This is a genomic window from Candidatus Kaistella beijingensis (genome assembly GCF_020084865.1).
Lineage (GTDB): Bacteria > Bacteroidota > Bacteroidia > Flavobacteriales > Weeksellaceae > Kaistella > Kaistella beijingensis.
The window spans coordinates 1,384,116-1,441,786 of sequence record NZ_CP071953.1 but is presented as its reverse complement, the minus strand read 5'-3'; the positions used below and the strand labels follow the sequence as shown (position 1 = coordinate 1,441,786).

51 protein-coding genes (2 of these 51 cut by a window edge) are annotated in these 57,671 nt (G+C 37.5%); 33 read left to right on the top strand and 18 right to left on the bottom strand.

Going from position 1 to position 57,671, the window contains the following annotated elements; genetic code table 11:
* Window positions 1-1,483 carry the 3' portion of a helix-turn-helix domain-containing protein gene (locus tag J4771_RS06685; RefSeq protein ID WP_224134214.1) on the top strand. Its footprint begins 644 nt before the window's first position, so only the last 1,483 of its 2,127 coding nucleotides appear in the window; its start codon lies off the left edge, out of view; it ends in the stop codon at window positions 1,481-1,483.
* A gap of 38 nt (window positions 1,484-1,521) precedes the next feature.
* Here J4771_RS06685 and lnt read toward each other — a convergent pair whose 3' ends face one another.
* From lnt to J4771_RS06660, 5 genes are all read right to left on the bottom strand, one after another.
* Window positions 1,522-3,162, bottom strand: a complete 1,641-nt coding sequence (gene lnt, locus J4771_RS06680) for an apolipoprotein N-acyltransferase (protein ID WP_224134213.1) — start codon at window positions 3,160-3,162, stop codon at window positions 1,522-1,524.
* A gap of 376 nt (window positions 3,163-3,538) precedes the next feature.
* The gene (gene folB / locus J4771_RS06675; RefSeq protein ID WP_224134212.1) at window positions 3,539-3,910 is read right to left on the bottom strand and encodes a dihydroneopterin aldolase; all 372 of its coding nucleotides are present in this window, start codon (window positions 3,908-3,910) and stop codon (window positions 3,539-3,541) included.
* Window positions 3,911-3,999: 89 nt separating this feature from the next.
* Entirely contained in the window at window positions 4,000-5,019 is a 1,020-nt protein-coding gene (gene nadA / locus J4771_RS06670; protein WP_224134211.1) for a quinolinate synthase NadA, read from the bottom strand.
* A 114-nt stretch (window positions 5,020-5,133) separates the two neighbouring features.
* Window positions 5,134-5,697 carry a guanylate kinase gene (gene gmk, locus J4771_RS06665; RefSeq protein WP_224134210.1) on the bottom strand — a complete coding sequence of 188 codons (564 nt, stop codon included), beginning with the start codon at window positions 5,695-5,697 and terminating at the stop codon, window positions 5,134-5,136.
* A gap of 83 nt (window positions 5,698-5,780) precedes the next feature.
* Entirely contained in the window at window positions 5,781-6,638 is an 858-nt protein-coding gene (locus tag J4771_RS06660; protein ID WP_224134209.1) for a YicC/YloC family endoribonuclease, read from the bottom strand.
* A 371-nt stretch (window positions 6,639-7,009) separates the two neighbouring features.
* On the opposite strand from J4771_RS06660, the gene J4771_RS06655 reads away from it, so the two are divergent.
* The 5 genes from J4771_RS06655 (at window position 7,010) to murI (ending at window position 12,429) form a co-directional block, all read left to right on the top strand.
* Window positions 7,010-8,089 carry a PASTA domain-containing protein gene (locus J4771_RS06655; RefSeq protein WP_224134208.1) on the top strand — a complete coding sequence of 360 codons (1,080 nt, stop codon included), beginning with the start codon at window positions 7,010-7,012 and terminating at the stop codon, window positions 8,087-8,089.
* Window positions 8,090-8,148: 59 nt separating this feature from the next.
* The gene (locus J4771_RS06650; protein WP_224134207.1) at window positions 8,149-9,204 is read left to right on the top strand and encodes an RluA family pseudouridine synthase; all 1,056 of its coding nucleotides are present in this window, start codon (window positions 8,149-8,151) and stop codon (window positions 9,202-9,204) included.
* Between the two features lie 51 nt (window positions 9,205-9,255).
* Complete coding sequence (locus J4771_RS06645; protein ID WP_224134206.1) at window positions 9,256-10,206, top strand: PorP/SprF family type IX secretion system membrane protein; 951 nt, start codon at window positions 9,256-9,258, stop codon at window positions 10,204-10,206.
* A gap of 187 nt (window positions 10,207-10,393) precedes the next feature.
* A complete protein-coding gene (gene hemW, locus J4771_RS06640) occupies window positions 10,394-11,518 on the top strand; it encodes a radical SAM family heme chaperone HemW (protein WP_224134205.1) in 1,125 nt (374 codons plus the stop codon).
* An 80-nt stretch (window positions 11,519-11,598) separates the two neighbouring features.
* Complete coding sequence (gene murI, locus J4771_RS06635) at window positions 11,599-12,429, top strand: glutamate racemase (protein WP_224134204.1); 831 nt, start codon at window positions 11,599-11,601, stop codon at window positions 12,427-12,429.
* A gap of 107 nt (window positions 12,430-12,536) precedes the next feature.
* On the opposite strand, the gene J4771_RS06630 is transcribed toward murI, so the two are convergent.
* The 4 genes from J4771_RS06630 to J4771_RS06615 form a co-directional block, all read right to left on the bottom strand.
* Window positions 12,537-13,127, bottom strand: coding sequence for an RsmD family RNA methyltransferase (locus tag J4771_RS06630; protein WP_224134203.1), 591 nt, complete (start codon window positions 13,125-13,127; stop codon window positions 12,537-12,539).
* Between the two features lie 82 nt (window positions 13,128-13,209).
* Complete coding sequence (locus J4771_RS06625; RefSeq protein ID WP_224134202.1) at window positions 13,210-13,563, bottom strand: four helix bundle protein; 354 nt, start codon at window positions 13,561-13,563, stop codon at window positions 13,210-13,212.
* 58 nt (window positions 13,564-13,621) lie between these two features.
* Window positions 13,622-14,341 carry a DUF3822 family protein gene (locus J4771_RS06620; protein WP_224134201.1) on the bottom strand — a complete coding sequence of 240 codons (720 nt, stop codon included), beginning with the start codon at window positions 14,339-14,341 and terminating at the stop codon, window positions 13,622-13,624.
* 192 nt (window positions 14,342-14,533) lie between these two features.
* A complete protein-coding gene (locus tag J4771_RS06615; protein WP_224134200.1) occupies window positions 14,534-15,028 on the bottom strand; it encodes a Smr/MutS family protein in 495 nt (164 codons plus the stop codon).
* A gap of 345 nt (window positions 15,029-15,373) precedes the next feature.
* On the opposite strand from J4771_RS06615, the gene glyA reads away from it, so the two are divergent.
* The 23 genes from glyA to J4771_RS06500 all read left to right on the top strand — a co-directional run bounded on the left by glyA (window position 15,374) and on the right by J4771_RS06500 (window position 37,789).
* Complete coding sequence (gene glyA, locus J4771_RS06610; RefSeq protein ID WP_224134199.1) at window positions 15,374-16,639, top strand: serine hydroxymethyltransferase; 1,266 nt, start codon at window positions 15,374-15,376, stop codon at window positions 16,637-16,639.
* A gap of 310 nt (window positions 16,640-16,949) precedes the next feature.
* A complete protein-coding gene (locus J4771_RS06605) occupies window positions 16,950-17,381 on the top strand; it encodes a regulatory protein RecX (protein ID WP_224137784.1) in 432 nt (143 codons plus the stop codon).
* An 83-nt stretch (window positions 17,382-17,464) separates the two neighbouring features.
* Complete coding sequence (locus J4771_RS06600; protein ID WP_224134198.1) at window positions 17,465-18,124, top strand: outer membrane beta-barrel protein; 660 nt, start codon at window positions 17,465-17,467, stop codon at window positions 18,122-18,124.
* A 150-nt stretch (window positions 18,125-18,274) separates the two neighbouring features.
* Complete coding sequence (locus J4771_RS06595) at window positions 18,275-18,997, top strand: polysaccharide biosynthesis/export family protein (protein WP_224134197.1); 723 nt, start codon at window positions 18,275-18,277, stop codon at window positions 18,995-18,997.
* 7 nt (window positions 18,998-19,004) lie between these two features.
* Window positions 19,005-21,329 (top strand): GumC family protein, encoded by a 2,325-nt coding sequence (locus J4771_RS06590; RefSeq protein WP_224134196.1) that lies wholly within the window; start codon window positions 19,005-19,007, stop codon window positions 21,327-21,329.
* 1 nt (window position 21,330) lies between these two features.
* Window positions 21,331-22,299: an SDR family oxidoreductase gene (locus J4771_RS06585; protein WP_224137782.1), complete on the top strand. Its 969-nt coding sequence runs from the start codon at window positions 21,331-21,333 to the stop codon at window positions 22,297-22,299.
* Between the two features lie 18 nt (window positions 22,300-22,317).
* Window positions 22,318-23,604, top strand: a complete 1,287-nt coding sequence (locus J4771_RS06580; protein WP_224134195.1) for a nucleotide sugar dehydrogenase — start codon at window positions 22,318-22,320, stop codon at window positions 23,602-23,604.
* 2 nt (window positions 23,605-23,606) lie between these two features.
* Window positions 23,607-24,011 carry a sugar 3,4-ketoisomerase gene (locus J4771_RS06575; protein ID WP_224134194.1) on the top strand — a complete coding sequence of 135 codons (405 nt, stop codon included), beginning with the start codon at window positions 23,607-23,609 and terminating at the stop codon, window positions 24,009-24,011.
* On the top strand, window positions 24,001-24,426 hold the full coding sequence (locus J4771_RS06570; RefSeq protein ID WP_224134193.1) for a sugar 3,4-ketoisomerase: 426 nt from the start codon (window positions 24,001-24,003) through the stop codon (window positions 24,424-24,426). The genes J4771_RS06575 and J4771_RS06570 overlap by 11 nt, the downstream gene beginning before the upstream one ends.
* Complete coding sequence (locus tag J4771_RS06565; RefSeq protein ID WP_224134192.1) at window positions 24,416-25,195, top strand: N-acetyltransferase; 780 nt, start codon at window positions 24,416-24,418, stop codon at window positions 25,193-25,195. Before J4771_RS06570 ends, J4771_RS06565 begins: the two co-directional genes overlap by 11 nt.
* Window positions 25,188-26,291: a DegT/DnrJ/EryC1/StrS family aminotransferase gene (locus J4771_RS06560; RefSeq protein ID WP_224134191.1), complete on the top strand. Its 1,104-nt coding sequence runs from the start codon at window positions 25,188-25,190 to the stop codon at window positions 26,289-26,291. The genes J4771_RS06565 and J4771_RS06560 overlap by 8 nt, the downstream gene beginning before the upstream one ends.
* Complete coding sequence (locus J4771_RS06555) at window positions 26,284-26,889, top strand: acyltransferase (RefSeq protein ID WP_224134190.1); 606 nt, start codon at window positions 26,284-26,286, stop codon at window positions 26,887-26,889. The genes J4771_RS06560 and J4771_RS06555 overlap by 8 nt, the downstream gene beginning before the upstream one ends.
* 29 nt (window positions 26,890-26,918) lie before the next feature.
* Window positions 26,919-28,364: an O-antigen translocase gene (locus J4771_RS06550; protein ID WP_224134189.1), complete on the top strand. Its 1,446-nt coding sequence runs from the start codon at window positions 26,919-26,921 to the stop codon at window positions 28,362-28,364.
* 56 nt (window positions 28,365-28,420) lie between these two features.
* The gene (locus J4771_RS06545; RefSeq protein WP_262900154.1) at window positions 28,421-28,903 is read left to right on the top strand and encodes a glycosyltransferase family 2 protein; all 483 of its coding nucleotides are present in this window, start codon (window positions 28,421-28,423) and stop codon (window positions 28,901-28,903) included.
* The gene (locus tag J4771_RS06540; RefSeq protein ID WP_224134187.1) at window positions 28,884-29,246 is read left to right on the top strand and encodes a glycosyltransferase family protein; all 363 of its coding nucleotides are present in this window, start codon (window positions 28,884-28,886) and stop codon (window positions 29,244-29,246) included. Before J4771_RS06545 ends, J4771_RS06540 begins: the two co-directional genes overlap by 20 nt.
* On the top strand, window positions 29,247-30,275 hold the full coding sequence (locus J4771_RS06535; protein WP_224134186.1) for a glycosyltransferase family protein: 1,029 nt from the start codon (window positions 29,247-29,249) through the stop codon (window positions 30,273-30,275). It begins immediately after the preceding gene.
* A gap of 33 nt (window positions 30,276-30,308) precedes the next feature.
* Window positions 30,309-31,385 carry a glycosyltransferase gene (locus tag J4771_RS06530; protein ID WP_224134185.1) on the top strand — a complete coding sequence of 359 codons (1,077 nt, stop codon included), beginning with the start codon at window positions 30,309-30,311 and terminating at the stop codon, window positions 31,383-31,385.
* A complete protein-coding gene (locus tag J4771_RS06525; protein ID WP_224134184.1) occupies window positions 31,382-32,572 on the top strand; it encodes a glycosyltransferase in 1,191 nt (396 codons plus the stop codon). The genes J4771_RS06530 and J4771_RS06525 overlap by 4 nt, the downstream gene beginning before the upstream one ends.
* A complete protein-coding gene (locus J4771_RS06520) occupies window positions 32,573-33,634 on the top strand; it encodes a glycosyltransferase family 4 protein (protein WP_224134183.1) in 1,062 nt (353 codons plus the stop codon). It begins immediately after the preceding gene.
* Between the two features lie 18 nt (window positions 33,635-33,652).
* Complete coding sequence (locus tag J4771_RS06515; protein WP_224137725.1) at window positions 33,653-34,855, top strand: hypothetical protein; 1,203 nt, start codon at window positions 33,653-33,655, stop codon at window positions 34,853-34,855.
* Complete coding sequence (locus tag J4771_RS06510; protein WP_224137723.1) at window positions 34,830-35,903, top strand: hypothetical protein; 1,074 nt, start codon at window positions 34,830-34,832, stop codon at window positions 35,901-35,903. Before J4771_RS06515 ends, J4771_RS06510 begins: the two co-directional genes overlap by 26 nt.
* 252 nt (window positions 35,904-36,155) lie before the next feature.
* Window positions 36,156-36,320, top strand: coding sequence for a hypothetical protein (locus J4771_RS06505; protein ID WP_224137721.1), 165 nt, complete (start codon window positions 36,156-36,158; stop codon window positions 36,318-36,320).
* A 233-nt stretch (window positions 36,321-36,553) separates the two neighbouring features.
* The gene (locus J4771_RS06500; RefSeq protein WP_224137719.1) at window positions 36,554-37,789 is read left to right on the top strand and encodes a glycosyltransferase family 4 protein; all 1,236 of its coding nucleotides are present in this window, start codon (window positions 36,554-36,556) and stop codon (window positions 37,787-37,789) included.
* Between the two features lie 151 nt (window positions 37,790-37,940).
* Here J4771_RS06500 and J4771_RS06495 read toward each other — a convergent pair whose 3' ends face one another.
* Both J4771_RS06495 and dinB read right to left on the bottom strand, forming a co-directional pair.
* Window positions 37,941-41,000 (bottom strand): DNA polymerase III subunit alpha, encoded by a 3,060-nt coding sequence (locus J4771_RS06495; protein WP_224137717.1) that lies wholly within the window; start codon window positions 40,998-41,000, stop codon window positions 37,941-37,943.
* A gap of 97 nt (window positions 41,001-41,097) precedes the next feature.
* On the bottom strand, window positions 41,098-42,273 hold the full coding sequence (gene dinB, locus J4771_RS06490) for a DNA polymerase IV (protein WP_224137715.1): 1,176 nt from the start codon (window positions 42,271-42,273) through the stop codon (window positions 41,098-41,100).
* A 255-nt stretch (window positions 42,274-42,528) separates the two neighbouring features.
* On the opposite strand from dinB, the gene J4771_RS06485 reads away from it, so the two are divergent.
* A complete protein-coding gene (locus J4771_RS06485; protein WP_224137704.1) occupies window positions 42,529-43,179 on the top strand; it encodes a MarR family winged helix-turn-helix transcriptional regulator in 651 nt (216 codons plus the stop codon).
* Between the two features lie 102 nt (window positions 43,180-43,281).
* Here the strand turns inward: J4771_RS06485 and J4771_RS06480 are convergent, their stop codons facing one another.
* The 6 genes from J4771_RS06480 to J4771_RS06455 all read right to left on the bottom strand — a co-directional run bounded on the left by J4771_RS06480 (window position 43,282) and on the right by J4771_RS06455 (window position 48,484).
* Entirely contained in the window at window positions 43,282-44,007 is a 726-nt protein-coding gene (locus tag J4771_RS06480; RefSeq protein ID WP_224137702.1) for a lycopene cyclase domain-containing protein, read from the bottom strand.
* Between the two features lie 3 nt (window positions 44,008-44,010).
* A complete protein-coding gene (locus J4771_RS06475; RefSeq protein WP_224137699.1) occupies window positions 44,011-44,484 on the bottom strand; it encodes a sterol desaturase family protein in 474 nt (157 codons plus the stop codon).
* Window positions 44,485-44,491: 7 nt separating this feature from the next.
* A complete protein-coding gene (locus tag J4771_RS06470; protein ID WP_224137697.1) occupies window positions 44,492-44,920 on the bottom strand; it encodes a hypothetical protein in 429 nt (142 codons plus the stop codon).
* A 35-nt stretch (window positions 44,921-44,955) separates the two neighbouring features.
* Window positions 44,956-45,807 carry a phytoene/squalene synthase family protein gene (locus tag J4771_RS06465; protein WP_224137695.1) on the bottom strand — a complete coding sequence of 284 codons (852 nt, stop codon included), beginning with the start codon at window positions 45,805-45,807 and terminating at the stop codon, window positions 44,956-44,958.
* A gap of 30 nt (window positions 45,808-45,837) precedes the next feature.
* Window positions 45,838-47,298: a phytoene desaturase family protein gene (locus J4771_RS06460; RefSeq protein ID WP_224137694.1), complete on the bottom strand. Its 1,461-nt coding sequence runs from the start codon at window positions 47,296-47,298 to the stop codon at window positions 45,838-45,840.
* Between the two features lie 214 nt (window positions 47,299-47,512).
* On the bottom strand, window positions 47,513-48,484 hold the full coding sequence (locus tag J4771_RS06455) for a polyprenyl synthetase family protein (RefSeq protein WP_224137693.1): 972 nt from the start codon (window positions 48,482-48,484) through the stop codon (window positions 47,513-47,515).
* 394 nt (window positions 48,485-48,878) lie between these two features.
* Between J4771_RS06455 and J4771_RS06450 the strand changes: the two genes are divergently transcribed.
* Window positions 48,879-49,643: an XRE family transcriptional regulator gene (locus J4771_RS06450; RefSeq protein ID WP_224137692.1), complete on the top strand. Its 765-nt coding sequence runs from the start codon at window positions 48,879-48,881 to the stop codon at window positions 49,641-49,643.
* A 56-nt stretch (window positions 49,644-49,699) separates the two neighbouring features.
* Here J4771_RS06450 and J4771_RS06445 read toward each other — a convergent pair whose 3' ends face one another.
* Window positions 49,700-50,683 carry a lipoate--protein ligase gene (locus J4771_RS06445; protein ID WP_224137691.1) on the bottom strand — a complete coding sequence of 328 codons (984 nt, stop codon included), beginning with the start codon at window positions 50,681-50,683 and terminating at the stop codon, window positions 49,700-49,702.
* Window positions 50,684-51,169: 486 nt separating this feature from the next.
* Here J4771_RS06445 and J4771_RS06440 point away from each other — a divergent pair, with 486 nt between their 5' ends.
* Window positions 51,170-54,775, top strand: coding sequence for a T9SS type A sorting domain-containing protein (locus J4771_RS06440; protein WP_224137690.1), 3,606 nt, complete (start codon window positions 51,170-51,172; stop codon window positions 54,773-54,775).
* A 394-nt stretch (window positions 54,776-55,169) separates the two neighbouring features.
* Window positions 55,170-57,671: the start of a YDG domain-containing protein gene (locus tag J4771_RS06435; protein WP_224137689.1), read on the top strand. The gene runs 3,519 nt beyond the window's last position; 2,502 of the gene's 6,021 nt are visible here — the first part of the coding sequence; its start codon is at window positions 55,170-55,172; its stop codon lies beyond the right edge, outside the window.

Here is a 57,671-nt window from a genome sequence, read left to right as displayed (position 1 = left end):
TGAAACGTTGAACGAAAGATACATTGCTGATTTTGAACCGACCGATGAACCTTACGTTTATCTCACTTCCCACAACAGAATGGCAGATGAAATCAATCAGAAAAAGTTGGCGGAACTTTCAGGGAAAACTTACTCTTACAAGGCGGAAATCGTTGGAAATTTTAATGAAAATCAATATCCAAACGATGAGGTTTTAGACTTGAAAGTCGGTGCACAAATCATGTTCATCCGAAACGATGCAAGTGGGGAACGAAGATATTTCAACGGAAAATTAGCAGAAGTAGTCGATTTAGATGAAAAAGAAATCACCGTAATTATTGAGGGCGACGACGAAAATTACGTTTTAAAGAAGGAAGTTTGGGAGCAGAAAAAATATTCCCTTGATGCGGAAAAAAATATTACGGAAGATGTTTTGGGAAGCTTCAAGCAATATCCGATTCGTTTAGCTTGGGCGGTTACGATTCATAAAAGTCAGGGACTTACTTTTGACCGACTGATTATTGATGCGGGAAAATCGTTCGCTTCCGGACAGGTGTACGTGGCACTTTCCCGTTGCCGAACTTTGGAAGGAATTGTATTAAAATCCAAAATCACTCCCGAAGTTATTTTTGCGGACAGAAGAGTTTCAAAATTTCAAGATGAAACCCACGCAAACGACAGAATGGATGAAATTTTGAATGCAGAAAAATACGATTACAGCATTAAAAAAGTTTTGAACCGACTCGACTGCAAATGGTTTAAAAATTCTTTGGAACCATGGTACAATTCCGCAAAACACAGCAAAGCGATTGACAAAGACAAAGCGAAATTTCTTTACACTGCGATAAAACCCGAAGTGGAAAATCTTGCTTCCGTTTTTGAAAAATTTGAAAAAGTCATCCTTCAGAAAACCCAAAAATTTGTTCAGGGAAACGAAGATTGGAGCGAGATTGAAACCAAAACGAAAGGTGCAGTAAATTTCTTTTTTAAGAATGTGAATGAAAAAATATTTTCGCAGTTACTCGATTTTTATGCGGAAAATAAAGGAACGAAAGGTTTGAAACAATACAACGAAGATTTCCGTGTATTTCTCGATGATTTGGAAGATTACCTAAATGATTTGAAGAAAGTTCATCTTCTGGAAACACCACTTTTCGATGTGGAAAATGATGTGAAAGTGACCACCAAAATTGCAAAAGTTCCATCGCACATTTTATCTTTCCAATTGTTTGAGGAAGGAAAAACGATTCCCGAAATTGCTAAAGAAAGAGGTTTAGTCACCGAAACCATTTTCGGACATTTGGCAAAATTTGCGGGACAGGGACTTTTGGATTTACCCCGAATTTTCGACAAAGAAAAACTCAAAACCTTTGAAAAAGAATTTGATCAAAATTGGGAAAAACATCAATCCTTATCCGATTGGAAAAACGCATTGCCAAAAGAATTTGAGTTTAATGAAATCAGGTTGTTGCTGAATCATTATGAATTTAAAAGAGCCAAGTAAAAAGAGTCAGGAACCAAGTTATTATTACTCATTGCTTTTTACTTACTGCTCATGTTTTTCCTGTTCTGAAACTTCTTTATCAGCGTATAAAACACCAAAAATCCCAAGACAAAAATCGAAATTCGCGACAGCAAATCTCCCGCTCTTGAATAGAAAGTCATTTTGTCGTACAATTTCACTTCCGCGAAAAGTGCTGTTTTATCTCCATAAAGAGTGTCGGCTAAAACATCACCTTTTGCATCAATATGGGCGGAAATTCCGCTGTTTGCAGATCGGGCGATTTCTCGGCGTGTTTCAATCGCGCGAAGTTTTGCGTAAGACATCAATTGTTGGTGACCCTGTGTAACTCCCCACCAAGAATCGTTCGTCATAATTGCTAAAAAATTGGCGCCTTTTTTTACATAATCTGTGACAAACTCGCCGTAAATACTTTCGTAGCAGATGATTGGAGCGAGTTTTCCTTTATTGAATGGATTGGAAAAAACTTTCCTTTCTTCATCAATTCCTAAAGAAACGGTTGCGCCGCCTAAATTCAACATCGCGTCGCCAAGAATCGGTTTTAAAACATTGATGTACGGGAAAATTTCAACACCGGGAACGAGTTTTCCTTTGTGGTAAACTTCCACTTTTTGATTCGGAATAATTTGAACAGCGGAATTGTAACTTTCCACGAAACTTCCATCAGAAACTTGATAAGCTGCGTTTGGTTTTTGTTCGGTACTTTGAAAGAATTTGTGAGAAGAAATTCCCGTAGCAAAAACAGATTTCGGATGTTTCGAAAGGAAATCTTTTACGTTATTTAAAAGCGTACTTTGCTCAAAACCTCGTTCAGAAATGGAACCAAATCCGGGAAGTGAAGTTTCGGGACCGATGTAGTAATCGATTTGTCCTTTTGAGTTTTGTTCGGCTAAAGTCAGCAAATCATTCAAAATGGTCAAACTGTCTTTTGAATATTTTTCTGTGTAAGGATCGAGTTCAGGTTGCAGCATTAAAACTTTGACGGAACCGATTGGCTTCTCATCAAAATTATTGTATTTCACCACGGAAATTAACATCGGTAAAGCGATGGCTCCAACAAGAATAGCCGAATTGATGATTAGCGATTTTCTTTTTCTCCCCGCTTCCCAAATTCTTAAAGTGTAGAATGCGTAAACATTAATCAGCAAAATCCAAAAACTTCCGCCGGTTGCGCCCAACGTGTCGTACCATTGAATGATTTTCGGGTATTCTGAAAAAGCATTTCCTAAATTTAACCAAGGCCACGTAAATTCCCAACTCATGTGTAGTTTCTCGAAACACATCCAAATCGCCACAAAAAAAGTAAGTCCCCAATAAGTTCCCTGCAACTTTTTGTACCAATGATAGAGCTGAAAAACGAAAGAATAGAGCAGTGAATTCACCACAACCGGAAAAACCACCGCCATCACAGAATGGGTTCCATCAGGATTTTTTGAGCCATACAACCAACCCGTCGTAACAATATTCCAAATCACGAAACAGAAATAGGAAAGTCCGAAAATCACCCAACCTTTTCTTTTGATTGTAGAAAATTTGGTGATGTCGTGCTCCATCATCATTAAAGGAACCAACGCAAAAAATATGAAGAAAGGAATTCCGTAAGTGGGCCACGAAATGCTTAAAAGCATCGCGGATAGTAAAGAAAGAATAACGTATTTCATAATTGATTTTTGAACTTCGGCTGAAATTAGAAATAAACGAAGTTGTTTTGAATGCCAAATTTACTGAAATATCTTTTAAGAAATTAGGTTCAAAAATTAGATACTTTTGCCTTGATGCAAAGTATCCAAAAAATCAAGACTTGGATATTTTTGCTAAAAAATCAAAATTTCTCACAAGAAAATTTCCAAAACTCGGGCGGAAAATTAAGTTTCGATTTTAAAAAAATGTATTGCCGCCACTCAAACAATGGAAATTTTTATTCCGTTATAAAAAATTCACGCCGGAAGAAATTTTAATTTTTATGAACGCAAAAATCTCCGAGGTCAAAACTGAGAAATGGTTGTTAAAAAGAAATTCTTCAAAAAATTCTAAAAGTTACTTTATTCCTCCATAATCCTTCTCAATTTCCACGCTGACTCCCTCCATTTCGCCCTGCATCGGTGGATTGGTTTTGGTCATTTTTACTTTGATATAAGAAATTTGTGGAAACTCCAATTTGATTTTTTTTGAAATTCTGCCACAAACATGTTCCATTAATTTTGATGGAATTTTCATTTCTTCGTGAATGATGTCATTCACTTCCGCATAATTCACGGTATCGTTCAAATCATCAGTTCCAACGGCTTTCCATAAATCGGCATGAATCTCAACGTTCACGATAAAGTATGTTCCGATTATTTTTTCTTCGGGAAGAACGCCGTGATAAGCGTAGATTTTTAGGTTTTCAAAGAGGATTTTTGTGGTCATTTTCGAGTTACAAGATTCGAGATTCGAGATTCGAGATTTGAGGTGCGAGTTTCGCAGCAGAATTTTTACCACGAAACCCGTATCTCGTATTACTTAATGGTTGTTGAAAGTTCCAACATTTTTTCGATGGGTTCTAAAGCTTTTAGACGAAGTTCTTCATCCATAAGAATTTCAGGAAGTTCATATTTCATGCACAAATACAGTTTTTCCAAAGTATTTCGCTTCATGTAAAAACATTCTGAGCAGTTGCAGCTTTCATCAAAAACCAAAGCGGGAAGTAATTCTTTTTGTGGTGCACGTTTTTTCATTTCGTGCAGGATTCCTTCTTCTGTAGCGACGATGAATTTTTGGGCATCATCTTTTTCCACATAATTTAAAAGGGCAGAAGTAGAACCGATGAAATGTGCCAAATCCAAAACAGGCGTTTCACTTTCAGGATGTGCGATGAGTTTTGCGTCAGGATTTTCAGCCAACTGTTTGGCAATTCTTTCCATGGAAAAGGCTTCATGAACGATACAGCTTCCGTCCCACAAAATCATGTCGCGACCTGTCTTTTTAGCGAGATATCTTCCCAAATTTTTATCAGGAGCGAAAATAATTGGCCGGTCTTCAGGAAGTGCATTAATAATGGTTTCCGCGTTGGAGCTCGTTACAATAATGTCGGATTCCGCTTTGGTTTCTGCGTTACAGTTGATGTAAGTTGCGATTAAAGCGTTTGGATACTGTTCGCGCATTTTTCTCAAACCTTCGCCGCTACAGCCGTCTGCAAGCGAACAACCAGCCTGTGTGTCCGGAAGAACAACCTTTTTGTTTGGGTTCAAAATTTTCGCAGCTTCCGCCATGAAATGAACGCCGCAAAAAGCAATCATATCTGCATCGGTGTCTTTCGCAGCTCTCGCCAATTGAAGGGAATCACCAAGATAATCCGCAATATCCTGAATTTCTGCAGGTTGATAATAATGCGCCAAAATCACCGCATTTTTTTCCTTTTTAAGGTCGAGAATGGCTTTTACCAAATCTTCACCTTTGGGAATAATAAGGTCGTCTATTTTTAAAAATCCTCTTACAGGAAGGTTTGCTTTTGCTTTATCTAGGGTTTGTGTGCTCATAATTTTTGGTTTAACGTTTAATTTGTTTCAAATTTCAACTTGGAATGGTTTGACATGGTTTGAAATGGTTTGATTTTTCCTCGAGCATCCATCACCCAGCATCGAACTATAAATTTAAGAATTTAAAAATTCGCTCACTAATTTTTCGATCTCCGCTTTTGCGGTTTCTAAATCAGTATTCACTAAAATTTTGTCAAATTCGTTTTGAAAAGTCATTTCCTGTTCTGCCTTTTCCACTCTTGTTTGTATGGTTTCTGCGTCTTCCGTAGCTCTTGCAATCAATCTTCGTTCCAACTCCTGAATCGAAGGAGGCATAATAAAAATCGATAATGCTTGTTCGCCGAAATATTTTTTCAGGGCGATTCCGCCTTTCACGTCCACATCGAAAATCACGGTTTTTCCATCGTTCCAGATTCTTTCAACTTCGGATTTTAGGGTTCCGTAATATTTGTCTTCATATACTTCCTCGAATTCTACGAAGGCTTCTTCCCAAATTTTCTGACGAAATTTTTCAGGAGAAATGAAATGATAATCCACCCCGTCTTTTTCCGTTCCGCGAGGATTTCTTGTTGTACACGAAATTGAAAATTCAAGTTCAGGAAAATGTTCCAAACAATGCTTTACCAAAGTGGTTTTTCCACTTCCACTTGGTGCTGAAAATATGATGACTTTATTCATTTAAATTTGATGTTGTTTGACTTTGTTTGATATTTGATATTGTTTGAGACGCTCTAATCAAACAAAGTCAAACAATTTCAAGTTTATAGTACATTTAACGTTTGCTCCTTAATCTTTTCCAAATCATCCTTCATCATCACGACCAATTTTTGGATTTCCGCGTGATTGGCTTTTGAACCCAACGTGTTGATTTCACGGCCGATTTCCTGCGAAATGAATCCGAGTTTTTTTCCGTTGAAATCTTCATTTTTCATCACTTCGTAGTAGTATTTCAAATGCTGGGTGAGCCGAACTTTTTCTTCGGAAATATCCAATTTTTCTGTAAAATAAGCCATTTCCTGGTAGAATCGGGTTTCGTCGATATGGTCGAATTCATTTAATGTTTTTCGGTAACGTTCTTTCACGCCGTCCATTCGGACGTCCTCATGAGGTTCCACCTGAGAAAGATAATCCTCAATATTTTTAAGGTTTCTTTTTAGCTCTTCATGCAAAATTTCACCCTCTGTTTTTCTGAAGTTATCAAACTTTGAAAGCGCCTCATTCAGTAAACCAGTGAGGAAAATCCATTCATTTTCATTAAGTTCATCGGGTCTCGTGGAAATCGCATCCGGAAATCTAATCGCCATTTTCAAATATTCGAAATCGGGGCCATCACCAGAAATTTTTTTTAATTCATCGATATAGGATTTAACCAAATCATGATTAATATTCACATCGTTGGAATCGTTCAGTGTTTCCAGATTAATGTAGCAATCTACTTTTCCGCGGAGGATTTTATCGTTCAAAACTTTTCGGATGTCGAATTCTTTTTCCTTGTACCGTAAAGGCATTTTGATGTTGAGGTCGAACGATTTGCTGTTGAGCGATTTCAGGTCGATGGTAATTTTTTTTCCTTCGAAGACGCCTTCACTTCGTCCGAAGCCGGTCATGGATAAAATCATAGATTGAATTTAATAAGCAAAGATAATTATTTCAAAAGTTTTTTAGTGCGTGACATTTTTTTACCGCAAAAGAAACAAAAGTATCCAAAAAATCAAGACTGGATCTTTTTGCTAAAAAATCAAAATTTCTTTTGAGAAAATTTCCAAACTTGCGCGGATTGGAAAGTTATTTATAGAAGTTAATGTGTTGCCGCGCTTCGAACAGTGGAAATTTTTATTCAGTTATCATTAAGAAAACTCTCGCATAAAGAAATTTCAATTTTTCTTAACGCAAAAATCTCCTAGGTCAGAAACAATAATTGTAAATGATTTCCACAATTACCGAAAAGATTATTTTATATATTTGCAGATACATTTAAAGTTTCAGCAATATGCTTAAATCGCTTTTCCACTGGAAAGTTTTGGTAAATATACTATTAGCGGCGGCAGTTTTCACAGGTTTGGTTTGGTTGACATTCCGTTGGTTGGAGATTCATACCAATCACGGTAAAGAAATCCCCGTTCCTAATGTGATGAACAAATCCGTTCATGACGCCATCAAAATATTAGACGATTCCGGACTGGAATATGAAGTGGACAGTTTTAAGTATGATCCAAAATACCGCCCGTTTCAGGTTTTGCAGGTTTATCCTTCACCAGGATCGCGTGTGAAAGACGGAAGAACCATTATATTAAAAGTAAATCCAAGAACTTGGGCGCAAGTATCTGTTCCCGATGTTTTAGACCGATATAAAGGTTTGGCTTTTAGGCAATTGGAGCAGGTTGGATTAAAAGTGGGTGATACTATTTTTGAACCGAGCATTCAAAGAGATGCAGTAATCCGAATGCTGTATAATGGCTCGACTTTAAAACCGGGCGCACTTTTGCCGAGATTTTCAACGATTGATTTGGTAATTGGAGCGGGTCCGAAAAGAAATATTTCGGTTCCCAATTTAGTGGGATTAACAGTGCAACAGGCGAAAGCAATCATCGCTCAAAATTTATTTGAAGTTGGTTTGGTGGAGTATGAAGACGGTGGTTCCGATGAATCAGACATTGTTTATTATCAAGATCCGGTCTCGTTTGATGTGCGTGATCAGGGAATGCAGATTGATATTTGGGCGAGTAAGAAAACGCCGGCAGAAATGAGCGGCAAAATTTCACAGCTGAATTCGATTTACCGAATTAAAATCGACACCACAACTCCGCCGCCAAGTTATTATGAACCGCCGGTTTATAGAGAACCAGTTGCGCCAAGAGTTTCGGAGCCAAAACCGGAAACTCCAAGAACTGAAACTCCAAAACAGGAAACTCCAAAATCAGAAGTTCCAAAAGCAACGACGGAGAAAAAACCAAAGACTACTGTAGAACAGAAACCGAAAACTTCTTCTGCAACAACGCCAAAAACTACAACAACCACTTCTCCAAAACCGGAAGAAAAACCGAAAGCTAAAAAAGTGATTGTTGAATAAATTTTTAAATATCAAAAACTGAAGCTTCAACATTGGTTGGAGCTTTATTTTTAAATAAAATGACCGAAGACCACGAAGAATATTTAGATGAGGAATTACTGGATCAGGAATCGAATGACGCTGATTCAGAAGGACTTTACGAACACTTTTATGTAAAAGTAGATAAAGGTCAGGAAATTGTGCGCATCGATAAATTTCTGCATAATATTCGTCAGAACTCTACCAGAAATAAAATCTCACAAACTTGCCGTGCGGGAAACGTAGTAGTGAACGGAAAACCCGTGAAGCAAAACTACCGCGTAAAACCGGGGGATGAAATCTCGGTTCTTTTAACCAGACCGCCGCGCGAAAACTTTATCGTTCCACAAGATATTCCTTTAAATATCGTTTATGAAGATGATGATGTTGTGGTGGTAGATAAAAATGCAGGAATGGTGGTTCATCCCGGTCATGGAAATTGGGACGGAACTTTGGTGAATGCGCTCGCTTTTCATTTCGAAAAAAATGGTGAGAAATCTGATCTGGATCGGGTAGGTTTGGTTCACAGAATCGATAAAGACACTTCCGGACTTTTAGTGGTGGCAAAAAATGAATATGCTTTAAGTTTTTTGGCGAAGCAGTTTTTTGACCGAAAAACGAGAAGATTGTATTGGGCATTTGTTTGGGGAAATGTTGCAGAAGATGAAGGAACTATTCGCGGACATATCGGAAGACATCTGAAAAACCGAATGCAGATGGCAGTTTTCGAGGACGGAAGTTTCGGGAAACATGCGGTGACTCACTATAAAGTCATCGAACGTTTTAAATACATGACTTGGGTGGAATGTAAGCTGGAAACGGGACGAACCCATCAAATTCGTGCCCATTTCAAACACATCGGTCATACTTTGTTTAATGACGAAAGATATGAAGGTCACCAAATTTTGAAAGGAGTAAATCTCCCCAAATACAAACAGTTTGTGAAAAATGTTTTCGAGGTTTTGCCGCGTCATGCACTTCATGCACACACTTTAGGATTTATTCATCCCACCACGAAAGAGGAAATGTATTTTGAAAGTCCGATGCCGCAAGATATGCAGGAAGCTGTCGAAAAATGGCGTAAATATTTGGAATAAATTGTTTTTAAAAGTTTTTTATATTTGTTGAAAATTCACTCAAAATTAATTATGAGAAAAATATCTCTGTTATTTTTCGTTTTTACCTTTCTGGGGCTCTTTAAAAGTCAGGAAACCTTACCATATTACCAACAATATTTGATGGACGGCGATTTTCTTTTCAATCCTGCGCTTTACGGAAAAACGGACGATGTGGTGCTGAACCTGAATTATCAGAAACAGTTTTCAAAATTCGACCAGTCACCCAATGTACAGTCGATTGGGATGCATGCGAATGTTTTCGACAGAGTTGGAGCAGGTTTGTCATTCTTTCGTGACCAGAACGGCGCGATTTCTTCGAATGGAATTTCGGCGGGAGGTTCCTATTTTATTCCGATAGATGATGATGGCGAAAGAAAAAGTCAGTTTTCCTTTGGTACGAACGTGAATTTTTACAATATGCATATCGATTTGGCCATGCTGAATCCAGAAACTCCGGGTGATCCTACTTTAGGTCCGGATGTTAATTCCATTTTTTTGGTGTATGCCAATATGGGAATGGCGGTAACTTACCGTAAATTTTTTGCGGGAATTTCAGTAAACGATATCGCTTTAACCAACGATATTCCAATCGTCAACGGAATTGAGCCGGAACCCACCAAATTCATTTTCAATACTGGTTATGATTTTTATATGGGTGAACAGTTTTTTGTGACTCCATCAGTTTTAATGAATTTCAATACCAATTCTTCTAAAATGATCGACCTGAATTTAATGGCGACCGTTTTGGGGGATGAAAACTCTTTTTCAGCTGGAGCAAGTTTCAGAACATCCAATAATAAATTTGGTAATCAGAGTTTGGGGATTTCACCCATTATCAAGGCAAAAGTGAACCGATTTACTTTTGGAGCGAGTTACAATTTCGGACTTTCAGATATTCAGCAATATGCCGGAAGCAGCTTTATGTTGAGCGTGGGTTATAATTTTGAGAACTTTATCAATTCAAGAGGATTTAGGTATTAGTGATTGAGTGAATTTCTTTCCGAGTGAATTTCAAATTCATTAAATGTCTTTTAGTAACTAAAAAATTCAGTATTCACTGCGAAACGAATTCATCTACGAAGTTGATTTCACCATTTAATCATGCTATTTAGTAAAATCTTCTGTTCAAACCACTGGTTCTTGGCTCCTGTAACTTGTCTCTTCTTTAATGATCTACCTTCACATTCCTTTCTGCAAGCAAAAATGCAGTTACTGTAATTTTCATTTTTCTACTTCTTTACATTTTAAAGAGGAGATGATTGCTGCCATAAAAAAGGAAATTTTTCTTCGGAAAGATGAACTTCAAGACAAAAACCTTAAATCGCTTTATTTCGGCGGTGGAACTCCTTCCATTTTAAAGGTGGATGAACTGAAATCGATTATGGATGAGGTTCTGAAATATTTCACATTTGAGAAAGATATAGAAATTACACTTGAAGCCAATCCGGATGATTTGGATAAAAGTTTTCTAAAAGATTTGGCAAATACTGAAATCAACCGACTTTCCATTGGAACACAGAGTTTTTTTAATGAAGATTTAATGCTGATGAACCGGGCCCACAATTCCTCGGAAGCTGAAAGCTCCATCAAACGAGCGCAGGACTTTGGTTTCGAAAATATCAGTATTGATTTAATTTACGGTTCACCCACTTCCAATTTTGAAATCTGGAAAGAAAATCTCAACAAAACCATAGAGCTTCAAGTTCCGCATGTTTCTTCTTATGCGTTAACCATTGAACCAAAAACTGCCTTGAATCAATGGATTAAACAAAATAAAATCGCTGCACCAAGAGAATCGGAACAGAACAGGGAGTTTTATTATATGTCGGATTTTCTAAAAGACCACGGTTTTGAGCATTATGAAATTTCCAATTTCGGGAAACCTGGGTTTCATTCTAAACACAATTCCGCTTACTGGAAATACCAGGAATATTTAGGAATCGGCCCATCTGCTCATTCCTACAACGGACGAAACGAAAGAAGCTGGAACATCGCCAACAACAAAAAATACATTAATTTTTTAAGCGAAAACAAACTCGCCAAAGAAACTGAAATACTTTCTGAAAAAGACCAGTTCAACGAAATGCTGATGATTGGTTTACGGACGATTTGGGGTGTAGATTTAAAGTCTTTAAACCAAAAATTCAGTCCAGAAATCTTAGAATATTTACAAACAGAAATCAATCCGAAATTGAATGAAGGAATTTTAACCATCGAGAACAATCACTTAAAAATCCCTGAAAAACACTGGTTTCTTGCGGATGGAATTGCTTCGGACTTGTTTTTAGTGTAAAAAAATTCACTTGAACTAACTTCCAGCTTCCATCACCCACCATCCAGCCAAAATTCTTATTTTTGTAAAAAGCTTTCCCCTTGAAAAAGAAAAAACAGGATTTCAGCCATCTTTCAGCAAAACAACCGATTGGGATTTTTGATTCCGGAGTTGGTGGATTAACCGTCGCAAAGGAAATCAAGAGACTTCTTCCGCATGAAGACTTAATTTATTTTGGAGATACGAAACACCTTCCTTATGGTGAAAAATCTCGGGAAGCGATTGTAGGCTATTCCACAAAAATCACCAAATTTTTATTGGAAAATAACTGCAAAGCAATTGTAATTGCCTGTAATTCTGCAACCGCAAATGCTTTGACTGAAGTGGTGGAATTGGTGAATGAAAAAGTTCCGGTAATTGATGTAATTAATCCTGTGGCTGAAAAAGTTTCCTATGAAATCCACAACAATGTGGGCGTAATTGCTACGAAAGCAACCGTAAATTCTGGACTTTACAAAAAATCAATCCGCAAACACAACAAGTTTATCAAGGTGGATGAATTGGCGACTCCGCTTTTGGTCCCTGCCATTGAAGAGGGTTTTAAAAATCACCCCATTACCCATTCAATCATTTATAATTATTTGAGCAACAATAAATTAAAAAACATTGAAACTTTAATTTTAGGTTGTACGCATTATCCGCTTCTGATTGACGAAATTAAACAGTATTATGGAAACCGCGTCCGTGTCATCGATTCACCCAATATTGTGGCGAGTCAGCTGAAAATGATTTTGGAAAAACACCACTTGCTCAACGAAAACAACACCAATCCGAGCTATCATTTCTACCTTTCGGACATTACCAAAAACTTCGAGAAAATTTCTAAAAAATTCTTCGGAAAAAATATTGATTTGGAGCTGAAGGTGCTTTAAGCTGTAAGCTGGATGATGGAAACTGGGAGAAATTCCCCTCCTTTGGAGGGGTGTCAAAAATTTTCAGAGAAAATTTTTTGACGGGGTGGTTTAATGTTTAGTTAAGATTATTTAGCTTCCTCTACTTGTAGACTTTCCCGCTCATTAGCTTTAAAAAAAGAAAAACTTACATTCCCATATTTTCTGGTATCGAGCAAATTGGGATGAACAAGTTTCATTCGGCTTTGGTGTTCCAGAATGAAAATTCCGTTTTCCTTTAAAAAATTATTGTTTAAAACCAAAGCAATCAGTTCGTTGTATTTTTTTTCTTCCGTGTCGAACGGTGGATCGGCGACCACTAATTCGTAGGTTTTTCGGTTTCTGTTTTTCTTCAAGTATTCAAAAACATCGCCTCTTTGCACATTGATTTGCAAAGACATATCAAGTTCAGCCGCCGTAGAATTAATAAATGCCGCATGTTTCGGGTTCATTTCTACCGAAGTCACATCTTTGCAGCCGCGTGAAGCAAATTCCAAACTGATGGAGCCAATTCCCGCAAACAAATCGAGCACGGAAATGAACTCCTCATCGAAATCGAAACGGTTTTCAATAATGCTGAAAAGTGCTTCCTTCGCAAAGTCGGTGGTTGGGCGAACATCGAAGTTTTTTGGGGCAGAAATCCGTTTTGATTTCCAGCGACCGCTTATGATTCTGTACATTTAGTGTAGGGTGTTTGGTGTTTGATGTTGGATGTTTGGTGTTGGATGTTCGATGTTTGGTGATTGATTAATTGAAATTTCTTTAGAGTAGTTTCTTTCTGAACGCAATAATCGTATTCATTAACTTGTACGATTTATCGTAATGTTCATCAAAAATTTCTTCATTGATATAATTTCTATATTTTGCTTTGTAGAGACAAGTTACTATTTCAGAAATAGAACGAATCGCATAACCTAAAAATCGTCTGAACTCTTTATTGCTTTGTAAAATACTACCTTCTGAAATATTCAACGCTACCGAATCTACCGCTCTCCGAATCTGTGATGTTAGGTTAAAAGTTTCTTCATTTGGAAAAGTTTTAGACATCAAATAAATTTCTTCACCAAATGTCATCGAATCCTGCCAAATAATCAATTTTTCAAACTTAAAACTCATGACATTCATTTTATAAATTATTTTTTAGCGACTACCTACCTCCATCATCGAACATCCATCATCCTGCAAGTATGAAATTCTTCTTCGGTAAATTATCAAAAACAATTTTCAAATACTTTACAAATTTCTGCAGTTCTGAAATAAAGGTTTCATTTTCAGTGGTTTCACCGTAAACGTAGAATTGCGTTTCGTCAATTCCAAATCCTATTTTACTTAAGGTGAACATGATGAAATAAAGGAAATCAACTTCCGAATTTACATCGAGGTTATTGTAAAGGATTACTTTTTTTCCAGCAATCGCAAAAAACTCACATTGGTGATGGTAAAGATTGATGTGGATTTCCTTCTGACTTCTCGGATTTAGAGCGTTCAAAAACTTCTCGCCTGAAAAATTGAATTTAGTTGGAAGATTCAAACTCTTAATTTTCTGATAGAAATCTTTCGGAAAAGTATAGTAAAACTGAACGCCGAATTTTTTGTTCACAGAAAGCATGAGTTCTTCCTTTTCACGTTCAACGGCGGAATTGTAGGCAATTAAATCGTATCCTGATTCATGATCAGAAAAGTTTTCAGGCATTAAGGTAAAGTGGTTCAAAGCAGAAATGACGCTGATTTCCTGAAAGTTTTTTTGTGCTAGAATTTCATCCAGTTTTTCTGAAACAAAGTTGTCACCAGTTTCCTCATTCATGAAAAAAGACTGTTCGTGCTGAACATTTCTGTTTTTTGAAAGCTGATACTGAAGCCCGTCTTTGGTAAAAAGTAAAGATAATTTCTGCATTTTTCTTGAAGTTGTGCAAATTTATGAATTTTAGCTGGATGTTGGATGCGGGGTGTTGGATGTACGTTGAACGCGGAAGCAAATTGAAGTTTTGACAATAAATAATTTGATGGTGTAACCTTTGACATTTTTGAAATTAAGTTTATTGAAGTTTTCACCCATCATCAACACCCAAAATTCATCAACCTGCACCTACAAAAATCTCACCACCACATTACCCGTTGAGTGATAGAAAAAGTCTCCTTCTTCAAACTCTAGGTTTGTTTGTCCGATCAAGTAATCATAGACCATTTTCTGTAAAACGCCTTCACCAATGCCGTGAATGATTTCCAATTGTTTGAGTTTGTTCTTTCTACAAAACTCCACCGTTTCCATTAATTTTTGTTTTTGGGTGAACAGTCGTTCGAAGGAATCGTACTCTGAAGGATTGTTGACGAGGTTTTCAAAATGAAGGTCGAGAACCAAATGTTTTTTGTTGTGTTTTTTGGAAACGGATTTTGAAGTTTCCTTTTTGTGAACGGTTTTTACTTCATCGTAGATTTCACCAACTTGTAGCACCAATTTTTCTTTTTTGTATTGATGGGTGAAACCATGTTCATCTTTAAAAACGATTGTGTTGCCGTTCACGGAATTGACTTTACCCTTTAAATCTTCATCAATAACGGAAACTTGATCGCCAATTTTCATTTTAGCTTAAATTTTTGCAAAGGTAGAAAATGTTGTGGGATGTTGGGTGTTTGGTGTTGTGATGTTGGATGTTGGTGCCGATTGCAGAAAGGAGAAAGCCGATTGCAGAAAGGAGAAAGCCGATTGCAAAAAAATACAGTAACCTTGTTTTAGAGGATTCTTGCTTTTCATCCTTCGAGAGCCTCAGGATGAAAAACTCCCCAAAACATATATTGTCAGATCACTTATTGTTCATTCCCAACCAAGCCGATTGCCGATAGCCGAAAGCCAATAGCAATTAAATCCCGAATTTTCCTTAAATTTGAAACCATCATTAAACAATCATCAATTATCATTTATAAAAACATGGATCCAATTTTCGACCTCATTGAACAGGAAAGACAAAGACAAACTCACGGAATAGAACTTATCGCATCAGAAAATTTTGTTTCTGATCATGTAATGAAAGCGATGGGAAGCGTCCTCACCAATAAATATGCAGAAGGTTATCCGGGAAGAAGATATTATGGCGGTTGCGAAGTGGTGGACGAAGTTGAGACTTTGGCGATTAATCGTGCGAAAGAACTTTTCGGGGTGGAATATGCGAATGTTCAACCGCACTCCGGTTCACAGGCGAATGCGGCGATTTATCTTTCAGTTCTAAAACCAGGTGACAAGATTTTGGGATTGGATTTATCGATGGGTGGTCATTTAACACATGGTTCTTTTGTGAATTTTTCCGGGATTCAGTACAACGCCAATTTCTATGGAGTTGACCGTGAAAGCGGATTGATTGATTATGAAGCCATGCGTCAAAAAGCTTTGGAAGTGAAACCAAAAATGTTGATTGCGGGTTATTCTGCCTATTCCAGAGATTTGGATTTCAAAAAATTCCGTGAAGTTGCGGATGAAGTTGGAGCTACACTTTGGGCAGACATTGCACATCCGGCAGGTTTGATTGCGAAAGGATTATTGAGTTCACCGTTTGAACACTGCCATGTGGTGACCACGACAACTCATAAAACATTGCGTGGGCCAAGAGGCGGATTAATTATGATGGGCAAAGATTTTGAAAATACTTACGGTCACAAAACCCCAAAAGGAGAAACTAAAATGATGAGCCAGGTCTTAGACGGAGCAGTTTTCCCAGGAATTCAGGGTGGTCCGCTTGAACATGTTATAGCCGCCAAAGCTGTTTCTTTTGGAGAAGCGATTGATGGGAAATTTGAAGTGTATGCGAAACAAGTGATCGCAAACGCAAGAGCATTAGCAAACGCAATGATTGACAACGGTTTCGATATCGTAAGCGGCGGAACGGACAACCACTTAATGCTGGTGGATCTTCGCAATAAAAACGTCAACGGGAAAGAGACCGAAAAGGCACTGGTTCAAGCCGACATTACCTGTAATAAAAACATGGTTCCTTTCGATGACAAATCGGCGTTCACTACTTCCGGAATCCGTTTGGGAACAGCCGCGATTACCACTAGAGGCCTCAAGGAAAGCGATATGCAGACTATTGCAGGACTGATCAATGATGTGGTAATGAATATTAAAGATGAGAATGTAATTTCTGGTGTTCGCAAGAAAGTCAATGAGTTGATGGATTCGAAACCGCTTTTTGAGGGTTAATGGTGCGGAGTGCGGGATGATGGATGCGGGATGATGGATGCAGGATGCGGGATGATGGATGATGGATGATGGATGCGGGATGATGGGTGCAAAACGGTGTAAGATTGATTATTTTTTCCAGTTAAGCTGCCGATTATATAGAACCACCCCGTCAAAAATTTTTCCTGAAAATTTTCGGCCTTCAGCATCTACAATCCGCAATTATCAAACATCATGCATCAAACATAAGAAATCAGTCAACATTCACAATCAAAGAGCAACTGGCGCCAATATTTTGAAATCCTACACTTTTACCGAAATCAAACAGAAGATGGTGAACTATTGTGTTTACCAGGATCGCTGTCACAGTGAGGTAGAGTCGAAGATGAGGGATTTTATGCTGATTCCGGAGGCGAAAGAGGAAATCCTGCTGTATTTGATGAAGGAGAACTATCTCAACGAGGAACGTTTTACGAGAAGTTACATTAGGGGTAAATTTTACATGAAATCTTGGGGAAGAAACAAGATTAGAAATCATTTGAAGTTCAAGGGAATTTCCGAGAAGCTGATCAACAATTGCTTTGATGAAATTGAGGAGGCAGACTACGACCGAACGCTGATGAAAATCTATGATGATTATTATCAAAAACAGAGCGGTTTAAAGGAGTATCAAAAAAAATCAAAGGCTATAAAGTATTTATTAAGCAGAGGATTTGAATATGATGAAATAATTAGAAATTTATCAAATTTTAGTAAGGACTAAAAAAAAATATAATTATTGAAAAAAAATTAATTAATTTGCACAGATATTTTATAAAAACTAATATTCTTTATCAAATAAATGATATGAAGAAAATCAATTTGCTCATCGCGGTTTTGTTTTTAACCATGGTTAGTGGTTTCACTGTGGTTAAAGGCCAAGATTTTAAATACGGTATAACGGCAAACGGTCATCGAGGGTCAATTGTGGGAGTGCACGACCGCTCTGTAGGGAAATGGGGAGCTGGGCTAGGTGTTTTCGGACAAATCCCTTTAGTTGAAAATGATATTTTTGATTCGGCGTGGCTTTATTTAACTGGGCAATTGGAATATACTATGCAGGGAGAAAATGCAAAGGTGAATACTGATTTATATGGAATCCAAAAATTTCATCATGATTATGTTGCTGCGGAGCTATATTTGAAATATTTCTTTCACAGAAATAACAATAAGAGTGATATTTTCATTTTTGCAGGTCCCAAAATTGAGTTTTTAGTACGAGAAGACCGGAAGGTAGATCCAGCTTACGACTTGGTACATTATAAATTCAATCTTGACGATAAGGTAAAAGGTTTTGGTTACGGAGTATCTTTTGGTGCTGGTTTGCAGGTTTCACAGCGTATGGAGGCTTTTATAAGATATGATCGTGGTTTTAGTAAAGTATATCCAAATAATAACACCCATAACACTTATAATCGTTTAATTGCCGTGGGAGTAAATTATTATCTAAACGATAGTTGGAGATAAATTAGAAATAAGTTAAGATTACCTTTGCCTAAATTATCTTTACATTTGTAATCTTAAAATTTAGAAATGAAAAAATACTTCTCGGTATTTATATTAATATTTACACTACTTCTGTCTTTATCATGTAAACCAAAGAGAAATATTGTTTACATGTCGAACAATAATTTCGAGCAGGAGGTTTCACAGGCAAAATTTGCAGGGCTGCATATTCAGGAGGGAGATCAGTTGCAGATTTTGGTTTCAGCCTTTGATGATATTGCAGTTCGACCTTTCAATATGAATACCATGCCCAGAACAGGCAACAATACCAACAATACTTCTTCTTCCGCATCAACTGCCTCAACACCTAGCGAATATACCGTTGGTTCAGACGGTACTATTGTTTTTCCGGTTTTGGGGACAGTTTATTGCAAGGGTATGACCAAACAGCAGCTTAAGTCGGATTTGGAAAGCAGGTTAAAGCGCTACCTTACCGATCCACTTGTTACCATTACATTGTCGAACTTCAATATCAGCGTTTTAGGTGAGGTTAAAAGTCCTGGTCAAAAAACAAGTCCAACGGAGAAAATTAACATTTTTCAGGCTATTGCTTTGGCAGGCGATATGACTTATGATGCTAACAGAACTAATGTGAAGTTGATCAGAACATCAGATGTGTCAGGTAAAGATGAAGTTGTTTCGCTTGATCTTTCGGAGGCTTCCATTGTTAATTCTCCCTATTATTATCTTCAACAGAATGATATTCTCTATATTGAGCCAGACCGTAATAAGCAGATACAGGTCAATAATGATTCTGGAACTGATAAATGGTTAAGGTACGGAGGTATAGGTCTTGGGCTCTTAACTTTAATTTTAACATTAACCCGAAAATAGATTTTCAATGGAACTTTTAGAAAATTCGGGTGCAATACAGAGGGGTAAACCTTTAAATGTAAAAAAGGAGATCGTTAAATATCTTAAGAAATGGCCTTGGTTTTTATTAAGCATGGCACTCTTTTATACCGCTGCAAAGATCTATCTTCGCTATGCGCAGCCACAATATTATACCAAAACAACCCTTAAGCTACAGGAATCGAAAGCAAAAAACGCCGCGGCGCTGAACGATTTGAAAAATCTTGGTATGGGGGTAAGTGGTGACAATGAGTTGCAGGGTGAAACTACGGTGATCGTTTCAAAACCCCTTTTAAGAACAGTAGCAAAAAACCTAAATCTGGATGTAAGTTTCTTCAGCCAAGGTACTATTAAAGAAGTTGAACTTTATGATTCTTCACCCTATACGGGCAAGATTATCGAGCTTAATAATCCAGCAAATTTTGGAGGGGCAACCTATATCATTACTACGACAGGAAATAATTCCTACCGTATCTCGAATAGCGGTACCACATACCGTTTTGGCATTCCTGCCAAGTTTCCTTTTGGAACGGTACAGCTTGATGCAAAGCCGGGAAATGGCTATTCAGCACCAATCAAAGTTGTATTTAGAAATGCCGTGAATGTAGCCGATGGATTAGAAGGTGGGATCACTGTGGTTTTGCCTCCTAACAAAGGAATGTTGATGGAGCTTTCGATGGTAGGACCTGTTCCCAAGAAATCGGAAGATATTTTGAATGAAGTTACCAAGCAATACATCATTGATGGAATCAACGATAAAAATGAAGAGGCACAAAACACTCAAAACTTCATCAACGACCGGCTTGGAATAATCACTGAAGACCTCTCTGGAATTGAAGGCGAGAAGGAACGGTTTAAAAGAGCTAATCAAATTACTGATCTGGAAGCGCAGGCGAATATCGCACTACAGCAATCTATCGAAAATACCAAAACGGTCTTAACTCAAGGCATGCAGCTTGACCTTATCAATTCTATCTATGCAGCTTCTAAAGGAGACCAGCTTTTACCGACTGGAATGGGTTTGCCATCCGGAGCCGAAAGTACCATTGCGGATTATAATAACCTCTTACTTACAAGAAACAGGGTTTTGAAGCAAGCTACAGGAGAGAATCCTGCGGTGATTGAAATGAATAAGCAAATTGCCTCCCTAAAAAATTTAATTCAGAAAAATTTACTGGAATCCCGGGAAACTTTACAGCTTCAAATTGCTCAAGCCAATGCACAACTGAATGTTGCAAAAGGCAATATCAGCAGATATCCAACGCAGGAAAAAATTTCAAGAAGTATTGACAGACAGCAAACGTTAAAAGAACAGCTTTATCTCTATTTACTTCAGAAGAGAGAGGAAAATGCTATTACCTTAGCGGTTACTGCACCAAAAGCCAAAGTAGTGAATCCTGCCTTTACGACAGGAAAAGTGAAGCCCGACAATCAGCAGATTATTTTGGGATCACTGGCTGCTGGATTTTTGCTGCCGCTTCTATTTTTTTATACTAAAAATACGCTGGACACTAAAGTTCACACTAAACAACATATCGTTTCGCATTTCCCCAATGCATCTGTTATTGCAGAAATTCCTTTGAATAGTGAAGAAAATGCGATTGTTCATCCCAATGATTTTTCTGTTTTCGCAGAATCATTTAGAATTTTGGGCTCCAACCTTAAGTTTTTATTGAAGGCAAAAGGAGTTGAAACTGGCGGGGTTGTGTTGGTAACCTCTTCTGTGAAGGGTGAAGGTAAAACCACTATTTCCATGAATACGGCTTTAACATTGGCGGGAAAAAGTAAAGTTATTATTGTGGGAGCAGATATCCGTAATCCACAGCTCCATCGTTTTGTGGACGGGAAAAATATAGGTCTTACCGATTATTTAGTATCCGATGAACCGGTACCAGATTCGTTGATAATAAAGTCAAAAATCAATGACAATCTCGATGTTCTGTTTAGCGGTCAAATTGCACCCAATCCGAACGACTTGCTCGATATGCAGAAGTTTGATGATATGATTGAGTATCTCAAAACAAAGTATGATTATGTGGTGTTGGATTCAGCACCGGTGATGCTGGTGAGCGATACTTTACATTTGATTGAAAATTCAGATGTCGTACTCTATGTTGTGAAATCCGACTTTACGGAAAAGGAAATGATTGATTTTGCTGCAGGTTTTCAAAAAGAGAATATGATTAAAAATATGGCATTTGTGCTCAACAGTGTGAAGCCGGAAAACACCCGTTACGGTAAAAAATATGGTTATGGATATTATTCCTATACCCATGATAGGCAACAAACAAAATGGTGGAAAAGATTTATTTAAGATGAAGAGGATTTTAATTACTGGTGGCGCAGGATTTATAGGGTCTAATCTGTGCGACTATTTTATTTCAAGGGGAAACAAGATTACCTGTCTAGATAATTTTTCTACCGGATTTAAACATAATATTGAGCATCTGCTCGATAATCCAAATTTCATATTAATTGAAGGCGACATCCGTGATTTAGAAATCTGCAGAAAGGCGTGTGAAAATCAAGATTATGTTCTGCATCAAGCGGCACTGGGAAGTGTTCCTAGATCGATTAACGATCCCATTACCAGCAATGAAGTCAACGTAGGAGGATTCCTCAATATGTTGGTTGCCGCAAGGGATGCAGGAATTCAACGCTTTATTTATGCGGCAAGTTCTTCTACTTATGGAGATTCCAAGTCTTTACCGAAAGTGGAAGACGTCATAGGAAAACCACTCTCACCTTATGCGATTACCAAATATGTTAATGAACTTTATGCTGATGTATTCAGCAAAACTTACGGATTAGAATGCATTGGTCTTCGATATTTTAACGTTTTTGGGAGAAGACAAAATCCGAATGGTGCTTATGCGGCAGTAATTCCTAAATTCGTTATTCAATTAATGAATCATGAGAGTCCTGTAATTAATGGAGCAGGAGATTATTCTAGAGATTTCACCTATATTGACAATGTGATTCAGATGAATGAAAAAGCCATGTTGACGGATAATAAAGATGCAATAAACCAGGTTTATAATACGGCGGTAGGAGATAGAACAACCATCAAAGATATGGCAGGATTTCTTAAGGATTACCTGTCTGAATTTGATCCTGAAATAAAGAATGTTGAAATCGTATTCGGACCCATTCGTGCGGGAGATGTGCCTCATTCCAAAGCAAGTATTGAAAAAGCTGTAAATTTGCTGGGTTATCAACCAAGCCACAGGTTTGCGGACGGATTAAAAGAAGCGGTTGCTTGGTATTGGCAGAATTTGAAATAGTTAAGCATTAATAAAAAAATGAACAATAACCATAAAATATCAATTATAGGTTTAGGTTACGTCGGACTCCCTTTAGCGAGGTTGTTTGCGACCAAATTTCCGGTGGTGGGATTCGATATCAATGAGTCACGAATTGACGAATTAAAAAACGGTAAGGACTTTACCTTAGAGGTAGAGGAGGATTTGCTGCAATCGGTTCTTAAGAAAGAAAACAATTTAGAAAACGGATTGTTTGTAAGTGCAGATTTAAGAGCTATTGAACATTCAAACATCTACATCATTACGGTTCCAACACCGGTAGATAAAAACAACCGTCCGGATCTTACGCCATTGTATAAGGCCAGTGAAACGGTTGGGAAGGTATTGAAGAAAGGAGATATCGTGATTTATGAATCTACAGTTTATCCGGGTGCAACGGAGGAAGACTGTGTGCCGGTTTTGGAAAAGATTTCCGGGTTAAAGTTTAATGAAGATTTCTTTGCAGGATATTCACCTGAAAGAATCAATCCCGGAGACAAAGCGCATACGGTAGAAAAAATTTTAAAGGTTACTGCTGGTTCCACACCTGAAACTGGAAGAATTGTGGATGACCTTTATCAATCCGTGATTATTGCAGGAACGCATTTAGCACCCACTATTAAAGTGGCGGAAGCTGCCAAAGTGATTGAAAACTCACAGCGAGATATCAATATTGCCTTTGTGAATGAACTTGCAAAGATTTTTAATTTGATGGATATCGATACGCATGCTGTTTTGGAAGCTGCGGGAACGAAATGGAATTTCCTTCCCTTTAAGCCAGGCTTGGTTGGCGGACATTGCATTGGGGTAGATCCTTATTATCTGGCTCAAAAAGCGCAGGAATATGGTTATCACCCGGAGATTATTTTGGCGGGACGAAGGCTGAATGATTCTATGGGGGAATATGTGGCGTCGCAGGTAGTAAAGGCGATGATTAAAAAGAAAATCAAGGTGAGTGAAGCGAAGGTGTTGATGTTGGGAATAACCTTTAAGGAGAACTGTCCCGACGTTCGTAACACCAAAATTGTGGATGTGGTATCAGCGATGCAGGATTACGGCATTGAAGTGACCATTTACGATCCTTGGGCAAACCCCGAAGAAGTAAAACATGAATACAGATTGGACTGTGTTTCTAGCTTAACCACCACCTCAACCTTTGATGCGATTGTCTTGGGTGTTGCCCACCAAGAATTCCTGAATTTGGATTTGGATTCATTAAAGAAAGAGAATGCGGTGGTATATGATGTAAAAGGAATTTTAAAAGAAAATGCCGATTTCAAATTATAAAAATGGAAAAGCCACAGATCATCCAATTACCGAAGATTTTGGACAAAAGAGGAAACCTTTCTTTTTTTGAATACCCTCGCCAATTGCCTTTTGAAATTATGCGAACTTATTGGATCTACGATGTTCCTGGAGGGGAAACCAGAGGAAGTCATGCGTTTAAAGCGCAACAGGAATTTATAGTTGCATTATCTGGTAGTTTTGATGTAGTTTTACATGATGGAGAGAACGAGGAAAGATTTTCATTAAACCGATCTTATTATGGGTTGTATATCCCGAAAATGTACTGGCGAAGACTAGAAAATTTTTCAACAAATTCGTTGGCGTTAATTGTTTCAGACAAATTATATGATGCGACAGATTATATTCGTGATTTTGAAGATTTTAAAAAACTGAAAAATGGATCATAAAATGTCTGTTTTTGATTGTTCTTTGATTGATTTGGGGAAGATCAGCTTTGAGCAAGGGAATTTAACGGTAGTTGAAAACAACAGCGATTTTCCGTTCCAAGTGAAAAGAGTGTTTTATCTCTATGATATAGCAGGAGGTGAAAGTAGAGGTGCTCATTCACATCACGAATGTCATCAGTTTTTAATAGCTGCAAGTGGGAGTTTTGAAGTTTCCCTTGATGATGGAAAGTTTAAGAGACAGGTTTTTCTCAATCGTCCCAATTTAGGTTTGCATATCCCGCCAGGAATTTGGGCTTCGGAAATTAATTTTTCTTCAGGTGCAATTTGTTTGGTTTTGGCTTCGCACACTTACAATGAAGCTGATTATATAAGAGATTATCAGGATTATTTAAAATTGAGAAGTGATGAAATTTAATGGTAGAAATGTATTCATTAGTGAATCCGCTATTATTGGCAAAAATGTAAGAATTGGTGATAATTCAGTAATTTATGATCATGTTGAAATCGGTGATAATACGATTATTGCAAATGATTGTGTTATCGGGGAGCCTACAAACAGTTATTACCATTCAAAAGATTATGTAAATCCTAAAACTATAATAGGAGCTAATTCTTTAATTAGAAGTCATAATATTATTTATGCAGGTTCAGAATTTGGAGAGGGTTTTTCAACAGGACACCGCGTTACAATTCGAGAAAATTCCAAATTTGGTAAACATTGTAGATTAGGTACTGTCACTGATATTCAGGGATATGTAACATTTGGTGATTATTGCTGGTTGCACAGTAATGTACACATCGGACAACAATCTAAAATTGGTAACTTCGTGTTTATCTATCCTTATGTAGTATTTACAAATGACCCACACCCACCTTCCAATATTTGTACCGGCGTTACCATTGGTGATTTTTCTCAAGTTGCGGTTGGAACTGTGGTTTTGCCAGGAATTGAAATCGGAAAACATTGTTTAATTGGTGCACAATCTTTAGTTGGTATCAAAGTAGAAGATTATCAGCTAGCAGTTGGTAACCCTGCTAAAGTACTGAAAGACGTAAGGGAATTGAAATCTAGAGAAACAGGGAAATCGCATTATCCATGGCCTTATAATTTTGAACGTGGAATGCCTTGGGAAAATATAGGTTTTGAAAAATGGAAATTAGAAAATGGGTATGAAAATGATTAAATTCCTCGACCTTCAAAAAATAAATCTTGCGCATCAACAGGAAATTGAAGAACGGCTTTTGAACACTTTCAGAAGCGGATGGTATCTTCTTGGAAATGAAGTAAAGCAATTTGAAGAAAACCTCGCAAAATATATTGGAGCTCAACATGCGATTGGAGTTGCGAATGGATTAGATGCTTTGCGTTTAATTTTAAGAGCTTATATCGAAATGGGAGTAATGCAGAAAGGTGATGAAATTATTGTGCCTGCAAATACCTATATTGCTTCAATTTTGGCAATTTCTGATAATGGACTTGTTCCAGTTTTGGTAGAACCTGATTTAGAAACCTACAATATTGATATTTCAAAAATTGAAGAAAAGATTACCTCTAAAACAAAAGGAATTCTCATTGTTCACCTTTATGGAAGAGTCGTTTTTTCTGATGAATTAGTCAGCATTGCAGAACAACATCAACTTAAAATCATTGAAGATAATGCACAGGCAATTGGTGCAGAATGGAATGGTAACAAAACCGGAAACTTAGGAGATGCTTCAGGTTTTAGTTTCTATCCGGGGAAAAACTTGGGAGCTTTGGGCGATGCAGGTGCTGTAACTACTAATGATGAAGAACTTGCAAAAACAATTCGTGCTTTAGCAAACTATGGTTCTAACCAGAAATATGTGAATATATTTCAAGGACTCAATTCACGTTTGGATGAAATTCATGCTGCAGTTTTAGATGTAAAACTAAAATATATCGATGCGGAAAACGAGAGGAGACGAGACATTGCCAAACGTTATCTTTCCGAAATCAAAAATCCAAAAATTGTTCTTCCAGAAAATCCGGCAAATGAAGCTGAACATGTTTGGCATCTGTTTGTGATCCGAACTTCAGAGCGTGAAAAGCTTCAGAATTACCTAACCGAAAATGGGGTTCAGACTTTAATTCATTATCCGATCCCACCACATCAGCAGGAGGCCTACAAAGACTGGAATGATTTATCATTCCCGATTACGGAAAAAATCCATGCAGAAGTACTGAGTTTGCCCATTTCTCCGGTGATGACCGATGAAGAGGTTAGTAAAGTGATACGTATATGCAATAGTTATGCTTAGAAAAATTTTAAGAAAACTGGATTTATTACAATTGAAAATTTGGAACACTCTTAAATATAAAGGGCTAAATTTTATTGTCCTTAATTGGAGAAGACTCAATTCAGAAAATATTAAATTAAATGGAATTCCATTTTGTGAACAAAAAACATACTTTACAGGCGTAGGAAAAGTTGAAATAGGAAAAAATTGCAAATTTGGTCTCAAATCAGGCGGGTTTTACAGAAATGGATCCATAGAAATTCAAACCCGAAATAGAGATGCAAGTATCAAATTAGGAAATGACCTCTTTACAAATAATAATATATTCATCTGCGCTGCAAATTCAATTATAATTGGAGATAAAGGTTTAATCGGACAAAATGTGGCTATCATGGATTTTGAAGCGCATGGAATTGCTCCCGACCGACGAAATCAGATTGGAGATATAGGGAAAGTGATAATAGGTGAAAATGTTTGGATCGGAAATAATGTGACTATTCTTAAAAATACAGAAATCGGAAATAATTCTATCGTAGCTGCAGGTGCGGTTGTAGGTGGTGTTTTTCCAGAAAATGTAATCATAGGAGGAGTTCCGGCCAAAATCATAAAAAACTTGTGAGCAGTTCCCAATCATCTTACCGACAAATTATGAAAGCTACCTCTATTTTCGGAGGTGTGCAGGTTTTTAATATTATTATTGCACTTATAAGGTCAAAAGTTGTTGCCGTTTTGCTTGGTCCTGCAGGAATGGGAATTATGGGATTACTACTTTCTACAACTGGTATTATTGCTTCTGCAACCAATTTTGGATTGTCCACAAGTGCCGTTCGGGAAATTTCTCAGGATCATGAATCGGGTAATAATGAAAAAATTGTAGAAACAGTTTCTGTTTTTAGAAAATTGGTTTGGCTTACAGGATTATTGGGAACCGTGGTAACAGTATTACTATCTCCGTTTTTGAGCAAACTTACGTTCGGCAATTACGACTATACATTTTCCTTTATCTTAATTTCTGTCACGCTGCTTGTAGGACAGCTCACTATAGGTCAAACGGTTTTGCTTCAGGGGATGCGTAAAATTTCTTGGATGGCAAAAGCGGGAATTTATTCTTCTTTATTTGGATTAATAATTTCACTTCCGCTCTATTATTATTTCGGAATGGACGGCATTGTTCCAGCCATCATTTTATCAGCAATCGCTGTTTTCATCATTCAATATTTCTTCGCTAAGAAAATTGATATCAAATCAAAATTTATCCCTTTCAAACTGGCTTTTCAACAAGGTAAAGGGATGTTGAAATTGGGTTTTATGATTAGCTTAAGTGGTTTTATAACGGTAGCTGCTTCCTATATTATAAGAATTTTTATTTCACGATTTGGCGGGGTAGATGAAGTAGGATTTTACAATGCGGGATTTGCAATTGTAAACACCTATGTCGGAATGGTTTTTTCTGCTATGGGTACCGATTATTATCCTCGTTTAGCTCAATTGAACAAAGACACAGAAAAATCGAATCTACTTATTAGTCAGCAGGGAGAGATTGCATTGATTATTCTTTCACCACTCATCTGTATATTTCTGATATTTATCAATTGGATTGTGGTGTTGCTTTATTCGCAAAAGTTTTTACCCGTAACTGAAATGATTCACTGGGCAATGTTGGGCATTTTTTTTAAAGCATGTACTTGGTCCATTGGATTTCTTTTGCTAGCAAAAGGAGATTCCAAAGCTTTTTTTTGGAATGAGTTGGTTGGCAATATTTATTTATTATTGCTCAATTGTATTGGTTATTACTGGATGGGGATGGAAGGACTGGGGATTAGCTTCTTGATTGGTTACTTCCTTTATTTTCTACAGATATTTTTGTTCTGTAGATCGAAATATGATTTTAGATTTAATAATAATTTTTATAGGCTTTTCCTGTTGTACCTAACTTTTTGTATTATTGGTTTTTTGAGCGCATATTTTCTGAATGGACTTTCGTTATACGTTGTAGGTTCTATTATAATTTTAATGCTTACAGCTTTATCATTTCATTTATTAAATCGCAAGATGGATATTTTTAATTTGTTAAAAAATAAATTAGGGAAATAATGGATACCCCACGTGTTTCAATAATTGTGATTACTTACAACTCCTTCAAATACGTTTTGGAAACCTTGGAAAGTGCCAAAGCCCAAACCTACCAAAATATTGAATTGATCATTAGTGATGACGGTTCTCAGGATGATACCGTAGAAGTATGTCAAAATTGGCTTGCTGAAAATAAAGAGCGGTTTGTATATAGCCAAATTATAACGGTAGAAAAAAACACAGGCATCCCGGCGAACTGTAACCGAGGGGTTAAAGCTTCGAAAGGGGAGTGGATTAAATTGATTGCGGGGGATGATGCTTTCACTGAGGATGCATTTTCCAATTTCGTTCATGCGTCACAAAAAATTTCTTCGTTCATTATTCAAACCAATGCACTGATCTTTAATGAAAATTTTAATGAGGAAAATTTTCTTGGTACATTTATTACGGTTTCCTCTCCAAGATTTTTCATATTAGAAACCTTCACAGCAAAATCGCTTACTTTTGACTCATACATATTTGAATGCACCTGCTGTTTTTTTGAAAAGAAAGATTTTTGAAAGTGTAAACTTTGATGAAGATTTTCCTACCATCGAAGATTATCCTTTTTGGGTAAAAGCAACAATGCTTGGCTTTAAGATAGATTATTTAGAGGTGACGACTGTAAAATACAGAATTCATAATAATTCAGTCCAAACACTTGATAAAAATGTTTACCAAAACTTTAAGAAAAGGAGCAAAACATTCTTAGAAATTAAAAATAAACTTTACGGTGAAAGTTATAATTTTTTATATCAATCGTTTGATAAAATACGGTGGGAATCTCTGAAAAATAAGTATTCTACTAAATTAATGAATACAGTTGATATAGTTATAAAGAAAATATTATTATATACAGCTTAGATGAAAGTATTACTTCTTCAGGAAATGAGTGGTGTGCACTCTGAACTTAAAAAAGGCCTATTAAATAATGGCGTTGATGTAGCAATAGCTACTCTTGGCGATGGATTCAAAAAATACCAATCAGATGTTTTTTTAGGGAATAATGCTAATAACACTACTTCGAGTTTCGATAGACTCATTACACAGTTAGGATTGATTAAAAGGCTTAAAAAGTACGACATCATTCAGACAATTTCACCTGATCCTTTTCACAAACTCATTTCCAGATTAATGGATAAATTGGTTTTAGAAAAGACTAAAACAATGTATGTTGCGGCCGGTTCAGATCCTGTTTACAGATACCATGTGCAAGAACTGAAGTATTATCCTCCTCATGATGAATTTAAGAATGAAAAAAAGTATAAGTCTTTTAAAAATAAATTAAGCCATTTTGATAAAATTATACCTGTTTGTTGGGAATATGAATATTCAATGACAGAAGCAGGATTTATTACTGAAGAAATTATTCCTTTTCCTATTGAAATTCGGCCATTACGATTGAGTAAAGCAACAAGGAAAATTAGAGTTTTTCATCCACTTAACAGGACTAATTTGAATTTTGATTTTAAGGGAACACTTATTATTCAAGAAGCCTTTAAGATATTAACAAAAAGGTATGAGGATGTTGCCGAATTTATTTGTAAAGGAAATATGACCCATGTGGAATATGATAATTTTACTGATAGTGTCGATCTCATTGTGGATCAACTATATTCTTACAGTTATGGAATGAGCGCAGCGTATGGTTTGGCGAAAGGTAAAGTTGTTTTTTCTGGTTTGGAAGATGTTGCTAAGAAAGGGCATTATTCAAACTGTCCTATTGTTAATGTATTGCCAACTGTTGAAGATGTAGTAGAAAAGGTAAGTTATTTCATAGAGAATAGTACGGAGAGGAATATACTTTCTGAAAGATCAAGAAAATTTGCAGAAGACTATCACGATACTAATATCGTAGCTAAGAGATATTTAGATATTTATTTGCAGTTGTAATAATCGACATTCACTACTTAATTTAGATATTAAATGAAAATCCTACGCCTCACCACATTGCTTGATTTCGGGGGAATAGAAACTAAAATGGCCAATCTTTCAACTTATAATGATGAAGAGAATGAATGGGTTTTTGTTGCCCTCGGAAAAGGGGGGGAGGCTGAGAAAAAGATCCGAGCAAACGGAAAACGAATTCAAGTACTTGGTTTTGATTACAAAATACCTTCTATCAAAACTATTTGGAAATTTTACAAATTTTTGAAAAAGGAAAAGCCGCATGTTTTACATACCTCTGGTGCCGAAGCTAATTTTTTTGGTTTTTTTTCCGGAAAACTTGCGGGAGTACCTAAGATTGTCGTTGAAGAAATTGGTATTCCTAATCAGTCTCCCGTTGCAAAGAAGATATTTCGTTTTATTTTTAATAATGCAGATTGTGCAGTGGGAGAGTCTAAAGTAGTTGTTGATCATTTTGTTTCAACATATCAAATTAATCCCGACAAAGCAAAAGTTGTATCAAATTTTGGCTTATTTCAATATAACCTTTCCAAATTGAATGTTCAAAAAGAGGAGCATTTGTTTAATATATTGATGATTTCACGCTTAGAAAAGGTTAAAAATATAGAAGGAGTAATCAATGTGGTAGCAAGACTATGCGATACAACTTCCAAAAACATTAGACTTACAATTGCCGGTTCTGGTGCTCTTGAACAGGAATTAAAGAAAAAGGTAGAACAAATGAACCTCCAGAACCACGTTCATTTTTTAGGATTTATCACTGATCCTTACCCTCATTTATGCAATGCGGATCTATATGTACTCAATTCACATTCTGAAGGATTTTCCAATTCACTGGTGGAAGCCATGTACAGCAAAACCCCTTCTTTGAGTACCAGTGTCGGAGCTGCACCAGAAATTATTGAAGATGGCATCAACGGTTTTCTTACACCTGCAAATGATGAAGAAGTCTTGTTTGATAAACTTAAAGCAATCATAGCATTACCAAAAGAGAAATTACAGGAAATAGGGCGGGCTGGACAAGATAAAATTATGACAAACTTTTCTTTGGAAAACCATGTAAATGCATTAATGAAAATTTATACTCATTCATGAAAAACCTCCTCTTCATCACCTGGGACGGTCCCCAAACTTCTTATATGGAAGGACTTTTCATGCCTATATTTCATGTGATTGCAAAAAAAGAGGATATTCAATTTCATATTATCCAGTTTACTTGGGCAGATGAAAAAAAGAAACAGGAAGTAAAGACTGCTGCTGAAGAAATGGGAATTATATATAATTCATTTCCCATTATGAAAAAGCCAGTTGCTTCATTGGGAAGTTTGCTCACTCTTTTTTCATCTTCAAAGAAAATAGAAAAATACATCAATGAAAATAAAATTGATTTCGTGATGCCAAGAAGTACATTTCCGGCATTCATGGTGAATCAAATAAAAAATAGAACATTTAAAACTATTTTTGATGCAGATGGTTTACCTATTGAGGAAAGAGTCGATTTTGCTGGTTTGAAAAAAAACGGTAGGATGTACAACTGGCTGAAATCTATAGAAACAAAAATGTTGAAAAATGCAGATCATGTGATTACGCGTTCTCAAAAAGCAATTGAAATTCATCTGCAAAGCATTGGTGAGAATTACCGCAATAGATTTTCAGTTGTACAAAACGGAAGAGACGCATCTTTTTTCAATATCGATTTTGAGTCGCGTAAAAAAAAGAGAAAAGATCTTCAGCTTACAAACGAAACACTTTTCGTTTATTGCGGTTCATTAGGAGATCAGTATTGTTTGGATGAAATGCAGCATATTTTCTCTGAATATCGAAAAAATAAACCGGCAAAGTTTTTAATTCTAACCGGTAATTTGGACTATGCAGAAAGCCGTGTTCTTACAGAATTGAGAAATGATATTATCCTAAAAAAAGTTCCTTTTTTAGAAATTCCGCGATGGTTGAACGCAGCCGATATCGCGTTTGCTTTACGAAAGCCTACTTTCAGTATGCAGGGAGTTGCACCCATAAAACTTGGAGAATATTTACTCTGCGGAATACCAACGATCGCAAGCAAGGGAATTGGTGACAGTGAAACCATTTTGCAGGAGTTTGAAGATTGTTATATTTTTGACCATGGTACCGATTTCAATCAACAGCGACGAGAAATACTAACATGGATGAGTCAAAGATCTTTAGCGACAAAATTTGTGACCCACGATATGGCATCAAATTTCTTCTCTATGGAAGCAGCCGTGGAAAGTTATAGAAATGTTATTACAAAAGTTAGGTAAATGAAAATCCTTTACTTTACCAAATATTCCAGAAATGCGGGGAGCAGTCGTTTGCGTAGCTTCCAGTATTTTCCTTTATTAGAGGAAGCAGGATTTCATGTCGAAGTAAGTCCTTTGTTTTCAGAGGAGTATCTTGTTAATCTTTATTCCGGAAAATCAACAATTAAGCAAGCCGTACAAGGATATTTAAGAAGACTCATTAAAATATTCCAAGTTGGGAAATTTGATCGCGTAGTGATCGAAAAAGAATTGTTTCCATATCTTCCATCGTGGGTTGAAATGATTTTTAAAAAGTTGGGTGTCCATTACATTGTGGATTATGATGATGCTATTTTTCACAATTACGATCAAAGCAAAAGTTATTTAATCAGACAACTCTTAGGAAATAAAATCGGTTCAGTGATGAAAAATAGTTCAATGGTTGTTGCTGGCAATTCTTATTTAGCCGATTATGCGCTCAAAAAAGGTGCGAAAAATATTGAGGTTATCCCCACAGTCATCGACCTTAGCCGTTATCCAATTATAGAAAAATTGGATAACAAAATTTTTACCATCGGTTGGATTGGTACAAAATCGACTTTTGAAAAACACCTTCTTCCATGTAGGGAATGGATTATGAAAGTACAAGAGTTAGATCCCGAAATTAGATTTCACATTATTGGTGTGGAATCAGGTGAGAATTTGGGTAAAAATGTTTATTATTTTCCATGGACTGAAGAAACAGAGGCAGAAGAAATTTTGAAAATGGATGTAGGTATTATGCCTTTGCAAGACTCACTTTGGGAAAGGGGAAAATGTGCCTATAAATTGATTCAATATGCTGCATGCGGAGTTCCTGGAATTGCTTCTAATATTGGAATGAATCGTGAGATAATTATTAATGGTGAAACAGGAATTTTAGCTGAAAATGATAAACAATGGGTCGAAACTGTTATTCATTTGAAAAATAACGATAATGAACGGATGATATTAGGAAAGAAAGCTCGGGCAAAAGTAGAAAAACTTTACAACACAGAAGTTACTACTTTAAGATGGATCGAAATTTTAAAAAATGCTCCATAATATACTACTTTTGCGCTCATGGTTTTAGACCTTATTTACATATCGGTTATTGTTTTGTTGGGAGTAATGTTCATCTCACTTTTTCGGAACGATCTTTCTGAAAGAGATCTTATCCAATTAAGATATCTATTTTTTTTTCATCTTGCTTTAGGGTTTTATTACTGTTATTTTATTAAAGGAGATGCTATAGGTTATTGGCGTGTTCCCAAAGACTATACTTTTGACACCTTTAAGGATGGACTTTTTAATGGGGAAGGCACCATGTTTATGTATGCCTTTAATTTTGTATTTTCTAATTTGCTAAATATGTCTTATTTGGCGAATACCTTGCTATATTCGCTGTTTGGATTTATGGGTTTGACTTTTTTTTACTTAGTTGCAGTGAAAACAATACCTTATAACAAAATTTTAAATGGTTATATTTTGTTTCCTTTGATTTTTTTCTTACCCAATCTTCATTTTTGGAGTGCGGGAGTAGGAAAAGATTCGATTCTTTTTTTGTGTATTGGTATGTTTTTTTATGGTATACTCAAGCCATTTACGCGTATTCCTCTTCTGGTAATAAGCTTACTATTAGCTATGGCAATCCGGCCGCATATTGTTTTGTTTTTATCGGTTGGCTTTGGATTGGCCTATATTATGGGCGGCAAAATTTCTTTATTCCAAAGAATTGTATTTTCTATCGCATTAATTGGGATAGGAATTGCTATTCTTCCTTCGGTGATGGAATTTGCAAAAATTGAAGAGGCTTCTGTGGAAGGTTTTGATAAATTTGCAGATGCTAAAGCTGAGGTTTTAAGCCGTTCAAATACAGGCTCTGCACTAGATGTCTCTGCGATGCCATTTCCACTTAAGGTTCTGACCTTTTGGTTTCGTCCTTTTTTCTTCGATGCCCGAAATTTGAATGGTTTTATCGCATCGATCGAGAATTTGATATTGGTTGTTGTTTTTATCAAAGCGATGAGAACACATCCATTCAGAGCCTTTATGGCAGCTCCGTTTGTTATTAAAGGAATGGTTGTTTTCCTAATTTTAGGAACTCTTGCTTTCTCGCAATCATTAGGAAATGTAGGGATTATGATCCGTATGAGAAATATGTTCCTTCCAGGCATGTTGATATTCCTAATGTGGTGTTTTTCTTACCAGCAACAATTAGCTTTGCAATTTAGAAATTCGTTACCGAAAAAAATGACAGATGAAGACACAGACGAAATGCTTTAAGCAATGCTTTGTGCTACTATGTGTATATCACCTCTCATTCTTCTATTTTGCGTGGCAATATATACTTGAAAACAACGGAGACGCTGCGCGGTACTGGTTTGTGAATGAGGATTTGTCTCACCGCTCTTGGCTAGAATTTTTTAAGCCAGGAACTTCAGTGATTCAATTTTTTACTTTTCCTTTGGTCAAGTACCTTCATTTGCCTTTCTGGTCAGGGTTTCTAATTTTTAGTGTGATAGGTCTCATTGGGATTTACCTGCTGATGAAAATACTTTTTAAGATTTCAGGCGAAAACAGATTGATACAACTGGTTTCTGCCATCCTTTTATTACTTCCCAACCTGCATTTCTGGACGTCGCTGATTGGCAAAGAACCTGTTATTTTTTTATTGGTGACGTTATTTGCACAAGAAGTTTATCACCAACGCTATCGCAGTAAACTATTGGTCTTTTCCTTATTCGTTGTAGCGCTGATTCGTCCGCACGTTGCATTTATTATTTTGGTGGGCTATGTGGTTTCGCTGATGGTTACCCAAAAAATCACCTTGAAACTAAAGTTAATTCTAGGCGCTGTATTGTTCTCCTCAAGTGCTGTTTTTGCTTGGATTCTCGTGAATCTCCAAGATTTTAGGGGAGGTATCCCGCGGGTCATCAGGAAGTATGAAGCCCACATTCGACACTTCAAAAAAACTGACGCCTATGTACCGTTGGATGAATATCCATTACCCTACAAGATTTTTACCTTCTATTTCAGACCTTTACCGTTTGAAAAGTCGGGTCTTTATTATAACATCATCTCTATTGAGAACCTCATCTTACTGATTCTGTTTGTGGTTACCACTTTCTTTTCCATCAAATATTTTTCGGCATTGAAGAAGGAGATGCTTTTTGTTTTTCCAATGCTGTTGCTGCTCCTTTTTGCGGTGATGTATGTGTATGCGTACGCTAATTATGGCATTATTATGCGGACCCGGATTATGGTGGCGCCGTTTATTTTTATGGTGGTGGTTCGGGTGTTTTCTTATGGGTGGAGGGCGCGCGAAAAATGACCTTCGGTGGCATTTTTCGGGGTTGCTTCGTCGTTCCTCCTCGCAATGACGGGGTGTTTTTTGGAATGCAGATAGCATTCAAAGGGTTGCTTCGTCGTTCCTCCTCGCAATGACGGGGGTGTTTTTTGGAATGCAGATAGCATTCAAAGAGTTGCTTCGTCGTTCCTCCTCGCAATGACGGGTTTTTTGGTTTTTCTAAAGGTTGCTAGACGATGACGTTCGTTCTCAATTTTCTCTATCTTTGTACCTGTCATGAAAAAACTAATCCGCATTACAGCCATTCCGCTTTCTCTGGATAAACTTCTTGGAGAGCAATTACGGTTCATGAATGAGCATTTTGAAGTGACTGCGGTTTCTGCAAATGAGGTTGCACTGGCAAGAGTCGCAAAAAAAATATGGAGTAAAGCACTTTCATAAAGTCAATCGAGGTAAACCAACCACAATTGTGAACCAATGCCACTTTGAGTTTGGTAAATTCTTGTAATGTGATTTAGAAAGTGAATTTTATATGAAATTTGTTAGTTTTCTAAATTTTTTTGATGATGTTATTAAATTTTTTATAATATTGTAGTCCCAAATTAGATGTGGGCAAGAGAAATAAAAACAAATTGATTGTGAATTATAGACTGATCACTACCTTTTTTTAAAACGTGAAAAAACTTGTAAGAATTACCACTGTTCCGGTATCACTGGATAAACTGTTGGGCAATCAGCTCGACTTTATGAACAGGCATTATGATGTTACGGCGGTTTCTTCCGACCGTGCAGCGCTTTCAAAGGTTGCCGAAAAGTATGGTATTAACCATCACCATATTGAAATGACGCGGCAAATCACACCCCTGAAAGACCTCAAATCTTTGTGGAAGGTTTACCGTTTCCTTAAAAAACATAAACCAGAAATTGTTCATACCCATACCCCGAAAGCAGGACTAATCGGGATGTCGGCTGCTTTTTTTGCAGGCGTTCCTATTCGGATGCATACCGTAGCCGGTCTCCCATTAATGGAGGCTTCCGGAATTAAACGGCAGGTGCTGAAAATGGCAGAGCGAGCTACCTATTCTTTTGCAAACGGTGTTTATCCCAATTCGTTTAATATGGCGAAAATCATCAGCAGTTATGGTTTTTGTAAGGATACTAAGATGAAGGTATTGGGTAATGGCAGCTCCAATGGTATCGATTTGGATCATTTTAGTCCATCATTTATTACTTCCATACAAAAAAGTGCACTCAGAGCTTCGTTGGGAATTTCTGAAGACGATTTTGTTTTTGTTTTTGTAGGACGATTGGTGAAGGATAAAGGCATTAATGAATTAGTGAAGGCATTTACTTCGCTTTCCCAACATCATCCAAAAATGAGTGTCAAACTTTTGTTGGTAGGCGATTATGAAGAAAAATTAGATCCACTGCATCCTGAAACCATTAAGGAAATCAATCATCACCCACATATTATTAATGTAGGATTTCAAGATGATGTGCGCCCTTACTTTGCCATCAGTAACGCATTGGCTTTCCCAAGTTACCGCGAAGGTTTTCCGAATGTGGTGTTACAGGCAGCAGCTATGGAACTTCCTTGCATTGTGACCGATATTAACGGCTGCAACGAAATTATTACCGATCACCATAACGGGCTCTTTGTACCGCTTAAAAATAGCCAAAAACTGGAAGATGCTATGCTCCGCCTTTATGAAAATAGGGAACTGTATCACTCCTTGAAAATTAATACCCGACAAAGTATTGAAGAACGGTTTATTCAGAATTATCTGTGGCTGGAAATGCAGAAAGAATATAATCATCAGTTGAGCAATAGGCAGAAGAAGGAAAAATATAAAGAGAAGACGTACCGTACCCGTGTTCTTGAAAAAGCATTTTCCTTTTTTTCACTTTAGAATTTCTGCATAGAATACTTTTCTCATTTTTCATCTAAAAATTTAAGAAGGAAAGCGGGTGTCAATACACTTCGTGGAAGATTTTAGAGGTCAATGGCCATGCTCAAAAGCTGCTTCGTTTTAGTTCAGAATCTTCGTTTTTTTTTGCTTCTTAGGAGTTGATCATCTTCTCTCTCGGCAAACCAATTTCGTGTTCCTGCGGATAGGGTTTTCGCCAAGTCATACTCACATCTTCGTTGATTTTTCGGTGAATTTCAAATTCTTTTTCTTTGTCTTCAGAATATCTCGGGTCGGGAATGAAAGGCATTTTTGCCATCTTTAGAATCGTGATGGTAGGAAAGTGAAAATCAACTTCCACAATTCCAAGCAGAAGATAACAACCGCCGCCTTGAAACGGGTACTGTTTTAAATTATCGGGAAAATGTGCCGTGTCGAAATAATTTCCTTCCACATCAATCCAAGTTCCGAAAAACATCGTGCCTTTTTTGGTGGGAACGTGCTTTCTTGAAATGAGATACGCCAACATTTTGACCTGCTTCTTATGAAATTTAATTAAATCTTTCGCCATCACCGAACCACGGTATTTTGTCTGCAACAAATCAAACGGGCTGCAGGAAACGGGAAATCCCAGTATTTCAATTTCGTCGAAAGCATCTTCGAAGGGGTTTCGTTTCAACTGTGGTAACTCATAATCCTTTTTCGGAGTTTCAAAAAATGAAGGCAAACGATATTCCGGCTTAAAGTTGATCATCAACAATCTCGCCTCAATCAACAGTTCGTTTTTTTGTTTTCCTGTAAAACGAAATGCGCCGGTGAAAATTAAAATCTGCAACGTCTCAATTCCGATAGGAACTCGTTTAACAAAGTCTTCCAAAGAAGTGAAATCGCCATTTTTTTCTCGTTCTTCGGGAATAAACTGGGCAATTCTCGCTTCCAATTTTTCAATGTGCATCAAACCCAAAAAAACATCTTCGCCATAAACCGTTGTTTCAAAAATGCTTTTATTTACACAAGGATTGTGAATTTTCCCGCCGCTCATTCTGCATTCGTGTACATACACTTCAGTTCGGTAAAATCCACCACCATTATTAATTGCCGAAACCATAAACTCAATCGGAAAATAAACTTTCAGATAGAGACTCTGGTAACTTTCCACGGCATAAGAAGCAGAATGCGCCTTGCAAAAAGAATATCCCGCAAAACTCTCAATCTGCCGATAAACTTCTGCCGATAATTTTTCCGGATGTCCCAATTTTTTGCAGGAATCGAAAAACTCATCCCGAACTTCCTGCAATTTTTTGATGGAACGCTCTTTTCCGCTCATTGCACGGCGCAAAATATCGCCCTTGTCTGCAGAAACTCCGCCAAAATGCATGGCAATTTTGATCACATCTTCCTGATACACCATAATTCCGTAAGTTTCTCCGAGATGTTCTTCAAAAACAGGATGAAAATATTCAAACTTATCGGGATTGTTGTGCCGGAAAATGTATTCGCGCATCATTCCGCTTTGCGCAACTCCGGGACGAATGATGGATGAAGCAGCCACCAAAATTTTGTAATTGTCGCATTTTAAGCGTCTTAACAATCCGCGCATTGCCGGACTTTCGATGTAAAAGCATCCCAAAGTTTTCCCGACACCCAAATATTCGTTGCATTTTGCTTCGTCTTTTGAAAGGGAAATATCTCGAATGTCAACGCTAATTCCACGATTTTTTTTCACGAGATCTACCGTGTCCTTTATCGTTCCCAAACCTCGTTGAGAAAGAATGTCGAATTTTTCAAAACCAATATCTTCCGCCACATTCATGTCGAACTGAACGATGGGAAAACCTTTTGGCGGCATTTCCAAAGCCGTGTAATGGGTAATGGGTTCCTCCGAAATTATGATTCCACAAGAATGCATGCTTCGCTGATTGGGAAATTTTTCGAGCAACATTCCGTATTTCTGCACGAGTTTTACCACCTCATTATTATCGTGAAGCGCCATTGGGTTTTTCGCCAACTCATCCAGTTCTTCTTTTGGCAAACCAAATGCTTTACCCACTTCCCGAAAAATAGAGCGGTACTTAAATTCTACATTGGTTCCGCAAAAAGCAACGTGGTCTTTTCCGTATTTTCCAAAAATGTATTTCAGAATTTCATCGCGTTCTCGCCAACTCCAATCGATATCGAAATCGGGCGGACTTTTTCGGTTTAAATTTAAAAAACGTTCAAAATAAAGATCAAGTTCAATGGGACAAATGTCTGTAATTCCCAGGCAATAACTCACCATAGAATTGGCGCCACTTCCTCTTCCAACATGCATGAAACCACGACTGTTGCTGTGTTGAACGATGTCCCAGGTGATGAGGAAATATCCGGAAAATTTTAATTGATCAATCACCGAGAGTTCTTTTTCCATCCGTTTTAGAATTTTTTCGTTCTTTTCGGGATATCTTTTTTCGAGGCCTTCATAAGCGAGTTTCCGCAGAAGCAATCGGTCACTTTCCTGGCTTTCGGTAAAATGCTGCTTGTTTTTGGGTGTTTTAAAATTGTATTTGAATCTACAGGTGTGCAATAAATTCCGAGTATTTTCAATGATTTTGGGATGATCTTTAAATTTTTTTAAAATTTCATTTACCGGTTTAAAAAATTCACTTGGCTGACAAAAATCGTTTTCTTCCAGTTTGGAAATCAGCGTGTTGCCATCAATTGCCCTTAAAATTTTATGAAGGTTGAATTCTCTCTTTGTTTTAAAAGTTACAGGATGCAGAATCACCATTTTGTCTAAAAATGCCTGAAATTTTGGCTGAATTAAAAGGTTTAACTGTTCTTCTTTAATTCCGATAAATTCGTTTTCCTTTAAATTTTCCGGACTATTTTCTAAAGGATACAACACGAAAACCCTTTTGAAATTGGGTGAAATTTCGGGAAGTTCTGCACCCTCGCAATTATGGTTCGTCAACATTCGGTTGATTTCCCAAATTCCCATTTCGTCCTTTGCAATGGCGATGTACAGCAAGCGATTTTCTTTCCGAATTTCCACGCCGACAATCGGTTTAATTCCAAATTTTTCGCATTCTTTTTTGAAATCATAAATCGCGGTAACCGTATTGATGTCGGTAAGAACAAGCTCCGAAACACCGCATTCCGAAGCTTGCTTCACCAGTTCTTCCACTGATAAGGTGCCGTAACGTAAGCTGTGAAAAGTGTGGCAGTTGAGGAACATGATTGATGATTGATGGTTGATAGTTGATGAATGATGGTTGATAAATGATAAATGATGATTTCAAAATTCTTCTAGGTCGGTCTTTTATGCGCTAATACTATACTCTTTTGGCGCTCGCTTCGCTCGCGCCCTCACGCAAAATTCCCGACGCTCGTCCCAAAGCATTTTTTCCAAACCTTATTTTCATTTTATCCATTGCCTGATAAAGATTGATGAGTTCTTCGGTGTCTTCAAACAGATTCATCTGATGGTTTCCGTGAACGAGGCCAGAAAATCTTACACCGATTAACCGCAGCCGCATTCTTCGGGTGTACAATTTTTTGAAAAGTTCGGTTACATATTTCAAAATGGTGTGGTCAACGGCGGTGTAAGGAATTTTCACCTGTTTTGTTTCCGTGTCGAAATTGGCGTACCGAATTTTTACGGTGACGACGGAAGTGAGCCACTTTTCGCTCCGAAGCTGAAAACAAAGCTGTTCCACCATTCCGGAAAGCAAACTTTGCATATTTTGCACATCAATCGTGTCCTGCGAAAACGTGTGTTCCGTAGAAATGGATTTTCTTTCGGAATATTGAACGACCGGTGTTTCATCAATTCCGTTGGCTTTTCGCCAAAGTTCGGTGCCGTTTTTTCCGATCATTTGCTGCAAAACTTCAACGGGCATTTCCGATAAAGTCTGGATTTTTCGCACGCCAATTCTTGAAAGCAACTGAAACGTTGCATTTCCTACCATGGGAATTTTTCGGATGGAAAGCGGATTGAGGAAAGGTTTGATGTGTGGTTCATCAATCTCCAGTTTTCCGGCGGGTTTTGCTTCTCCCGTTCCAATTTTTGAAACGGTTTTATTGGTGGAAAGTGCAAAACTGATGGGAAGTCCCGTGTTTTTTCTTACAGAATCGGCAATTTCGCAAGTCCATTTGTAGCAGCCAAAAAACTTGTCCATTCCCGATAAATCGAGGTAGAATTCATCCACGCTTGCTTTTTCTAAAACGGGAACTTTTTCGCGGATAATTTCCGTGACTTCTTGGGATTTTTGGGAATACAGTTCCATGTCGCCTTTAATGACTTTGGCGTCCGGACAAAGTTTTAAGGCCATCTTCATCGGCATTGCAGAACGGACGCCAAAAAATCTAGTTTCATACGAACAGGAAGCCACCACGCCACGATCTCCGCCACCAATAATGATGGGTTTTCCAATCAGTTCGGAATGCTTCACTCTTTCGCAGGAAACGAAAAAGGTATCTAAATCCATGTGTACAATGGCGCGGTTCATACTGCAAAATTATTACTATTTGTAACAATATATATTACGTTTTTAGTTATAATTTATAACAATATTTATTTTTTCAGAGATCATCAGGCTTACAGGATGATTCAAATTTTATTCAGAAGAAATTTTTTCAGCAATAATCATTTTAACTTTCAAAGGAAGGAGTATAGCTCCATATATCCAAAAACAGTAAATAAAAATCACTTGCGACTTGCAATTGATTCAAAGTTTAGTAATTTTGATCTCAGAACTTTAAGAATGGATTTTAGCTTATTAAAAGAACTTGTAAACGAGATGGAGGATTTCAGTAGTCAAACCCACTCCAATTCACTGGACGATTTTCGGAATTGGCTTAATACAAAGGCGTACGAAAGGGAAAACCCCAAACATCTTTTTAAAAAGTATGAGTTGACCGTGAATGATTTGGAGAACGAAATCTGCAAGCAAATTCTTTTGCTGAATCGATTTGCCAAGCAAATGATTAGAAAGGGTTTACAGAATTATCCGCAACTGGCCAATGAAGAATTTACGTATCTCTACCGTTTGGCAGATTATGATTCGCTGACCAAAATGCAGCTGGTGGAAAAAAACGGGCACGAAAAACAAACCGGAATTGAAATCATCAAAAGATTACTGAAATACGGTTTGATAGAGGAGTTTGCTGATAAGGAGGATAAAAGAAGTACCCGAGTAAAGCTTACAAAATCGGGTTTAGATTTGTTTAAAAAATCCAGTACGGAAGTTACCGAGGTGGCAAAAATACTTTCTGCGGACTTATTTGATGAAGAAAAGAGAATTCTTTTGAAGACTCTGAAAAAACTGAATGAATTTCATTTCAATGTTTACCATGAACATAAAAATTCTTCTTTTGAAGATCTGGGTAAACTGTTGCCGCAAAAAAGAAAATAATTTAGGCTAAGCTTGTTTACTACTACTACAAAATTTTATTGTTGATTTTTTGGAAGACGGTTCGGGATTTTTGTTCCTGTTGGAAACAAGTTTCCATGCACACTACTTACATTTGCTATAATCCATTGACAGGCAATATCCCCATTTTCTTCGGAGGATCTCAAAAATCACCACACTGGAATACAGCATGCTGAAACAATAAAAACTGTCTTCCAGAGGCATGGTTCCAATTCGGATTCCGAGATTTTCTGCATTGTCGTAAAATACAACCGGATTCTCCGAGAAAGAACCGGTGAGTGCTGAATTTACCAAGAAGAAGACAATGTAAATAATGATAAAGCTGAGGTAAAACCTCCTTATATACGACCATTTGTAGATGAGTTGCAGCATCATCAATACTGAAAAAACACCGAAATTCACGACCGTATACGTTTTATCAAAATTCAGTACCGTTATCGTGAAAGCAACGATTAAAAGTAAAACAGTAATGATGGACGAAACTTTTTCAGGAAGCATCAATTTCGGAAAAAAATATTCCAGGGAATAATGGATAAAATTGCTGGAATAAGGAATTAGAAGAAAAAACAGCCACTCTTCAACAGGAAGTTTAAACAAGTAGAAACCGACCAAATATTGGTTGTTAAAGCCCCACACATTTTGGTAAGCAAAATAGATGTCCCACAAAATGAAAAATAAACCAACCACAATGATGGCCGAGAAATAGGGTTTCCAAAAGCGAATAAAATGCATCCATTTCTTTTCAAAGCTGAAGACAAAAGGGATGATGAAACTTGCGATGTTTAAAAAAAGATAATAGTAATGTTCCAAAATCTATGTTTTTTGACCAGAAGCTCTGGCTTCTCTAAAATATTTGAACGGCACAAACAGCATCCCGAAACATTCCCCATCTTCTTTTCCCAAATGTTTGTGGTGCATTTTGTGGGCTTTTCGCAAACCCCTAAAATACCAGTTGTTTGTTTTATCGAACCATTTGAAACGACGGTGTATCAACACATCGTGCACTAAAAAATAGCAAATTCCATACAACAAAATACCAAGACCTACGAAAAACAGCCAGTTGATTCCGTTTGCGGTACCAAAATAAAAGAGGGCAATACTTGGAATTGCAAACACGACAAAAAAGAAGTCGTTTTTTTCAAACACATGCGGATAACCCGGTTGATGATGATCCTCATGAAAATACCAACCCAAGCCGTGCATAACGTATTTGTGGGTAAGCCAGGTCACGGCTTCCATTGCTACGAACACTCCAAGTGTGATCATGATATAGGTTAAAACTGTCATGGCGCAATTATTTTATATTTAAACTTTTTTTGATCTCCGTTATCAATTCTGTGTCAGAAGATTTGGCCAGATTGTTTCTCAAAAACCGCTCATCTTCCATTAAATGTTGACTGTAGCCCAATATTTTAGGTGTTTTCTTTTGCGAAAGATACCTTAAAAATCTGATTTCTAAATTATTTGGGTCTGATTCAACTGCTTTTTCCAGATACTCTTTTCCTTTGTTGAAGTACGAAATTTTGGTTATTGGATTAAAGGAATGTTTGGCCTGAAAAAAATTCGCAACGCCATATAAAGCCAGATAGATTGGCATTTTGGTTTTTCTGAATTCCGCATCCATTTTCAGTAAAAATTTTTTAGATTCTGAAGCGGAATTTTCTGCACGCCCGATATCCGTTCTGTAGCCGAGAGGATTCTGCGCCTGTAGACCATTTGTCATTAGAAAAATCATTAACAGTATTAAATTTCTACTTTTCAAAACTTCACCAAATTAAAATTTTTGCTCACCATCATTTCGCCAAAGAGGTATAATTTCCGTGCATTGGAAACCCTGATTCTTTTTTTCATGAGGAGTTCGGGTTTACATTTACGGATTTTTTCAAAAAGACTGATATAATATTTGTAAGCCATAAAAACCGCTAACCGACTCGATAAAGGAAGTTGTTTTATCCCGATCAAGGCATATTTAAAATCGGCGGCAATATCTTCTTCAATCAATTTTTTATCGGCTGCCGAGAAACTTTGAAAATCGATTCCGGGGAAATAGGTTCTTTGCAAATCGTTGAAATCTGCATTGATATCCCTTAAGAAATTAATTTTTTGAAAGGCCGCACCCAAACTTTGCGCGTAGGGTTTCAGTTTTTCGTATTCATCCTGATTGCCATTGACGAAAACTTTAAGACACATCAATCCCACCACTTCGGAGCTGCCGTAAATATATTCACTGAACTTGGCATCGCTCATATCCTTAATTTCTCCTAAATCCATGCGCATCGACCGCAAAAAAGCGTCCACCAAATCCTGCGGAATATTTTTTTCCTTCTGGGTTTTGCAAAATGAGTACAGCACAGGATTTAAAGAAATTCCGTTGTAAAGAGCCTCACTGTAATTTCTTTCGAATTCGTTCAGCAGTTTCTCCTGATCATAATCGTGAAAAGTGTCCACAATTTCATCTGCCAGGCGAACAAAAGCATAAATGTTGTAGATGTGCTGACGAATTTCGGGTTTGAAGAGTTTTGAGGCCCTGGAAAATGACGTACTGTATCTTTCCGTGACCATTTTTGAGGTAACCGCTGAGATGTCGTGGAAAATATCTAAGTTATTCATGAGTAATCATTTTTGAGTTGATTTTATTCATCACTGTCCAAAATTTTTAAGAATGTAGTCCGTCACCACCTTTCCTGAAATAATTGCCGGCGGAACACCGGGTCCGGGAACGGTTAGCTGACCGGTATAAAACATATTTTTTATTTTTTTATTCCTGATAGAAGGTCTTAGAAATGAAGTCTGTAAGAGGGTATTTGCCAATCCGTATGCGTTTCCGCGGCAGGAGTTGTATCTTTCTTTAAAATCATTCACTCCGAAAGACCTTTTGAATAAAACGGCATCCTTTAAGTCTTCGCCGGTACATTTTTTAATTCTGTCGAGGATGATCCGGAAATATTTTTCTCTAATTTCTTCGCTGTCATCCAAATCCACGGCTAAAGGAATGAGAAAAAAACCTATTTCCATTCCCTCCGGAGCAAGTGAATCATCTGTTTTGCTGGAGAAGTTTGCATAGAATAAAGGTTTTTTGGGAAAAACTTTGGTATCATAAATTTCTTCAGCGTGCGCTTCGAAATCGGTATCGAAAAATAAATTATGGTGCAACAGGTGGTTTACTTTTCGATTGAACGCAACATAGTACAGAAGCGATGAGGGTGCGAACGTTTTTTTCTGCCAATATTCTTCTGTGTAGTTTCTATTTTCTGAAAGCAGTTTTTCCGTATGCGCATAATCAGCACCGGAAATTACGATGTCTGCGTTATACTTATTTTTTTCGGTGTTTACAGAGAAAATTTTTCCCTCTTTGTAATCAAATCCACCTACCTTTTCATTAACCTGAAAATTCACTCCCAATTCTTCTGCGAGTTTTACGATTCCCATTGATACAGCATTAAATCCTCCTTTCGGATACCAAGTTCCCAAACCGAAGTCTGCAAAATTCATGAAGTTATAAAAGGCGGGGGTTTTTGAAGGTTTTGCACCTAAAAACAAAACCGGAAATTCCAGAATACTTCTCAGTTTTGGGTTCTTGATCTTATTCCGGATTTGTCGGGAAATATTTTGAACGAATAAATTAAGTCGGGCAGCACTTTCAGCAGAAACCAGTTCCATGATGGATAGGCCCGGGTTGTACACCAAATTTTGCATGGCGACTTGATAATTTTTACCGGCTGCCTCAATAAATTTTAACACTTTATTTCCACTTCCTGGCTCTATACCTTCAAAGGTTTGCGTGATGTCATTTAAGTTATCGGCAATATCGATATAATCCTGTGGACCAAAAATGACTCTGTATGCAGGGGAAAGTTTTTCGAGTTGATAGTAATCGGACGGTTTTTTATCAAAGTCATTAAAAAATCTTTCGAATATATCGGGCATCCAGTACCAACTGGGACCCATATCAAAACGGAATCCTTTATGCTCCCATAAGGAAGCTCGGCCGCCCAATTGTTCATTCTTCTCCAGAACTGTCACTTGATAACCTGCCTTTGCCATGTAACAAGCCGAAGCAAGAGAAGAAAACCCGGAACCGATGATGATGACTGACTTCATAGAATATGTCGTATTGGCTAAAATTTATAGTCCAAATATATACTTTATGTTTAAATTGTAAAAAAATATTTTACCAATTTTTTAAATAGAATTTATAGATCAATCCTGCTCAAAATCTATTCAATGATTTTATTTTATATTGTTTTAATCAACAGATAATCATTTTTAAACGAACTGATTACTGCATCAAAATAGAATACAATCCTGTTGAATCCTACGACTCCCTTTTCAGCAGAAAGTGGGCAAGTTCAATTAAGGGTTTTTTCTTTTCGTCGTCCACTTTTATTTGATCGAGATGGTTTTTTGCAATATCAGTATGTTTGTGTATGAGTAAAAGTGCTCTTTCATCTGCTTTGGTACGTCGAAAAATCTGTTCTACGGCCTGTATTTTATCTTTATTTTGGTTTTCTGTGGCATACCAGTAATCTAAACGTTCAAGCTCTTCCTGAGTTGCGTTTTCTCTGGCTAAAATATAAAGAACCGTTTTTTTATTTTCTGCGATGTCACCTGCATGCACTTTTCCTATCTGTTGATCTTTACCGAAGACATCCAGGTAGTCATCCATCATTTGGAAGGCTATTCCGAGGTGTTTTCCGAAAGCGGAAATGTTTTCAGCTTCTGCGGAATCTGCCCCTGCAATCAAAGCTCCAATTTCAAAAGATGCAGCGCTTAAAACTCCAGTTTTATAGGTAATCATCTTTAAATAATCATCGAATGACACCTGTTTTTCTTTTTGAAAATTGATGTCGAGCTGTTGACCTTCGCAAAGTAAAAGACCGCTGCGAATAAATACCTGTAAACAGGAATGGTAAAGATCGGGCTCTAAATCTTCGAAAAATTTGATGGATTTCAGCAATAGGGCGTCACCAGTCAAAATACCCACGTTCAGTCCATACAACGTGTGAACAGTAGGTTTGTTTCTTCTTAACTCAGCTGCGTCCATAATGTCATCGTGAACCAGTGTAAAATTATGAAAGATTTCTATTCCAATAGCTGGTTTTAAAGCCTTTTGGTGATCGCCGCCAAACATCTCATTCGCCATCAGAACCATCATGGGGCGAATTCTTTTTCCGTGCTGAGAAGTAATATAATTAATGGGTTCGTAAAGCGGGTCAGACTTATCGGTAAAAGTATATTCGTGAATGGCTTTGGAAACGGTTTGCTGATAGTCTTTTATAAATTGCATACAATCAAGATTTGTAAAATTTTGCTAGGGTGCGTTTTTCTGAAATGAGCGTTTGGTAGGATCATTAAAATTAGTTTTTTTGGTGAAATATACCTGTTCTGTTTAAAGAAACGCCTGATTCAATAATTGGATGTGAAATTATGCAAATAATTTACCAATACAAAAATTTTAGTCCATTTATTTATCAATTTTTTTTAATCACATGGAATTGCTTTAATCGAACCTTTATACTGAATGAAATGGATGAGCTAAAAATGACCTGTGATGATATTTCTCGACATTCCTTGCCATACTCGGAATGAATTGATCGAGTTGGTGAGATGGTCATCAAATTTTTGGTGCACATTCGTTATTATAACAATATTTACTACATTTGTAGTTATAATTTATAACAATGTCAATCTTTTCAGAGAACATCAGGCTTTTAAGAGACCGCCAAAATCTTACCCAACAAAAAATTGCGGACGACCTTAAAATTACGCGCGGCAGATATGTAAAGTACGAGGACGGCAGTTCGGAACCGCCACTGGATTTGCTGTTGAAAATTGCCAAATATTTCAATGTCAGCATCGATATTTTGCTGAGTGTGGACATCAGAAAGTATCCTTTGGAGCAAATGGTCAAGATTTCTGAAAATAAAATTTTGGTTCCGGTTGCCGTAGATTCAAAAGGTGAAAATAAGATCGAAATTATTCCCACAAAAGCGTCGATGGGTTATCTGAACGGTTATCAAGATCCGGACTATATTGAAGGTTTGCAAACACTGTCGCTGCCGTTTTTGAGGAATGGCAAATTTCGGGCATTTCCGGCGGGTGGAGATTCGATGCCGCCCTACAAGGACGGAACCTATATTGTTGGCAAGTATGTGGAAAATATCGCCGACCTAAAAACAGACCGAACCTATATTTTTGTTACAGCGAATGACGGTATCGTGTATAAAAGGTTTCAGTTTCACGAAGGGAATTCGATATGCGTGAAATCGGACAACAATTTTTATGAGCCGTTTAAAATTCCGCTTCCAGAAATTTTTGAAATATGGGAGTTTGCCTGCAGCATCAGTACTCAGGAATACGAGCCGGAGAATGTCGAAGTAAGGGACGTGAAGGAAATGTTTTTGAGTTTGAAGGAGGAAATTTCTTTGTTGAGAGGTAAAAAATAACTTTCAGGTTTTTCAAGAAGTGGTGCGTTTTGCCTTATGACCACAATGCATGTCGTTTACTTAAATCCTTCCAAGACTTCATCTGGCGTAACTTTTCCAAAAAATGAGGTAAGATCGATCTTGCTGAATAACGCTTTAAGATTGTCGTTTTCGTGTTTCTGGCCGATCAGCATTTCTTCCAATTTTTCGATGGGTTCCGGTGCGAAGAAGTCGCCGAAGATTTTTGCTTTCTCTATTAATCCTTTGTGCACATCCAGATGCACTTCAATAAATCCTGCCGGAACTTTGATGGCTTTTTGGAAATTATAGTTGGGGGAAAACCCGAAATTCCAATCCCAGGTGCTGTACTTTTCTTCCACCAAGTGCTGAATCGCGTTGAGGTCGTCAACGGTGAGCACATATCTTTCTGCTCCGGGATTATTCTGAATAATTTCTTCGGTAAGCAGCTTTTTGAGATCTTCTGTGGTGGTTTCCTTTGGAAGATAGTTGATGAGGTTGGTTACCCGCGCACGATTGGATTTGGTGGCTTTGTCGATAAATTTCAGCGGATTGGTTTTAAGGGCTTCGGCAAGTATCTCCATTTCCGAATTGAGAAGGATGGTGCCGTGTTGGATCATTTTTCCCTTTTTAGCTAATTTGGCGTTTCCGCTAAATTTTTTGTCCTCCACCAGCAAATCATTTCTTCCTTTCAAAACTGCGGGAACTCCAAGTCTGTTCAAAAGATTAAGTACAGGTTTCGTGAACTGCGAGAAGTCGCCAAAATCCTGGTCGGTTAATAAAGTATGAAAAGAAAAATTGAGGTTTCCCAAATCATGATATACCGCGCCGCCGCCGGACATTCTTCGAACCACTTTGATCTCATTTTCTTTAACGTAATCTAAATTCACTTCGGCGAGGGTGTTCTGAAATTTTCCAACGATAATGGACGGAGCGTTCACGTAAAGAAGGAACAGGTCTTCTGTGGGAAAACGGGTGAGCAGATATTCCTCAGTTGCGATGTTGAAATAGGCGTTATGAGAGGGTGAGTCGAGGAGGAGCATAAGAAAATATTTTGACAAAAATAGGGAAAAATGTTGGGTGATGGTTGGGAAACTAACGCATCTTAATATTCCTGTTGCCTCTCCAAGACCCAGCGCTGCCGCTGCTCTCCAAGCGGCCACAAGCCTAATGTTTATCCTGAACCTACCTTATAAGAATGAACGATCTGCAAGATTCCTCCGGTCGTTGGCATGACAGCAGTTTTAATGGCGACAGAAATTTGGACAGTTTAAAAATAATTTGGCCATTGATGTAACTGATTATTTCGGAAAAATTTCGTCGGAAAACTTGATGGAAGGATTTAATTACTGACGCTATTCTGATGTTATGAATTCTTGCACTAAATAAATAAGGGAGATTTTAGCGAAAAAAAACTTTATTTTTTAACGTATTTTATGAAAAATAAGATATTAATTCATAAATTTGCCAATTAAAGTTTTGCTTTTTTATAAAAACATAATAACCACATCTATCTAAAACACCCTGCTATGAAAAATAAATCTATCTATTTACGCAGAAACCTGCATACATTCTGGATTTTTATATTTTTTACTTTTACAGCTTTTCCATTAAAAGCCCAGACTACTATTTACTCTGAGAATTTTAATTCATTGAATACGGGTTATTTAACTTCAATACCATACAGCGGATGGATGAGTAGTATAACACCAACGAATGGAGTAAGTGCAAACATTTGGGGAATATATGCATTAAATTATAATATTGATGGAAACTCGTTGATGATTGCTAATTATGATGGAGACAGCGTAATTCCGGGAAATTATAGAAATACAAATCCAGATACCTCAATTGTAGTGTATAGGACGATAAATACAAACAATTATGGTTCTATAACAATTAACTTCAACTGGAAAGCAGATGGGGAAAGAAGCCGTTTTGGTACTTATTATGATTATGGACAAGTAGTATATAGATTGGGAACTACAGGAACTTGGATTGCTATGGCAACAGGAGGACCAAATAATGATGGAAGATATTATGATAATTCCACGACCCAATCCGCAATAGTTTCTTTACCCTCATCGGTTGATAATACTATTTTTCAGATAGGTTTTCGATGGAACAATGATAATAGTACACGCAACCAACCAGGATTTGTTATCGATAATATTGTAATAAAAGGAATAACTGCTTGTACAGGCACACCTTCTGGTGGTACGATTTCTGCCGCTGTTAAATCATTTTGTGATTCAGGAAGTACAACGATTTCTGCGAGTGGTTATACTTCCGGCTTTAGTGGAATTACCTATCAATGGCAGAGTTCAACTGATGGAACTACGTTTACAAATATCGGAACTGCATCATCAACTTATACAAATTATACAACGCCAACCATTACACAAACCACTTGGTATCGATTGAAGGTGAATTGCTCTTTTTCAGCGAGTACAGCGTATTCAGATTCTGTTGCAATTATTATTGGAAAAGTCGCAAGTTGGGCCAACATCAACTCTGGGCTTGCAAGTGCAGTTTGTTCTGGAACTTCATTGACACCAACAGGACAGGTTTATATCTCAGGAATAACGGAAGCTGCGGGACAAGGAGTAGGAGTGTCAGCGGATTTTGGATATTCGACCACAAGCAGTGATCCTACCTCTTCTACTGGGTGGACTTGGGTTGCCGCAACTTTTAATTTGCAAAATGGTAATAATGATGAATTCAAATATTCCTGGACTCCTACGGTGGCAGGAACTTATAACTATACTTTCAGATTTAAATCGGGATCATGCGGTTTCGTATATGGCGGAGATAACGGTTTGTATAATGCATCAACTAGTCCGGTAAGAACATTAATCGTTGATAATGCTTTGGCAATTGCAAACCAACCGGTAGAGCAATTGGTTTGTGGTACGAACTATAGCCCGCTCACTATTGCTGTAACTGGCAGTAACGCTGCGTATCAGTGGTATGAGGGAAGCAACCCAGTTGGTAACAATTCAAACTCATATACTCCAACAAAGAATGGGACTTATCATGTTACGGTAACAAATTCTTGTGGAATGGTAACGAGTTCAAATGTATTGGTAACTTCAATCACCTACGGTGGATTGATGACCCAAAGTTCTGAGACGGGATATATGTGTGCTGCGTCCGAGTATCTGGTATATGGTCAGGTTTACCAAGAAGGTATTACGACAGCAACTAATGCTGTAACAGGACCATCTACAAAAATAGAAGTGCAGTTTGGTTACGGTACAGGATCTGCCGATCCTAGTACTTGGCCAGCTGCAAACTGGACAACTTTTACTCCTACTTTTAATGCTGGAGGTGGCGGAACGAATAACGATGAGTATGTAGTTGATTTCAGACCTACTATTGCTGGTACATATTATTACACGTATCGATTTAGAAATGCAGGATGCTCTTGGTATTATGTAGGATATTCAGCTTCAGGTGGTGGGCAATGGAACGGCACGACCAATATAAGCGGAGTAGTAACCGTGGGTGCTGCATCAACTTATAACAACGGTTGGGATCTAGGGACACCAAATGGAAATGGAATAGCTGCGATTATCAAAAGCGATTACGATAGCTCGGTTAATGGAAGTTTCAAGGCTTGTAACTGTACAGTAGATGCAGGTGCTACACTTACTATTGGTGCCAACTCTTTCGTGGAAGTTTTAAACAATATTACCAACACCGGCAATATCGTGGTGGAATCTAATGGAAACCTAATCCAAATTAACGATAGCGGTACTTTTATGGGTAACAATATCATGGTAAAACGCAACTCTACAATGAAACGGCTCGATTATACCTATTGGGGAACACCTGTGGACAATCAGCAGTTGAAAGCGTTTTCTCCACTTACCGTTAATAGCAGATTTTACAGATACAATGAAATTGACGATTCATTTACCACAATCGCCAATTCAGCACCAATGGTGCCAGGAAAAGGATATGTGATTCGTGCACCTGATAATTTTTCGCCGGCAAGCGCTTCAACATTTGTCGGCACTTTTACCGGTAAACCAAATAATGGTCTGATTCCGGGTGTGCCTGTTACTTATTCCGGTGCAGGAAAAGGGCGAAACTTGATTGGGAATCCCTATCCGTCCAATATCAATCTTGATTTATTAAAGGCAGATAATGTTGGCTTATTGACCGGAACTTTTTATTTCTGGACTAATTATGCAACTTGGACCGGTAATACCACCACCGGAAACGGAACCTTTGGAAGCTATAACGGAAACGGTTATGCATCTTATTCCGGAGTGGGTGGAGTAAGTGCCACCACTTCTACGGGAGCATCTGTTGGGCCAGCTCCATCAAATATAATTAAAGTTGGACAAGGTTTTCTTGCGGAAGTAGCTCAAAATGGTTCGGTTCAGTTTAAAAACCATATTCGTACCGAGCTGGGAAATGCGGCGCCTTTCTTTAATAAAGGAACAGGTGCGAACAACGAAAAATCTAGATTCTGGTTGAATTTAATCACACCAATCGACACCAAAAATACGGTTTTGATCGGATATGTCGAGGGCGGTACAAATGGTTATGATGCGGGTTATGATGCCATTTTCCCTGGAAACGGCAACGACCAGTTCTTTATGATGAATGAGAATAAAAGGTTATTGATTCAAGGGCGACAGTATCCGTTCGCAGATAGCGATGTGGTGACTTTGGGAATGAGCCATTTCCAGGATGGTAATTACACCATTTCACTCGGCGATCGGGAAGGTGTTTTTGCGGGAGGTCAGGCGATTTACTTAAAAGATAATCAAACCGGAATCATCACCAATCTGTCTGAAGCATCCTACACCTATACAAGTGTTGCAGGGTTAAACAATAACCGTTTCGAAATTATTTACAAACCGGGCGCGGTGCTTGCCACAGACAGTAATGCAAAAGATGGAGTTTTAATATATCGAGACGGAGCAGATTTTGTGGTACGTTCAGATAGCGGTTCTATCAGTACGGTAGAGGTTTTTGATACCTCTGGTAGAATGTCTCTCCTAAAGAAAAGTAATTCTAGCGAGGTGAGATTCCCTGCTGCTGATTTCGTGGATGGAATCTATGTTGTGAACGTCATTTTGAAAAACGGTGATCAGTATAGCAAGAAGATTCGAAAATAAGAAAAACAAGTAAATATAGCAAGACGCCTTTTTTAGGGCGTCTTTTTTTGTTTTAATTACCACCCATGTCAATCGAGCGGAAATCTTCCCCTCCTTTGGAGGGGTGGTGCGTCGGCGCAGCCAGCAGCTGGGTGGTTGCTTCCTATCAATCCCACTACCTCGCCAAACTCATCAATCCCTTTACAACAAGCCGTTTAAGAATAATTTTCTTCTGTAAACCTTTTTGTTGTTGGGTTTTATTCAAAGAATGTAATAATATGCATGTTTTTCGGCGGATTGTATAAACCAATTTTGCAAACCGTTGAAAAAAGGGTAGTCATTTTAATAAATAATTAACAAAAATTTAAAAATTGAAATTAAAAAAAATGTAATTTTGCACCCTAAATTCTTTGAGATGAAGACAAAGCTATTTTCTTTATATAAATTATTTTTCCTGGTACTGCTGATTGTGGCGGTGAAAGGGTGGGGGCAGACGACGGTTTTTTCGGAGGATTTTGGTAATCCTTCTGCAAATACGTCAGTAAATATATACACGGGATTTCAGAATTATGGTGTTCTTAACTTTACGGCAGGTACTTCGGGAACAGACGTTAGGACTAGTACTCCAAGTACTACTTATGCTGGCGCATCAGGAAATGGCAATGTTTTACTAAACGTTATCACAAAGTATATTGAAATTTCGGGAATCAACACTACAGGTTATACTGGTCTTCAATTATCAGTAGGATTACGAAAAGCAACTAATGCAGCGACCCAGCCGATTAAAGTTGAGTTAAGTTCTGATGGCATTAATTACAGTCAATTAACATATACAAATCTTAGTACCGGAACTGGTACGGCCGGTTGGTATTTACGTAGTATGACAGGTTTGCCTTCAACCTCAAATCTGAGAATCCGTTTTACTGGAAATGAGGGTATTAATACTGCGGGTATTGATGATGTTATTTTAAAAGGTACTTTATCCTGCACTAACCCAACAATTACCATGAACCCAAGTGATACAGCAGTTCTCGTTCCGGCCACAGCCAACTTTACTGTCGCGGCTTCTGGTTTATCACTTACCTATCAATGGCAAGTTTCCACAAATAGTGGAACGACATGGAGTGATATTAGCGGTGAAACATCAAGTAGTTATACCACACCAGCAACTACCACCGCAATGAGTGGGTATCAATACCGCGTAAAAGTTTCTTCGGGAACTTGTAGTGTAACTTCCAATCCGGCAACTTTAACTGTGACCACATCATCACCGCCAGTAGTTACTGGAGCTTCATACACAGGTACTGTTGATACTTCATTTTCGCAGACAATTTCAGCAACGAATAACCCAACAAGCTATACGCTTACTGGAACATTGCCTCCAGGAATTTCTTTTGATTCGGGAACAAGAATTTTTTCGGGTATACCAACTACCGCAGGTAATTATTCTGTAGATGTTACTGCAACAAATGCCAATGGAACGAGTTCCCCGGCGACTTTTACTTTTAATATTGGAAAAGCCAATCAAACCATAACTTTTGGCAGTTTAGTAAACGCGGAGTATGGGTCGGCTTATATAACATTGTCAGCCAATGCAACATCAGGTTTGACAATAACTTATACAAGTTCAAATCCTACCGTAGCATCCGTTTCTGGGAATATGTTAACCATTCTTAAAGCTGGTACAACTAACATTACTGCCTCGCAAAGCGGTAATTCAAATTGGAATGCGGCGACTGCTGTATCGCAAAGTTTCACTGTAGATAAAAGACCTCTCACTATAACCGGTGTTTCTGCAAACAATAAAACTTACGATGCAAATACTACCGCCATTCTAAACGGCTCGCCTACACTCAATAATAAAGTTACTGGTGACGATGTTGCATTATCGCCTTCAGTAAATGCAAACTTTAATAATAAAAATGCAGGGAACGGTAAACCGGTTACCACAAACTTTATGTTAACTGGGGCAAGTGCAGACAATTACTTGCTCACTCAACCCACACTTACGGCAAACATCACCAAAAAAGATTTAAATATTACCAATGCTACAGCACAGAACAAAGAATATGACGGAACAAATGCCGCAACAATAAGCGGGGGAACAATAACGGCGGGTGTTTTAAGTGGCGATACTGTAAACCTTTCTGCCGGCACGGGAACTTTCGCACAAACCAATGTGGGTAATAATATCGTTGTAACTGCAAATTACACCATTTCAGGAACCGATGCGGGAAACTATAACTTAATTCAGCCAACAGGACTTTTCGCAAATATTACTTTAGGAACTCCTCAATTTACAACCTCTACAATTACACTATCAGTAGGCGGTACTTACGACTTGCCGGGTGCAAATATTACTTCTACATCTAATGGAACTTTAAGTTATTCGATTTCAAACAACGGTTTTGCTACGCTATCTGCTTCTGCACCTTGGCAAATAATTGGCGCAAATGCCGGTACAGAAACTTTAACCGTAAACCAAGCAGCTACAAGCAATTATAAAGCCGGAAGCACCACAGTAAACGTAGTCGTAAGCGCAATTACGTATGTAAATGGTGATTATAGAACCAACCCAGCTTTTTTGGGCAATATTTTCTTTAATTCAACTAATGCTCAATCTAGTATATATCCTTGGCAAAGATGGAATGGCAGTACTTGGGTAGATGTTACAGGCCCAAGTGCATCATTTTCCCCACAGAATTTAACAACAAAACCGGAAACAATTTATTTAAATAGTGGTTCTGTTAATGTTGCAGGTGGAGCAACATATAATAATATTATTGTTGAAGGAGGATATGTTTATTCAGCCGATACTACTACAGGGTTAAGAATTGCAGATGGAAAGTCCTTGGATATTAAAGCAGGTACCGTTGAGGTAATTGGATATTTTTCAATTGGTGCAGGAACAAATTTA

What these genes read in the sequence shown, in the direction of transcription:
- lnt (WP_224134213.1), bottom strand. Translation starts at nt 3,162, where the DNA reads ATGAAATACGTTATTCTTTCTTTACTATCCGCGATGCTTTTAAGCATT.
- folB (WP_224134212.1), bottom strand. Translation starts at nt 3,910, where the DNA reads ATGACCACAAAAATCCTCTTTGAAAACCTAAAAATCTACGCTTATCAC.
- nadA (WP_224134211.1), bottom strand. Translation starts at nt 5,019, where the DNA reads ATGAGCACACAAACCCTAGATAAAGCAAAAGCAAACCTTCCTGTAAGA.
- gmk (WP_224134210.1), bottom strand. Translation starts at nt 5,697, where the DNA reads ATGAATAAAGTCATCATATTTTCAGCACCAAGTGGAAGTGGAAAAACC.
- J4771_RS06660 (WP_224134209.1), bottom strand. Translation starts at nt 6,638, where the DNA reads ATGATTTTATCCATGACCGGCTTCGGACGAAGTGAAGGCGTCTTCGAA.
- J4771_RS06655 (WP_224134208.1), top strand. Translation starts at nt 7,010, where the DNA reads ATGCTTAAATCGCTTTTCCACTGGAAAGTTTTGGTAAATATACTATTA.
- J4771_RS06650 (WP_224134207.1), top strand. Translation starts at nt 8,149, where the DNA reads ATGACCGAAGACCACGAAGAATATTTAGATGAGGAATTACTGGATCAG.
- J4771_RS06645 (WP_224134206.1), top strand. Translation starts at nt 9,256, where the DNA reads ATGAGAAAAATATCTCTGTTATTTTTCGTTTTTACCTTTCTGGGGCTC.
- hemW (WP_224134205.1), top strand. Translation starts at nt 10,394, where the DNA reads ATGATCTACCTTCACATTCCTTTCTGCAAGCAAAAATGCAGTTACTGT.
- J4771_RS06630 (WP_224134203.1), bottom strand. Translation starts at nt 13,127, where the DNA reads ATGTACAGAATCATAAGCGGTCGCTGGAAATCAAAACGGATTTCTGCC.
- J4771_RS06625 (WP_224134202.1), bottom strand. Translation starts at nt 13,563, where the DNA reads ATGAGTTTTAAGTTTGAAAAATTGATTATTTGGCAGGATTCGATGACA.
- J4771_RS06620 (WP_224134201.1), bottom strand. Translation starts at nt 14,341, where the DNA reads ATGCAGAAATTATCTTTACTTTTTACCAAAGACGGGCTTCAGTATCAG.
- J4771_RS06615 (WP_224134200.1), bottom strand. Translation starts at nt 15,028, where the DNA reads ATGAAAATTGGCGATCAAGTTTCCGTTATTGATGAAGATTTAAAGGGT.
- glyA (WP_224134199.1), top strand. Translation starts at nt 15,374, where the DNA reads ATGGATCCAATTTTCGACCTCATTGAACAGGAAAGACAAAGACAAACT.
- J4771_RS06605 (WP_224137784.1), top strand. Translation starts at nt 16,950, where the DNA reads ATGGTGAACTATTGTGTTTACCAGGATCGCTGTCACAGTGAGGTAGAG.
- J4771_RS06600 (WP_224134198.1), top strand. Translation starts at nt 17,465, where the DNA reads ATGAAGAAAATCAATTTGCTCATCGCGGTTTTGTTTTTAACCATGGTT.
- J4771_RS06595 (WP_224134197.1), top strand. Translation starts at nt 18,275, where the DNA reads ATGTCGAACAATAATTTCGAGCAGGAGGTTTCACAGGCAAAATTTGCA.
- J4771_RS06590 (WP_224134196.1), top strand. Translation starts at nt 19,005, where the DNA reads ATGGAACTTTTAGAAAATTCGGGTGCAATACAGAGGGGTAAACCTTTA.
- J4771_RS06585 (WP_224137782.1), top strand. Translation starts at nt 21,331, where the DNA reads ATGAAGAGGATTTTAATTACTGGTGGCGCAGGATTTATAGGGTCTAAT.
- J4771_RS06580 (WP_224134195.1), top strand. Translation starts at nt 22,318, where the DNA reads ATGAACAATAACCATAAAATATCAATTATAGGTTTAGGTTACGTCGGA.
- J4771_RS06575 (WP_224134194.1), top strand. Translation starts at nt 23,607, where the DNA reads ATGGAAAAGCCACAGATCATCCAATTACCGAAGATTTTGGACAAAAGA.
- J4771_RS06570 (WP_224134193.1), top strand. Translation starts at nt 24,001, where the DNA reads ATGGATCATAAAATGTCTGTTTTTGATTGTTCTTTGATTGATTTGGGG.
- J4771_RS06565 (WP_224134192.1), top strand. Translation starts at nt 24,416, where the DNA reads ATGAAATTTAATGGTAGAAATGTATTCATTAGTGAATCCGCTATTATT.
- J4771_RS06560 (WP_224134191.1), top strand. Translation starts at nt 25,188, where the DNA reads ATGATTAAATTCCTCGACCTTCAAAAAATAAATCTTGCGCATCAACAG.
- J4771_RS06555 (WP_224134190.1), top strand. Translation starts at nt 26,284, where the DNA reads ATGCTTAGAAAAATTTTAAGAAAACTGGATTTATTACAATTGAAAATT.
- J4771_RS06550 (WP_224134189.1), top strand. Translation starts at nt 26,919, where the DNA reads ATGAAAGCTACCTCTATTTTCGGAGGTGTGCAGGTTTTTAATATTATT.
- J4771_RS06535 (WP_224134186.1), top strand. Translation starts at nt 29,247, where the DNA reads ATGAAAGTATTACTTCTTCAGGAAATGAGTGGTGTGCACTCTGAACTT.
- J4771_RS06530 (WP_224134185.1), top strand. Translation starts at nt 30,309, where the DNA reads ATGAAAATCCTACGCCTCACCACATTGCTTGATTTCGGGGGAATAGAA.
- J4771_RS06525 (WP_224134184.1), top strand. Translation starts at nt 31,382, where the DNA reads ATGAAAAACCTCCTCTTCATCACCTGGGACGGTCCCCAAACTTCTTAT.
- J4771_RS06520 (WP_224134183.1), top strand. Translation starts at nt 32,573, where the DNA reads ATGAAAATCCTTTACTTTACCAAATATTCCAGAAATGCGGGGAGCAGT.
- J4771_RS06515 (WP_224137725.1), top strand. Translation starts at nt 33,653, where the DNA reads ATGGTTTTAGACCTTATTTACATATCGGTTATTGTTTTGTTGGGAGTA.
- J4771_RS06510 (WP_224137723.1), top strand. Translation starts at nt 34,830, where the DNA reads ATGAAGACACAGACGAAATGCTTTAAGCAATGCTTTGTGCTACTATGT.
- J4771_RS06505 (WP_224137721.1), top strand. Translation starts at nt 36,156, where the DNA reads ATGAAAAAACTAATCCGCATTACAGCCATTCCGCTTTCTCTGGATAAA.
- J4771_RS06495 (WP_224137717.1), bottom strand. Translation starts at nt 41,000, where the DNA reads ATGTTCCTCAACTGCCACACTTTTCACAGCTTACGTTACGGCACCTTA.
- dinB (WP_224137715.1), bottom strand. Translation starts at nt 42,273, where the DNA reads ATGAACCGCGCCATTGTACACATGGATTTAGATACCTTTTTCGTTTCC.
- J4771_RS06485 (WP_224137704.1), top strand. Translation starts at nt 42,529, where the DNA reads ATGGATTTTAGCTTATTAAAAGAACTTGTAAACGAGATGGAGGATTTC.
- J4771_RS06475 (WP_224137699.1), bottom strand. Translation starts at nt 44,484, where the DNA reads ATGACAGTTTTAACCTATATCATGATCACACTTGGAGTGTTCGTAGCA.
- J4771_RS06470 (WP_224137697.1), bottom strand. Translation starts at nt 44,920, where the DNA reads ATGACAAATGGTCTACAGGCGCAGAATCCTCTCGGCTACAGAACGGAT.
- J4771_RS06465 (WP_224137695.1), bottom strand. Translation starts at nt 45,807, where the DNA reads ATGAATAACTTAGATATTTTCCACGACATCTCAGCGGTTACCTCAAAA.
- J4771_RS06460 (WP_224137694.1), bottom strand. Translation starts at nt 47,298, where the DNA reads ATGAAGTCAGTCATCATCATCGGTTCCGGGTTTTCTTCTCTTGCTTCG.
- J4771_RS06455 (WP_224137693.1), bottom strand. Translation starts at nt 48,484, where the DNA reads ATGCAATTTATAAAAGACTATCAGCAAACCGTTTCCAAAGCCATTCAC.
- J4771_RS06450 (WP_224137692.1), top strand. Translation starts at nt 48,879, where the DNA reads ATGTCAATCTTTTCAGAGAACATCAGGCTTTTAAGAGACCGCCAAAAT.
- J4771_RS06445 (WP_224137691.1), bottom strand. Translation starts at nt 50,683, where the DNA reads ATGCTCCTCCTCGACTCACCCTCTCATAACGCCTATTTCAACATCGCA.
- J4771_RS06440 (WP_224137690.1), top strand. Translation starts at nt 51,170, where the DNA reads ATGAAAAATAAATCTATCTATTTACGCAGAAACCTGCATACATTCTGG.